Here is a 44,480-nt window from a genome sequence, read left to right as displayed (position 1 = left end):
CCCCGGCTTTCGCCGGGGAACGGTTGCCTGTCGAAAAGGGATAATTGCCAAACAAGTTCAGCATGACGAGGAATAGCGGTGGCCCGCGCAAACCCGCTTCGCCGCCCGCCATATGCGAGCCGCTTGATCCATGTCACTCCGGGCGTCGCGCGGCGTGATAGGCGTGCCGCATGTTGATCGCGCCCACCCTTCCGCTGCGTCGGCGGTTCGAGCCGCTTCGGTCGCCTCCGCCATCGCCGATACGGGTGATGATCCAGCCGATCCTGAACCGGATCGTCCGCGACGTCACGCGCACGCTTCCCGAACTGTTCGAGCGGCTCGGCCCGCATCGGCACAGCCGATTCCTGATCGACGCCCGCGACCTGCCCTTCGTGCTGCTGCTGCGGCCGGACCCCGACCGGCCGGAGCTGGTCGCCTGGCCGCGCCGCGCCGAGCCGGCGCACGACACGCGCATATCGGGCCGCCTCCGCGACCTGCTGGGCCTGATCGACGCCCAGCGCGACGGCGACGCGCTCTTCTTTTCGCGCGACCTCGACATCGGCGGCGATCTGGAGGCGGTGGTGTGCCTGCGCAACGCGATCGACGATGTCGAGGGATCGATCGCGGACCGGGTGGCCGATGCGCTGGGACCGGCGAGCCGGATCGCCTGGGCATTGCTGCGCCGACGACACGCCCGGCCGGGCCGCGGGGGCGGCCGATGACCGGCGCCCCCGAGCTCATCTGTCCGGCGGGAACCCCCGCGACGCTGCGCGCAGCGGTCGATGCCGGGGCGGACGCCGTCTATTGCGGCTTCCAGAATGCGACCAACGCGCGCAACTTCTCCGGCCTCAACTTCACGCCCGACGAGATGCAGGCGGCGGTCGGCTATGCCCATGCCAGGGGCGCGAAAGTGCTGCTCGCGCTCAACACCTTTCCCCCGGCGGGCCGGTTCGACCTGTGGCAGCAGGCGGCCGACGACGGGGCGGCGATGGGCATCGACGCCTTCATCGTCGCCGACATCGGGGTGGCGGCCTATCTGGCCGACCATCATCCCGGCTGCCGATTGCACCTGTCGGTGCAGGCGGCCGCCTCCAGCCCCGAGGCGATCAGCTATTATTGCGAGCGGTTCGGCGTCCGGCGCGTCGTGCTGCCCCGCATCCTGACGGTGCCCGAGATCCGCCAGCTCAAGTCCGAGATTCCGTGCGAGATAGAGACGTTCGTGTTCGGCAATCACGGCCTGATGGTCGAGGGCCGGTGCAGCCTCACCAACTATGCCGTCGGCCGCTCGACCAACATGGACGGGGTATGTTCCCCGGCTTCGGAAGTCCACTATCAGCGGGCGGAGAACGGCGCCCTCACCGCGCAGCTGGGCTGTCACGTCATCGACCGCTTCGAGGCCGGGCAGCAGGCGGGCTATCCGACGATCTGCAAGGGGCGGTATCGCGCGCCGGTGCGCGACGATCCCTATTACGCCTTCGAGGAGCCCGTCAGCCTGAACCTGATGGACATGCTGCCCAGCCTGATCGGCGCGGGCGTCGATGCCTTCAAGATCGAGGGGCGGCAGCGGTCGCGCGCCTACGTCGGCGCGGTGGTCGGCGCCTTTCGCGCCGCGATCGACGCGGTGATGGCCGGGCAGACGCCGCCATCCGCCGACCTGATCGCGCTGACCGAGGGGCAGAAGCAGACCCACGGTGCCTTTGCGACCAAGAAATGGCGGTGACGGCGATGTCCACGGCGAAACTGACCCTCGGCCCGATCCTGTTCCACTGGGACGCGGACCGGAAGCGCGATTTCTATGCCCGGATCGCGGACGAGGCCCCGATCGACACCGTCTATCTGGGCGAGGTCGTCTGTTCGAAGCGCAGCCCCTTTTTCGACCGCCACTATCCCGAGGTGATCGAGCGGCTCGAACGCGCGGGCAAGCAGGTCGTGCTGTCGACGCTGGCGGAGGTGGTGCTGCCGCGCGAACGCCGGGCGATCACCGAATTGTGCGCGCAGACCGATTATCCGGTCGAGGTCAACAACGCCGCCGGCCTGTCCGCGGCGAGTGGCCGGCCGCACCGCATCGGGCCGATGATGAACGTCTACAACGAACGCTCGATGGCGTATCTCGCGCGCCCCGGGGCGGCGCATTTCACCCTGCCCGCGGAATTGCCGCGCGGCGCGGCCGAGGGGCTGGCGCGGACCGCCGCCGACCTCGGCGCAGCGACCGAGGTGCAGGTGTTCGGACGCGCGTCGCTGGCGGTTTCGGCCCGCTGCTACCACGCGCGCGCGCACCGGCGCACCAAGGACGATTGCCAGTTCGTCTGCGGCGAAGACCCCGACGGCATGCCGCTGCGTACCCTCGACGGTCAGGACATGCTGGCGATCAACGGCATCCAGACCCTGTCGCACAGCTATGTCAACCTGATCGCCGAGCTGGACGAGATGCGGGCGATGGGCATCGACCATTATCGCCTGATGCCGCACAGCGTCGACATGGTGGCGGTGGCAACGATCTTCGCCGACCGCGCCGCCGGACGCATCGACGCCGCGCAGGCGGCCGAGCGGATCGAGGCCCTCGATATCGGGGCGCCCTTTTCCAACGGATTCTGGCACGGAATCGCCGGGCATCGCTATTGGCCGGCCCGGCTGCACGCCGCCTCGACCTGACGGAAAGGCGGCGGCGGGAAAGAGCGAAAACGACCGGCGTGGGGCGTCCGGGCGGCCGCGCATCATGCACTTGATTCATATCAATCGGACAGCGATTTGCGATTGCGAAAGCCGGCCCTTTGGGCGAGCGGCAGGGAGAAACATGCCGCGGGAAAGCCGATCATGACGAAGCGCGCGATGCTGTCGAAGGACCACCCCTGCCGCAGTTGCGACGTCAGCGCCGAGGCCCTGTGCCGCGCGCTGGATGTCGAGACGCTGGCCGATTTCCGCAACCAGGGGGGCCGGCTGCACCTGACCGCCGGGCAGACGCTGTTCCACCAGGGCGACCCCGCCGACTGCGTGTTCAGCCTGACCAGCGGCGTCGTCAAGCTTTACGCGATCCTGTCGGACGGCCGCAGGCAGATCGTCGCCTTTCTGTTCCCCGGCGATTTCGTCGGCTTCGAGACGCAGCAAAGCCACGGCTTCGCGGCCGAGGCGATCGGCGACACGACCCTGTGCCGCGTCCTGAAGCGGCGGTTCGAATGGTTCGTCGATCATTATCCGGCGCTGGCCGAGGCGCGCTATCGGCGCGCGGCCGCCGAACTGGCCATCGCGCAGGAAAGGATGGTGACGCTCGGCCGCCAGACCGCGGCGGAACGGCTGGCGGGCTTTCTGTCGGATATTCAGCGCCGCGCCGGATTCCGCGGCCGCGACGGGGCGAACCTGGTTCCGCTGCCGATGAGCCGGGGCGACATCGCCGACTATCTGGGGCTGACCAAGGAAACGGTGAGCCGCGAACTCACCAACCTGCGCAAGGCGCGGGTCATCCGCTCGCATTCGCTGACGCTGATCGAAATCCTCGACCCGCGCGGGATCGGCGCGCTGGCCTGCGGCCTCGCCGCCTGACGCCGCGCGCGGGGCGTCAGGCCCGGCCGGTCAGCCGCATCGCGAATAGCCGCACTCGAGGCATTTGTCGCAGCCTTCGGTGCGCTGTACCGCCGCCGCGCTGCATTGCGGGCAGATCGCGGGAACCGCGACCCGCGCTTTGGCCGGGGCGCCGTCGACCGGGTCGGGGCGCGGCCCCTCACGGCCGCTCAGCGCCTCCAGATGCCGCTCGAACAGGTCGCCGATCGCCGCGAGGAGGGACGGAACGTAACGGCCCCCCATCCACGCTCCGCCCCGCGGATCGAACACCGCCTTCAGTTCCTCTGCGACGAAGGCGATGTCGCCGCCGCGGCGCAGCACCGCGGATATCATCCGAGTGAGCCCCAGCGTCCATGCATAATGCTCCATATTCTTGGAATTGATGAAGATCTCGAACGGACGCCGCGTCCCGCCGCTGTCGATGTCGTTGATCGTGACATAGACGGCATGGGCGCTGTCGGGCCATTTGATCTTGTAGGTCGTACCATGGAGCGATTCGGGGCGCGGCTGCAATTCGGCCTCGGCCGCGGGCGCGGCGGGCGCCGCCGGGGCGACGCTCAGCACCGATCCGGTCGTGTCGTTCGGGCGATAGGTCGTCAGCCCCTTGCAGCCGAGCAGATAGCCCTCCGAATAGATGTCGACGAAGGCCTCGAAATCGATGTCCTCGGGGCAGTTGACGGTCTTGGAGATCGAGCTGTCGATGAAGGGCTGCGCCGCCGCCTGCATCGCCAGATGGTCCGACGGGTCGAGCGACTGCGCGCTGACGAACAGCGCGTCGGGCGGCGCCTCGTCGCCCTTCACCTGCTTCCACACGCGATAGCCGTGGTCCTCCACCGCCTCCTCGCGCGTCGAGCCGTCGGCCTGGCGGACCTTGCGGCTGTAGCTGTAGGCGAAGACCGGCTCGATGCCCGAAGAGACGTTGCCCGCGAGCAGCGACGTGGTGCCGGTCGGCGCGATCGAGGTGAGACAGCCGTTGCGCAGGCCGTTTTCCGCGACCAGCGTGCGGGTCGCCTCGTCGAGCGAGCGCAGGTTCGGCCGGTCGAGGATCGCCGGATCGTATAGCGGGAACCGCCCCTTTTCCGCCGCCAGATGCGCGCTCGCGCGATAGGCGGCCTGCTTGATGGTGCCCAGCCAACGCTGCGTCAGCGCGATCGCGTCGGCCGAGCCATAAACGGTGTTGCAGAACAGCAGCGCATCGGCGAGCCCGGTGACGCCGAGCCCGATGCGACGCTTCGCCTTGGCTTCGGCCTCCTGCTGCGGCAGCGGATAGCGCGAGATGTCGATCACATTGTCGAGGAAGCGGACCGCGGTCGCGGTCAGCGCCGACAATTCCTCCTCGTCGAGCGCGGCATGCGCCGAAAAGGGCTGCGGGACCAGCCGGGCGAGGTTGATCGAGCCGAGCAGGCAGGCGCCATAGGCGGGCAGCATCTGTTCGCCGCACGGGTTGCTCGCCAGGATATCCTCGCAATAGGCGAGATTGTTCTGCTGGTTCACTCGGTCGATGAAGATGACCCCCGGTTCGGCGACGTCGTAAGTCGCCTGCATCAGCCGCCGCCACAGGTCGCGCGCGCCGACCGTGCGATGCACCGCCCCGCCGAAGGCGAGCGGCCATTCGCCGTCGCAGGCGAGCGCCTTCATGAAGGCGTCGCTGACCAGCACCGACAGGTTGAAATTGCGGAAGCGCGCCGGGTCGCGCTTGGCGTCGATGAACGCCTCTATGTCGGGATGGTCGATGCGCAGGCACCCCATCATCGCGCCGCGCCGCTGGCCCGCGGCCATGATGGTGCCGCACATCGCATTCCAGCTGTCCATGAAGCTGAGCGGACCCGAAGCCTGCGCGCCGACGCCGCGAACCGCCGCGCCGGCGGGGCGGATGGACGAGAAGTCCATGCCGACCCCCCCGCCCTGCTGCATCGTCACCGCCGCCTCGCGCAGATGCGCGAAGATACCGTCGAGGTCGTCGGGAATCGCCCCCATCACGAAACAGTTGAACAGCGTCACGTTGCGCGCCGTCCCCGCCCCGGCCAGGATACGGCCGGCGGGAATGAAGCGAAAATCGGTCAGCGCCTCCAGAAACTCCCGCTCGCGGCGCGCCTGTTCGGCCGGCACCTCGTTCGCGGCGATGGCGCGGGCGACGCGCGTCCATGTCGCCTGCACACTGTCGTCGCCGCCACCCTCGGTCGGCTGGAAGCGATATTTCTTGGTCCAGATCTGCTCTGCCAGTGATGTGTCGAACATGCCGCATTCGCCCCTTGGCTGTTGGAAGCGAAGAGTAGGATGTTTCGCTCCGGCCGAAATTGATCCAGCGCACTTCCGACATAAAAAGCGGCGAGCGCGCCGCCGGCGTACCGTTTCTTATTGCGAATCGTTCGCAAATATTATATCGGGAACGGACACCCCAGCAAAGGAAGGCAAGGCCATGGCTGCGCTTCGTCCGGTTTCCCCGATCGCCGACCTGTCCGATCCCCAAGCGTCGCTCGTCCCGGCGGCGCTGCGATGCTGGCGCGCGGCGCGCGATGCCGGCGCGCCGGTGCAGCAGCGCCTGCACAAGCTGTTGGCGCCGGCGCGCGGCGCGATGCTTGCCCCGGCATTCGACAGCCTGCTGATGCTGTACGAACTGGCGCTCGGCAGGCGTCTCGTCGCGGGCCAGTCGGCGGCCTTGTCCGCGGACGAGCGAATGCTGCTCGGCCTGCTCGACGGGGCAGGCGATCGCGGCGCGCGGTTCGCCGATACGGGGGCCGTGGCCGCGATGCTCGACAGTGCGGTGCGTTCGACCCGCGTGCTGCTGGCGCGGGCGCGCCGGGGTATCGGCGGAGCCGCCCTTCCCTGCTGATCCCGACTTGCGCACGGCGACGCCGGGATCGAAACCCGGCGCATGGCAACGCCGATTGCGATGGGCGCCATTTCGGGCCTATCATGCGGTATGTCCGGAAAACCTCCCTTCAAGATCAAGATCCAGTTCCTGTGCGGCGACGAAATCGCGATGGGTCCCGGCAAGGCCGACCTGCTCGAAGCGATTCAGGATCATGGTTCGATTTCGGCGGCCGGCCGCGCGCTTGGCATGAGCTATCGGCGCACCTGGCTGCTGGTCGACGTCATGAATCGCTGCTGGAACGAGCGGCTGGTCCAGACGGTGGCGGGAGGGAGCCATAACCGGGGTGCCCGGCTGACCGACACCGGACAGCAGGTGCTTGCCGCCTATCGGGCCATACAGGCTTCGGCACGCGCCAGCATCACAGGGCCGTCGTGCGATCGCCTGGCCGGGATGATACGGTCCGAACCGCTTCCCGCGGCACATCAGACCGAAAGTTCATAATCGCTTGCCGCAAGCCGTATCGGGCCGCGCAAGCCGCGGATCGGTGCGGAACCGTTCGTCGGTCAGGCCATGCAGGAAAGCGACGAGCGCCGCGATGTCCCGATCGGCCAGGGAGACCGGATGACGGCGGATGGCGTCCTCCAGGCTGGTCGCCGTGCCGTCGTGCCACCACGGGCCGGTGATCGCGACGTTGCGCAGCGACGGCGTGCGAAAGCGCCCGCGATCCTCCTCCAGTCCCGTTTGCTCGACCAGCCCCGCGTCGGACGGGGCCGGATCGCCAAGCCGATGATAGGCGGCGTCGGTCAGGTGCGGACCCGCGTGGCACGAACTGCACCCGCTGGTCCGAAACAGGCGTTCGCCTTCGCGCTGCGGCCCGATCAGCGCGGCGGCGTCGCCGCGGCGGAAGCGATCGTAAGGCGCATCGGACGAAATCATCGTCCGCTGGAACGCAGCCAGCGCGGCGACGACGTTGGGCACGGTGATTCGGGAATCGGGGAAGGCTCTGGCGAACGACCGGCGATAGCAGGCATCCGCCTTCAGCCGCCGGGCAAGCTCCGCTTCCCGTCCCTTCATCCCCATCTCGACGGGATTTTCGCCGAGCAGAGGCGTCAGCGCCTGGATTTCGAGGCTGGTCGCACCGGGGTCGGCATAGGTCAGCCGCGGCAGCCAGGCGACATTGGCGAGGCCCGGCGCATTGCGCTTGCCCGCATGGTCGCCGACGCCGGGCCGCGTCGCGACGCTGTCCGCGAAGCCGTGCCGCTGCTCGTGACAGCTCGAACAGGCCAGCGTCCCGTCGCTCGACAAGTCCGCGTCATAAAAGAGCCGTCGGCCGAGTTCGACCTTGGCGGCGCTCATCGCATTGTCCGCGGGCACCGGTGGCGGATCGAACCCGGTCTCCTGCGGCCATTGCCAGCCAGGCGCGACGGCCGCGACGAGCAGCAGCGCCGCCGCGGCCCACAGCCGTCTCACGGTTGCGGCGTGACCAGCAGGGTCAGGCTGTCCGAACCGTTCGCCGCGACCTGAAGCGTATAGGTGCCGGGGGTCAGGCGATAGTCGACCATCTTGCGAACCCCCGAACAGGCCGGGCCGTGGCCGTGCGCGACCGACCGCATCGCCTTGCCGTCCCGAACCACATCGACCCAGGCCGCCGACCCGAGCGCGACGCGCCAGACGCCTTCGCGAGCGACCGTGAAGCGGAACAGCCCGCCATAGCTGACCGTTCCCCCCGGCTTTTCGGGGCGGACCGGATAGGCGACCTTCGGCGTCGGCAGCAGCGTCGCGCGGACCGCAGCCCCCGGCTTCAGCGCAGCCTTTGCAGCGGTCTTCGCATTCCCCGCCGCCTCCATCGCGTCGGGCGTCCGCCAATCGGCAAGCGAGGCGGGCAGCGCCGCCGGCGGCTTTCCGGCACAGGCCGGATCGGCGCCGGCCGAGGCCTGCGCCAGCGCGCTGCCGGCGGCCAGCGGGAGAGCCAGTGGGAGAGCCAGTGGGAGAGCCAGTGGGAGAACAAGGGAAAATAAAAGCAGAGAAGGGCGCATCACATCTTTCCTCCGTGCGATATCACTATATATGGCCGTATATAGTGATTCGGTGAGAAAAAAAGGGGTAAATCATGCGGACCATACTCTCCCTCCTGCTGTCGGCAGGCTGCCTCGCGACCTCGCAGGCGCAGGCCCAGGACCAGAATGCGCCGGATACCGGCGACGATCGCTTCGCCCTCGGGCAGATCGTCGTCACCGCGCCGCGAAGCGAAGGGATCGGCATCGACGGCGAAAGCCTGTCGCGCGAGGCGATCTACAAGTTCAATCGCACCGCGCTCGACGATGCGATCAACCTGATGCCCGGCGTCGTCGCGGGCAACAGCGGCGGCACGCGCAACGAACGCCTCGTCTTCGTCCGCGGTTTCGACCGGTTCCAGGTGCCGCTCTCGATCGACGGCATCCGCGTGTATCTGCCCGCCGACAACCGGCTCGACTATGGCCGCTTCCTGACCACCGACATCTCGGAGGTGCAGGTGGCGAAGGGCTATGCGTCGGTGCTCGACGGGCCGGGCGCGATGGGCGGCGCGATCAACCTCGTCACGCGGCGCCCGACCAAAGCGCTCGACATCGACGTGCGCGGCATGGTCACCTTCGACAACGACGCCGATTATGCCGGCTATTCGGCGTCGGCGCTGATCGGGACGCGGCACGAGCGCTGGTATGCGCAGGCCAGCTATGCGCGCAGCTTCACCGACCATTGGGATCTGCCGGACAGCTTCACGCCGATCGTCCCGACGCTCGAAGACGGCGGCGAGCGCGATTTTTCGCGGACCCGCGACTGGCGCGCCAATGTGAAGCTCGGCTTCACGCCGAACGAAAGCGACGAATATGCGATCAGCTACACGCGGCAGGACGGATCGAAGAACGCGCCGCTGCACGTCAGCGACCTCGTCAACACGCCGCGTTTCTGGACCTGGCCGAAGTGGGAAATCGAATCCATCTATTTCCTGTCGACCACCGCGCTCGGCGACCGCGCGACGCTCAAGACGCGCGCCTATTACAACCGCTTCGATTCGATGCTGCGCTCGTTCAACGACCGGACCCAATCCACGCAGAGCCGCCCCTTCGCGTTCGACAGTCCCTATTTCGACAAGGCCTGGGGCGGGTCGGCGCAGCTCGATTTCCGGATGAGCGACGCCGACACGCTGCGGCTCGCCTTCCATTACCGTCACGACAAGCATGTCGAGGCGCAGACGAGCTTCTCGACGGCTGGCGTGCCGTCGACCGAGCCGCGGCAGACGCAGACCGAAAACACCTTCTCCATCGCGCTCGAAAACGAGCTTGCCCTGACGACGGCGCTCCGCTTCACGGTCGGCGGCAGCTTCGACTGGCGCGACCTCAAGCGTGCCGAGGAGTTCGGTTCGCCGCTCGGAACCTCGGGCACCCCGGCGGTCATCTATCAATATCCGCGCCGCGACGCCGACGCCTGGAACCTGCAGGGCCGGTTCGACTGGGATGCGGGCGACGCGTTGACGCTGCACGCCAGCCTGTCGTCGCGCGCGCGCTTCCCGACGATCTTCGAACGCTTCAGCCAGCGGTTCAACACCGCCATCCCCAACCCCGAACTGAAGGCCGAACGCGCGACCAACGCCGAAATCGGCGGAAGCTGGACGGCCGGCGGCGTACGGGTCGACGGCGCGCTCTTCTACAGCTGGGTCGACGAAGCGATCTTCAGCGTCCTGACACCGGGCTATCCCTGCACCGCATCGACCACCCCGCCCGCGACGCCGACTCCCGGCTGCGTGCTCACCAACCTCAGCCAGAGCCGGAACGTCGGCAGCGGCGAATATTATGGCGCCGAAGCGTCGCTGTCGGCGACGCTCGCGCCCGGCCTCGACCTCGGGGCCAATTACACGGTCATCAAGCGCGACCTGTCCTATGCCGCCAATCCGGGGTTCCGGCCCACCGGGGTGCCGACGCACAAGGGCCTGATCTATGCCGACTGGGCGCCGCTGGCGGGCCTGCACGTCCAGCCGAGCGTCGAGATCGCATCGAGCCGTTGGACGCTGTTCACCGCAACGCCCGCATCGCAGCCGGCGCGCTATTACCGCACGGGTTCCTATGTGAACACGGCGCTGCGCATCGACTATGCCGTCACCGAGAAGATCGAGATCGGCGTCGGCGCGCGCAACCTGTTCGACGAGGAATACAGCCTGACCGACGGCTTTCCCGAGCCGGGGCGTTCGCTCTATCTGACGCTGCGCGCCCGCTATTGATCGGGGGCGATGAAGAAGAGGGCGCCGAAGGAGCGGTCTGGCTTGACGTCGGCGGCCGACCATTCGAATGTCGTCGCGGCGGTCTTTCGGGCCGCCGCGGGACAGAAGGCGACCATGTTGGCGGCGGCGCCCTTATCGACGACCAGGCGATAGTGGGCGGCCCGGCCGTGCCGTCCGGCCGGTGCGGCCCAGCCGTGGGCGATCGTAAAGAGGTCGTAGGCCGGATGGCGGAAATAGGCCCGGCGCAGCGCGTCGTCGATGCAATAGGTCCGCGTCGCCGGGCCGCCGGGGGCTATCTCGGGAAATTCGGCGGAATTGATGTCGCTCCAGTAATCGGCGACCGGGACATAGCGGATCTCGACCCGCGTATCCCCCGGCTCGAAGCGCTGATCCCATTCGAAATCCGCCTGATAGCTCCAGTCCGCGGTGTCGAGCACGAGCAGGCCGTCGGCGTCGAGCATCGCCTGGGTGCGGGCCGGAAGGCGGCGCCACGGCGCCTCTTCGTCCAAATGGTAGAGCAGCGGCACGGCGGCATCGAGCAATTGCCGCGTCACGTCCCTGCCCCGATGCAGCGCACGCCCGCGGCCGGAGAGCGCCAGCGGCGCGCCGTTCACGCGCACCGACAGGTCCAGATAGTTGAGCGGACGCCGGTCGGCGGCAAGCCCGGCGACCTCGCCCTGCCCGTCGAGCCCGATGGCGTCGGGGCTGGCATCGACCGGCATGGCGGGCAGGACGAAGCGGAAATGGACGGTCCGGCGCGTCGATGCATGAAAGACGTAGACGAGCCGGATCGAATCGAGCGCGACATGCATCTCCTGCCGTTCGACACGCATGTCGGCCGGCAGGTCGAAGGCGGGCCCTTCGGCGGCATAGCCGGCACCGCGTCCGCCATCCTCCGCCCCGGCCGGCGCAGCGACCGCCGCCAGCGCGATCGCACCGCCGACCGCTATCCATCGGGCATGGGGCATTCGCTTTCCTCCGCATCGATCGGCGCCACGGGCTCATCGTAGCGCCTTCGCGATCCGCCGTCGCGGACGGGGCGGAACCCGATGCGGACACACCGGCACAGCCTTTTCCCCGCGCTAGGCGGAGGCCGCGAGTGCCGTAAAATCCCATGCCGGTTCCGCATGGTCCATGACAGCGGACGATCCCGCGCCCATGGTCGGCCAACGCGAGGCCAGAGTTTAGCGGGGGAATCGAGATGCATGGCAAGCCGCACCGAACGACGACGTGGTACAGCGCGGCGCTGGGAATCGCGGCCTGCGCGGGCCTGGCCCTCTCCGGCTGCGGCGGCGCGCCCGCCGTCCAGCTGCCCGCCGACCGGACGGAAAGCGCCTCTCTCTGCTATGGCGCCACCATGGCGCTGGCGCAGGAAAAGATCGGCAAGGGGTCCGTCCCGCTCGACACCGCGAGTCAGGCGCTGCATTTCGCGCTGCTCGCCGGGACGGACGGCGACCTCGACGACCCGGCCAAGGTCGTCGCCAGGATCGAGAGCATCGGCACGCACGACAAGGGTTTGCAGGACAGGTTCGTCGCCGACAAGAATGCCGCGAGCTACACCGGCCCCTGCGCCACGGCGTTCCCGGAAACGCAGGCGAACGCGTTCAAGGGCCTGCCGCCCGATACCCGCGACACGCGCATCCAATGCTATGTGCTGTCGACCGTGGTGCTTCAGATCTTCGCGCAAAGCGACATCGCGCCCGATCCCCGCACCGCGACCTGGGTCAAGCTCAACGGCCAGCTCGAGCAATTGTCGAACAGCGAAGTCTATCCGGCGGAGGATGACGATCATATCGGCGAGATCGCGATGCGCGCGCTGGCCAAGGCGGTGCGGTGGGGGCCGCCGGTTGACGCGATGGCCGCATGCGGCGACCGCTATCTGAAGGATTGAGACGCGCGAACGGGGCGCGGCCATGACCTATACGACCGTCTATGACATCGCGAATGACAGCGTGGGCTTGCAGTTCCCGCTGATCGGGCTGGCCTTCGTCATCGCCGGTGCGATGATGAAATGGGGTTTCGGCAAAGCGGGCTGGACAAGCTATCCGCTTATGGCGATCGGCGTCTTCACAGTCCTCGCGTCGGGCGCGGTGCCCTGTTGGGATTACCGCCGCGTCACGCAGGCGGTGGCGAACGGAGAGGCCCGGCAGGTCGAAGGGCCGATCCATGATTGGCGCCTGGAACGCGTGAGCAGGAAGCGCAAGAGTTCGGACGCCCATGCTTACAGCCATTACGAATATTTTTCCGTCGGCCCCGTCGCGTTCCGCATCAATTGGGGCGCGTTGGAAGCGGGCTTCGCCAATCGCGGCAGCACCGAGGAGAAACCGGCGGTCCGGCTGGCGAACGGGATGGCCGCGCGCATCCGGTATGTGCCGATCGACGGCCCCGACAAGCCGCCGCGCATCGTCCGTATCGACCTGGGCACCAGCAGCCCCGCCGATGCCGTGCGGCAAGGCGAAGGCGGCGTCGCCTTCCGCATCGTGCAGGGGCGCATCGCCGACGAAGCGAACATCCTGTCCGCCGACAGCAAGGCGCGGCTCGATGCCGTGTTGACGGCCTTCGACGAGCGAAGCGGACATCCGCTGGTCATCGTCACCACGCCCTCGCTCGGCGGGATCGACATTGCCCGCTTTGCCGCGACAATCGCCGACCGCCGCGGCATGGCGGACAGCGGCATCCTGTTGCTCGTCGCGCCAAACGAACGGCAGGCGCGGATCATGGTCGGGCGCGACCTGTCGGACCGCCTGCCCGACGCCGCCGCGCAGGCCATCATGGACAGCGTGATCCTGCCCCGCTTCCGGCGCGGCGACATTCCCGGCGGAATCGAGGCGGGCGCGGTCGCCATCACCGGCCGGGTGACGGGCGGCGAGGCGCGATGAGCCGGTTGTCGAGCCCGCCAGTGATCGTCGCCGCGCTGCTGCTGCTGCTCGCGGGCGCGGGCGCGCTCGGCTGGCTGTGGCTGCGCGACGGCCGGATGACGCCCACCGCGATCGTCATCCTGTTCCTGCCGGTCGCGCTGCTGATCGCGGGTATGACCGCGTGGGGGACCGACCGCTCGCAGATCGGCATCACGGCCTGGGCGCTCACCATGTTCGGGGCGCTCGTCCCCGCTGTTTACGTGACGCAAAGCGGCCCCGATAACTGGTTCGCGCAATGGCGGTTCATGGTGGCCTTCGGCGTCGCCTATTTCGCGATCATGGTCGTTTTCATGCTGTGGCTCGCCGCCTGGACGGCGTGGGTGGCGCCCGCGCCCGGCGCCATGCCGCTGCCCGAGCATCGCCTGAAGCGGCGGATCGAATCGCTGGCGAATGCCGGGCTGAACCTTCGCGTCGAGCGCCCGGCGGACCGGCCCGAACAATTGCTGGTGACGCGCGACTTTCGCGGCGGCAAGCGGACGATCGGAGTGCGGCTGACCTTCGTTTCCGCCGGTCATTGCGTGCGGGCGCGCGAGGTGTCGCTGGTCCGCGGCGACAAGCCGATGAACGCGGGCGAGGCGCGGATGAGCAGCAGCCTGCGCCCGCGCGACGGCACGCACCCCGACGCCGACATCATCTACGACGCCAGCCTGACGCTGACCCCGCCGAACGAAGCGATTCGGCGCCGGATTGCCCCGCGCATCGCCGACGATCGCGTCGAGATCGCGGGCGACGGCGAAGCCGCGGCAGACCCCGCCAATCTGGCGCATGTGCTGACCGAGGTGGTCCACCAGTCGGGGTGGGGATGGCAGGGCGTGTTCTTCGACTGGCAGCGGGGCTGCCGTTAGGGCGTCGGGCCGTAAATCCGCCTATCGTTCCGTTCGTGTCGAGCGAAGTCGAGACACCCATCAGCGTGGCGCAAGGCCGACAAGTGTCTCGACTTCGCTCGACACGAACGGGAAATGGATGGCATTCAACCCGCGCCGCGCAGATCCGACGGGGTCATGCCGAAGCGGCGGCGGAAGGTGCGGTTGAAGTAGGACAGGTCGCCGAAACCGCAGGCATAGGCGACCGCCGCGATCGTCCGCGGCGCCTGCCCCGGATGCAGCAGCAGGCGATGGGCGCGGTCGAGCCGCTCGCCCAGCACATGCGCCGAAAAGCTGCTTCCCTCATCCTGGAACAGGCGGCGGACATAGCGCGGACTGATCCCGGCGCGCGTGGCCACGCCCACGATGTCGAGACGCGGATCGCACGAGCGCACCGCGATGTCGGCCTTGATCGCCCGCAGCCGCGCGGCCTTGACGCCGGGCCGCTCCGGCGCGCCATCTTCGGCCGCCGTGGCGGCGACGGCGCCGATGAGATCGCGGATATGCCCGGCCGTGAGCGCCGCCGCCACGCCCGACGCCGCGTCGGCGCGCAGGCGCAGCATGTCGACATAGGCGTGGAGCAGCCCCAGCAGATCGCTTTGCCGCGGGACGACCCGCATCGCCAGATCGTCCGCCCCCGACAGAAGCGCGCGCAGGTCGTCCTGCGCCACCGCGATGTTGGTGAAACGGCATCGCTTCCGACACTGGATGGTACTGACCTCTCCGCCGCGCACGAAGATCGAGTCGCCGACCGCCAGCACATGCTCGCGCCCGCGCTGGCGCAGTTCCAGCGGCGCATCGGCGGTGATCAGATAGAGCATCTCGACCGGATCGGCGGCAATCAGGCGGTGCGTCCGCGAGACCTGCACCGGCGATGCGGAAACCGAGGCATAGGCGGCTCCCGGCAGCGCGCACAATGTCCCTTCGGCGTGAAACGGCACGTTCCGGGCCGGTTCTATGTCGAGCCGGACCATCGCCTGTCCGAATAGCTCGCGCCACATCGGCAGCCGCTCGCGCTCCGGCACCGAGGCGGTGGACAGTATCTGGGAAAAACCGGTCGCGTCCATGTCCCCCTCCCGTCCGGCGCACCGTATCGCCGAAGTGCCGTCTGGTCCACCTCGCGTTCCTTCTGGTCCGAGACAGGCTTTCGCTGTCCATGGCATCACGGTGGGACAGGGAGACTCCGATGCACGAACATCCATTGCCCGATCCGACGCCCGCCGCCCCCTCGCGGGCGCCCGGACGCTGATGCGGGAACGGGTGCGTCGACAGCGACCCGTCGGCGTATCTGCTGGCCGGACAGGGGGACACTGCCGATCGGCTTCCCTCCACCCCGGTTCGGCCGCTCCCGTCGGGCCTGTCCGTGCCTTGTGCGGCACGGGCAGGCCCCTGATCCGAACAGGCTGGAGACAGATGCCATGACCCGCAAAGGGCGAACAAAGGCCGGATTTCCCAGATCGCCGACGCGGCGGTATCGGTGTATCCTGCTCGCCTCCGTGCTGGCTCTCGCGGCCACGCCCGCCGCGGCGCAGGACGGGCGGCCGCGCTGGTATGGCGTCGATCATGGCGCCCAGCAGGCGCGGCTCGTCTTTGGCGTGCCCGACGGCGGCATGACGTTGCTGAACTTCATCTGCGACAAGGGCGTTCCGGAGGTGTCGGCCTACATCACCCACCCGCCGGTGCGCCTCGCGGCCGGGACGAGCGTGCCGGTCCGCCTGAGCGACGGCAGCGCGACGCTGACCTTTCCCGCCACGGTTCAGCCGCCGGAGGCGGACGGCCTGCTGCGCCTGCGGGGGCAGGTGCCGCTCGACGCATCGTTCGAATCGATCCTGGCGTCGGACGACCGGATGTCGGTCAGCGTCGCCGGATCGTCGGCGCGCTATCCGCTGGACGGCGTCGCGGCGGCGGCGCGGCCGCTGATCGCACTGTGCGGCACCGCCGCGCGGGCGGCAATCGCCGCCGACCTGAAGGTCGCGGTCACGAACAGGAGCCGGCGCCGCCTCGAACAACTCGCGCTGCGCGCACCCGACGGCATCGAAAGCGATTCGGACGCCTTCGGCTATGACGGGCTGGCCCCGGGGCGCACGCGGACCTTCACCATCCCCGGCGGCGCGGGCGTCTGCACCTATGAAATCTCCGTCCTGTTCGAGGAAAAGGAAGAGGATTGCTGCAGCGACCCCATCCCCATCGCCCAGCAGGATCTGTGCGACGATCCGCGAATCATCGTCCATGACTGAGCGCGAGGCATCGTCATTGCGAGGAGCCGAAGGCGACGAAGCAATCTCCAGCTATCGTTCTGCCTCACCGATAGCTGGAGATTGCTTCGCTCCGCTCGCAATGACGTGGGAAAGCGGCCCCAAGCCTTTCCTCCGCCTCGGCGGCCTGTTTCTTTGCGCGCTGGCGCTGGGCGGCGCGGCCCCCTCGACCGCGCAGCCGGCGCCGTCCGCCACCGTTCCGGCCAGCTTCGATTGCGGCAAGGCGACGCGCGCGGTCGATCGCTTCATCTGCGCCAACGCCGCGCTGCGCTGGCAGGATCTGGCCCTGTCGCGCAGCTATCGCGCCGTGCTGGCGAAACTGGCCGGCCCGGCGCGCGCGGCGCTGGTGGCGGAGCAGCGCGACTGGGTGGGCGAGCGCGACCGCCGCTGCGCCGCCGATCGCAGCTTCGCCGAGTTGAACGATGCCGCGTCGTGGGTCCATGACCAGGCCTATGACTGCATGACGGTCGTTTATCTCGGCCGCCGCCAGGAACTGGGCGACCGCGCCGCCGCGCCAATCGCGACGCGCGTGATCGGCGAGATCGACCTTGCTCCCCTCGCCCGTGCGCGGCCCGAGCTGGTCGAGGACGGGAACGTGCGGGTAGCGGGGATGCGGCTGTCGCCCGACGGCAGCCATGTCGCGATCCTGCTGCCCAGCCAGGAAATCGACTATCCCGACCAATTGTGGCTCTATCGCGTGGCCGACCGCAAGCTGGTGCCCGTGACGCCGCCTCCCGACACGCGCGCGAAACATCCCGCCGACGCCGTGGCCCTGATCACCGGCTTCGCTTGGCACGGCGGGACACTGTTCGCCATTGCCTCGCTGTGGGGTGACGGCAGCGACGGCCTCGACGGCCCACAGGCTTATTACGCCGCGACGGTCGCGGGCGGCCGACGCCTGCGCGACAAACCGGCCGAGGCGGACAATCTGTGGGAATCGGTGACGGGCGGCCTCGTGTACCGCGAGGACGAATTTTCCGACGACCTCGACGCCGTGGACTCGCTGCGCGGCAATGCCGGCTGGCTGGTGTGGACGGCGGATCGCGGCCGCGGCACCGTCGACCTCCATATCCGCACGCGCAAGCCGCCTGGCGCGCCCTGGCTGGTGGCGTGGGGCGGGTGGGAACTGGCATCCTTCCTGTTCGACGACGCGCGCTCGCGCCTGACCTATCCCGCCGACGTCGGCATCGTGCGCTTCGACATGGCGACCCGCGCCGAGCGCCGCATCGCGGGCACCTGGCGCGGCGACCTGCCCTATGCCGTGTCCGCCGATCAGGGGACGCTGCTGTGGGCGACGCGCAACGCTTGCGGCGAGGAGCATGAGCCCGACCCCGACGCGCCCGAACGCTTCTGCCTCGCCGCGATGACGGGCGGGGCTATATGAGCGATTCGGCCATATTCACCATCGGTATGTTCCTGCTGGGACCGGCGATCATCGTGATATTTTCGCTGTCGGCGAAGCTCGCGCTCCGGCGCCGCCCCGGTCCGGCGGCGAAGCTGGGGTGCGCCCTGCTGGTGCTGCTGGGCGTGGCGGCTTTTTGCGGGATCATGGTGGCGAGCGCGGGCGGCGCGATCCACCCGCCGCTGGTCGAGCGCGCCGCGCCCTATGCCTGCGACGGAACGGTCGAGCGGCTTTCGCAAAACTATTCCTACAAGCCGGGGCAGCAGGGCGTATCGCACACCATCTATTGCATCGCGCCCGACGGCACCCGGCGCGACATCACGCTACGTGCGATTGGCGCGGCCAGCATCTATTACGGCCTTTATGCCTTTGGCGGCCTGATCCTGCTCGGACTGCTGCTCGCACTGTTCGGACGGCGCCGGACCGACAGCGAGATTGCCGACGCCAACGCCTTGGCGAGCGCCCTGCGCGACAAGATGGCCGAGCGGCTGCGCACCGACGCCGATATCGTGCGCCGCCCCGCCGCACCGTCCGACGCGGGCGGGGGCAGCGTCGAGGACCGGTTGCGGCACCTGCAATCGCTGCGCGACGGCGGCCTGATCAGCGAAGAGGAGTATCAAGCCAAGCGCGCCGAGATATTGGGGGGCCTGTGATACGCCGCCGGGTCCTCCTGTGTCTTGCGGTCCTGCTCCCGGCCGCCGTCGCGGGCTGCGCGAGCCGCGAGCGGGAGGCGCGCGAGACCTTCGCCGAACGCTTCACCTGCCCGATCGAACGGGTGACGGCGACGAAAGTCGATGGCGCACGCCGCAGTGAGGTGCACCAGCGTGCGACCCCCATTCCCGACCCGCCCGCCGAAATCCGCGCCGACCCGGCGCGGCTCGCCCAGTGGACCGAAAGTCACCGGGTCTCGTCCGGCTTAGATTGGTATTATGAGGGGTATCGCGCCGCCGGATGCGGGCACAGGGCCGAGTATCTCTGCACCTGTCCCATCGAAGCCCCGATCGCGAAACAGGCCGCCTGCACCTGCGAAGCGCCGTCCGTCCCGCTGTTGCCGGATGGAATGCAAGGAGAGCGGGAATGATGCGCGCGCTGATCGGACCGGGGATCGTCGCCGCGATCTTCGGCCTGATCTTCCTGCTCGCCGGGCTGGAGGATTTTCGCAAGACGCATCGCTCGCGCCTGTTCCGGCCGCTGGACATCCTTCCCGCCGCGGCGGGCTGGGGCTTCCTCGCCATGATGTTCGCGGTCGCGGGCGGCGCCGTCTATCCGCCGATCGTGTCGACGGTCGCCGAACCCATCGTCTGCCCGGGCGGCCTCGACACGCTATCGCGCGACTATAGCTATAGGCCGGGGCAGCAGGGCGTCACGCGCAACCTGCTGTGCGCGGGAGCGGATGGCGAGCCGCGCGACGTCACCATCCCCGCGATCGCCGTGGCGACATTGATCTATACCGCCGCCGGACTGCTGTTTTCGGCGTTGCGGTCGATGCTGCGCCGGCGCCGCCGCATATCCGGTGCCGATCCTGAAAGGCGAGACCATGATGTCGTTGAAAATTAATCCGCTCCCCGGCGTTCTGGCCGGCATCCTGCTCGCCTCGTCCGTTCCGGCGTCGGCGGAGGAGGAGCCTGTTGCATCTGCGGCCGTGCAGCAGGAATTCGACGCCTTCCTGACCCGATTCCGCGCCGCGCTCGCGGCCGATGATGCGACCGCGGTCGCGGGAATGACGCAGTTCCCGTTCATGCCCTATCTCGATGAGGGCGGCAGCAGCGACGCCGCCGCGTTTCGCGCCGAAAGCTATCCGCGCTTCCTGGCCGCAAAGGCGCGCCGATGCCTTGCGCGCCGGAACGCCATCCACGATCGCGAGCCCGATGGCGGCGAGACCTTCGTGATCTTCTGCGGCGATCTGGGATATTATTTCCACAAGACGCAGGACGGATTCCGGTTCACCGAGGTCGGACCGAACGATTGAGGCGCGCGCGCACCCTCGCCCGGTTCAATCGACCGCCGCGCTTCGGGGCGCGAGCAGGGCCGCAAGGAACCGCCGGTCGGACCAGTCGCTCTTGCGGCCGGCGAGCAACGCGGCGACGTCGAGGCGGGCCTGGCGGACGATGGTCAATCCCAGCGAGGGGATGACGTACAGCCGCTGGTCGCCGGCGCCCGCGGCAACGACGAGGTCGGCGGGAAGCCCCGCGGCGGGATCGGTGATGTCGGTCGAGCGGGTGACCGGGTCGTCGGACGGCGTCGCGCGCGGGAGCCACCAGGTGAGGCCATAGGCCGGATTGGCCTCGCTCCCCTCGAACAGCTCGGCAAAGGTCGCCGCGTCGACAAGCAGCTTGCCGTCGACCTTGCCGCCCATGCGAACGAACTCGCCGATTTTCGCCCACTCGGCGGCGGCAAGGACGAGGCCCTGCGGCATCAGCGGATGCCCGTCGGGCCCGTTTCTCCACTCGCCGACCGTTACGCCGAGCGGCGCCAGCAGCCGCCGCTCGACATAGCGCCGCGGATCGGCGTCGCGCCCCGCGGCCGCCAGCTTGCGCCGCATCACCTCGCCGAAGATCTGCAACGGCGTCGGGCCATATTGGAAGCGGGTGCCGGGCGCCGCGGTCAGCGCGACCCGCAGCGAATCGGCATAGCCCTGCGGGCGGCCGATCGCCGACGGCTGGCCGCTGGTCATGGCGAGCAGCTGGCGCAGCGTGATCGCCGCCTTGCCGGGATCGTCCCGCCATTCGGCGATCGTGTCGGACGCCCGTTCGTCGAGCGCGAGCAGCCCGTCCTGCACCGCCGCCGCCGCCATCAGGCCGACGAGGCTCTTGGTGCCGGACCAGAGTTCGTAGGGCCGGGCGGTGTCCTGCGACGCGCAGACGACCTCGCCATGCCGCAGGACGAGGACGGCGAGCCCCTTGTGCGCATCCGAATAGGCGATCGCCGCGGCGCAGCCGGGCCGCGCGTCTTCGGCCGCAGGCACGGGAGCGGCGGGCGCGCTTCCGGCCGCCACGGGAGTCGCCGTCGCGGCGACGGTCAGAAGAAGAAGACGCCCGATCATGGCCTGCCCTTTCCACATGCGCTGGGTTGTGTTCGCGTTTATTATCGATAATAAGTGCGACTGCAATCGAAGATTGTCCTGTCGGGCGCGCAAGCTAGGATGGGGCGTTCAACAGAAACGATCAGGGATCATGGCCGTCACGACGAGCGACGAGGACAATGCACCGACGCAGGACCGCGTCATCGCGCGGCTGCTGATCGACGACATCGTCGCGTGGCGCATTCCGCCGGGCTCATGGCTCCGCGAGCGCGAGATCGCGGCCCGCTTCGGAGTCAGCCATGCCCCCGTCCGCGAGGCGTTCCGCCATGTCGCGAGCATCGGCCTGATCAAGGTCGTGCCCTGGCGCGGCGCGTTCGCGATCGACGTCGACGATCATGGCGCGGACGAGATCTACGAGTTGTGGAAGGCGCTGTTCGGCGTCGTCTGCCGCCTCGCCTGCACGGCGATGAGCGACCGCGACGGGCGCGAACTCATGCACCGGCTCGTCGAATATAAGGATGTGACCGAGCGGACGACGAACTCGGCCGAGCATCTGCGGGTGTCGAACCGGATCGGCCGCTTCATCGCCAAGCGCTCCAACGCGCCGCTGGCGCTCGAACTGCTCGACCGGCTGGCGCTGCTCGCCCGGTGGCAGCACAATGTCTACACCGACGAGTTCGTCGCGGCGCATGGCGAGGGAGAGGTCGGCCGGCGCTCGGCGGTGCTCTACGAACAGCTCTGCCGCCATATCGTCGCCCGCGAGCCCGACGATGCCGATCGGGTGGCGCGCGACCTGATCGCGACGTCGCAGCAGAATTTCGCCGAGGCGCTCGCGGAATACAAGGCGCGGCGCGGCAAGCCGAAAACGGGCCGCCGCCGGGCGCGATCGTGAAGCACGACGGGACCGACCGCCGCACGCTGCTGAAGGCGGGGTTCGCGGCGCCGATCGCATGGCAGGCGCCGCCCGCCATGGCGGCTTCGCCCGATGGCGCGCTGTTCGACCCCGACACCTTGTTCGCGGACGTTCGGACCTATGCCGAAGCGGGCAACAAGCAGTCGGGCGGCGCGGGCGATCGCTGGACCGCGGACTGGACCGCGAACCGGCTTGGCGCGGCGGGCTTCGCGGTCGAGCGGCAGGCGTTCGAGGTGCCGTGGTTCGAGGCATCGCTCTGCACGCTGACGATCGGCGACCTTGCGATTCCGTCGACCGCGCAGCCGCTCGCGGTCCCCACGCCGCCGGACGGCCTGTCCGCGCCGTTGCGGCTGGCTGAGACGGCGGGGCGCCTCGACGGCGCGATCGCGCTCGTCCGGCTGCCGCACCGTCGCTGGTCCAGCCTCCTCGAACCGGCGGCCCGGGCGCCGATCGCCGACGCGATCGCGCGCGGAGCCGCCGCCGTCATCCTCGTCACGACCGGCCCGACGGGCGAGGCGCTGCTGCTCAATGCACCCGCCGACAAGCCGCTCGCGGACAGGCCGATCGTCCTGCTGGCGCCGAAGCGCGCGGCACCCGCGATCGAGGCCGCGCGGCACGGGGGCCAGGCGACGCTGCGGTTGACCGGGCACGGCGGCCGCCGGATCGCCGAGAATATCGTCGGACGGCGCCGGGTATCGGCGGGGCGCTGGATCATCGTGTCGACGCCGCGATCGGGCTGGACCGACTGCGCCGGCGAGCGCGGGCCGGGGATCGCGATCTGGCTCGCACTCGCCCGGTGGGCGCCGCGCGCCTTCCCGCGGCACAATCTGCTCTTCGTCTGCAACAGCGGCCATGAATATGAGAATCTGGGGGCCGCGCACCTGGTCGAGGCGATCGCGCCGCCACCGGGCGAGAGCGATTTCTGGCTGCATCTGGGCGCCAACGCCGCGACGCGCGACTGGCAGGAAATCCCGGGCCGCCTGCTGCCGCTGCCGAGCGCGGACAGTTATCGCTTCCTGATGACGTCGCCCGATCTGGTCGAACCCGCGCGGCGGATCTTCAAGGGGCAGCCGGGGATCGAAATGGCCTATCCCTCCAGCGAGGGCGCGGCGGGGGAACTGGCCGAGGTCGTCCGGGCAGGCTACCCCCGCCACGCCGGAATCTTCGGCGCCCATCGCCACCACCATGCCGCGACCGACGATTTGTCGACCGTCGCGGCCGAACCGCTTGCCGCTACGGCGCGCGGCTTTCGCGATCTTCTGACCGCAGCCATTCCCGCCGACCGCTGACCGCCGCCGCCCGCATCGCGATGTTTCCGGCTTGACTCGCGCTTGCCGATTGCACAAAATTATCGATAATAATTGCACAATGCCTTTGGGAGGGATTCATGAAACGCAAGACGCATCTTCTTTTCTGCGCGACCGCGGTCTGGACCGCGATGGCCGGCCCGTCCTTCGCGCAGGACGTCGCGCCCGCAGCGCCCCCGGCCGACGCGGCGTCCGAGGCGGGCGACGACGGCGCCATCGTCGTCACCGCGCGGCGCCGCGAAGAGCGATTGTCGGACGTTCCGACCGCGGCGTCGGTGATCGACGCGGCCGCGCTGACCGATCGCGGCGGCGCGCAGACGAGCGGCGAACTGCTCGCCGATCAGCCGAGCATCCGCTTCAACAACCTCAGTTCGTCGGTGACCTCGGAAATATCGATCCGCGCCTCCTCGACCGCGCGCGCGACCAACGGCGACCCCAGCGTCGGCCTCTATCGCAACGGGTCCTATATCGGCGGCGGCGCCGTCGGCGGGCGCAATTTCAGCCGCCTCGACATGCTCGACATCGGCCGGGTCGAGGTGCTGCGCGGCACGCAGGGGGCGCTCTATGGCCGCAACGCCGTCGGCGGCGCGATCAACATCATCTCGGCCGAGCCCGGATTCGACCTCTCCGGCTGGGCGAGCGCCCGCTATGGCTTCGAGACCAACAGCTTCCAGATGCAGGGCGCGGTCAACGTCCCGCTCGGCGAGGGCGCGGCGGTGCGCATCAGCGGCGACCTGGTCCAGCAGGACAAGGGCTTCTTCTACAACCCCGACAACGATGTCTATTTCGACCGGCAGAAGGGGCACGGCCTGCGCGGCCAGCTTCGCCTCGCGCGCGGCCCCGTCGACATCGTCCTGCTCGCCGAAACGCAGCGGCTGACGACGCCCGCGATCCACTATCAGATCTTCATTCCGGCCGGCACGCCGGGCTTTCCCGGCGGCTATATCCAGGATCGCTTCCGCTATCCCTGGAGCACCGCGCCGCGCGCCAGCCAGGACATCGACGGGCTGCAGGCGATCGTGCGCGTCGACCTCGGCGGCGCCCGGCTCAACGCGACGACCTTCTTCCGCAAGCGGCACAGCGAATATGATCTCGACAACGACGGCGTCAGCGCCGCGGAACTGGCGCGCGCCCGCGCTGCCGGGCAGGTCGGGCCGGCGACGCCGATCGATCCGGGCAGCGCCTCCTATGTCGTCGACACGACCGACATGCTGTCGCAGGATTTGCACGTCACCGGCGGCAGCGACCGCCTGACCTGGCTGTTCGGCGTCGAAGCGATGCTGCTCGACAGCGACTTCTCGGTGACGACGACCCGCACGCCGACGCTCGCCAATCCGTCGCCCGGCAACGTCGCACCCGCGCGGCTCCATTTCGAAAGCTATGCCGCCTATGGCTCGCTCGGCCTTGATCTCACCGACAGGCTCAACCTGACCGGCGAGCTGCGCTACACCCGCGACAGCCGCAGCATCAGCGCCCGGCTCTATGATCTGGGAACCGGGCTTCCGACCGGCGGACCGACCCGCGTCATCGACGACAGCATCGAAGCCGACAACCTCTCCTACAATGCGACGCTGTCCTACAAGCTCGCGCCCCGCATCCTCGCCTATGCCAAGGTCGGGAGCAGCTATCGCGCCGGCGGGTTCAACACCCGCCTGTCCGACCCGCGCGCGCCGAGCCCGGTCGAAGTGCTGTTCGGCAACGAGAACAGCACGAGCTATGAGGTCGGGATCAAGGGCCAGCCCGCCCGCCGCGGCTATTTCGCGATCGCGGGCTATTACACCGATCTTCGCGACCTGATCGCGCAGGTCGACGACGGCTGCGCCCTGACCAATCCGACCTGCCCGGTGGCCGCGGTCAGCTATCTGACCAATGCCGGCAATGCGAAGAGCTGGGGCATCGAGGCCGAATACAGCCAGGGATTCGACATCGGCGCGGGAAGCGGGCGCCTCGCACTCAGCGGTTCGCGTCAGGGCGGCGAGGTCAAAAGCGGACGCTACGCGGGGCTCGACCTGGCGCAGGTGCCCGACTGGCTGGCGTCGGCGAACCTCAATCTGCGCTACCCGGTCGCGCGCGACGTGACGATCACGGGGAACATTCTGGTGAGCGCGCAGTGGGGCGGCAAACAGGAACTGACGCCGACCTCGGTCGACCTCGACGACTATCGGCTCGTCAACCTGCGCTTCGGCGTCGAATTCGGCGGGTTCGGCATCGCCGCCTTCGCCAACAACGTCTTCGACAAGGTCTATTATGTCGCACAGGCGCCGACGATCAACCGCTACAGCCAGCCGCGCGTCGTCGGCCTCGAAGCCCGGTACAGCTTCTGAAAAACGGGCCGATGCCGGCCTGCACGGGCAGGCGCGGCATCGGCCCAAGGTTTCCCCAGTGGTGGGGCGGAGAAGACCGGGACGCGATCGGCGGCGGCTATTCGAGCAACGGCAGCAATTCGTCGGTCAGGTAGCCGAAGCGGCGCATCTGCTGGTGATGGGCGGTCACGACCGCGCGAACCTGACGCGGGGTCAGCCTGTCCCGCCACTGATCCGCCCGCCCCTCGCGGAAGAAGCGTTCGGCGCTGTCGGGCTTTTCGCTGAACCCCGCCTCATCCTCCTGCTGCTTCAGCGCGGCGAAGGACGACCGCTCGATGGCGGTGGCGAGTTGTTCGGGCGAAGGCGAAAGCAGCAGGTGGCGGGCGAGCGCCCCGAACGCCGCGGCCGGATCGGCCAGCATGTCCTCGTAGCGCATGACATGGATCGCGCGATGCGGCGCGCGCGTCCAGCTTTCGACATGCTGGCTCCACGATCCGTAGATCTCATAGACGCTCTTGTCGGAAACGCCGGTTTCCTTGTTGCGCAGCGCCATCTCTTCGATCGCATAGTCGATGTCGCTGCCCAGGTGATGCGCATAGGATATGGCGACGTCGAGCGGGTTGCGCACGATATAGATAGCGCCCGACGTCACCGCGAAGTTGATCGCGGGCACGCCGCGGTCGGACACCAGCGCATGATGGGTCTTGACCATCGCCAGCCCCTCGGTGCGCTCGGCGATCTCGGCCTGAACCGCCGGGCGGATGCGCGCGATCTCGGCGCGGTCGGCTTCGGCGACCGGCTTGCCCAGATGGCGCTCATAGGGTTTGGCCGCGATGTCCCACAGCGTATATTCGGTCATCCGGTTGATGCTCTGCGGCGCGTCCGCGTCGTCGTCCTGCAGGATCTTCAGCAGGTTGTTGAGGAACGCCCGCGTCCAGGTGTTGCCCGACTTGGGGTAGGAGGCGATCCACAGGATGCCGCTGGGCGCCGCCTCCGTCCCGGGCGCCTCCTCGCGGTCGCGGCGCTCGTCCCGCTCAATCGAGGCGGGCATGACGGAACCAGCCGACGCGCACCTGTTCGCCGCGCGGCGTATAGCCGATCAGCGTCAGGTCGATGCCATAGATCGGCCAGATCGGCTCGCGCTGCTTTTCGCGCAACTCCCCCGATTGCAGGATCGCGACCATGCCCAGCAGATTTTCCTGCACATGGTCGGCCGCCCACGCTTCCAGCACCGTGCGGGTGTGGCCGATGATCCGCGCCGCGACATCCTTGCGCCGCGCGGCGGGCGACACGGCGCACCGCAGATGGGCGAACCGCCCCTTGAGCGGCGGAAAATCACCCAGCCGCGCCGTCGAGACCCCCGCCAGCCGCCCACCGAGATAGGCGACGACGCACAGTTCGGCGGCGCGTTCCTCCGCGACATCGTCGGGCATGCCGATCTCGCGCCAGAAGCTCTTGGCGTCGGCGACGCAACGGGGATCGTCGCGCCGCCATGCCTGGACTATTTCCAACGGTTCCATATCGGCCACCTTATGTCCCGGTCGACGTGCACGACAAGGGAAAGGATTGGCGGCACAGCACGATCAGAAACCGATGCCGAACTTCACATAGGCACCGCGGATCGTCCGGTCGAAGGATTGCGCCTTGTCGATCCCGCCGTCGATGGCGTCGAAGAAGCGTTCCCAGCGATAGCCGGCGGCGACCTTCACCCCGCCGACGCGATAGGAGAGGCCCATGCTGGCGCCGAGGTTCGGCACGGTGACCCGGCGCGACCGGCTGCGGTCGATCGTTTCGTCGTAGAGGCTGTCCTTGAGCTGCGGCGGATAGGCCTTGTTCGGTTCGAAGTGATAGTAGGTGGCGTCGCGCTCCTCGCGGCTCGCCATCGTCTGCTTGCCGAACAGCAGGCCGCCGTTGATGCGCCAGTCGAGGGCGAGGCTGCCATCGCGGTCGTTACCCACCAGCCGCTTCGACGCTTCCCACGACAGCGAGGGGCCGAAACCTTCGAACTTGCGCTTGCTGGCCAGCGAAGCGTTGTACAGGCTGTGATGCTGGGTCGGATATTTGATCTGCTCATAATCGGCGCGATAGCGGTCCGGCACGCCGACCATGTCGATATCGGTGGCCGAGTCGAACCGCGCATAAGTCGCGCCGAAGCCGAGAACCGAACTGCCGCCGTCGCCCATCAGGCCGAGCCCGACATCCTTGCCCACCATGAAATCGACGATGTCATGATCTTCGTGCTGGCCGACGTCGATCGTCCCGAAATTCTCGCCGCCGCTCACATAAACAGGCGGATCGATGGGGAAGAGAGGTTCGCGGTAACCACCCTTCGCCTCCTCGGACTCGAGTCCCTTGTTACGCGCATTGAACTTGCCGCCGCGATAGGCGCCCAGCACCTGCCAGCCACCGGGCAGGTTGAAGGCAATCCGTCCCTCGCGAAGGTGGCTGGTGCCCAATTTGGCCTTTTGAGTCGCCGCCGACGTCGCCGCGAAAGGCTGGCTCGGCAGATAGCTTTCAAGGAAATCGGGAGCCAAAACGGCGTTCTGATATCCAAGCTGGTTGAAGCCCATGCCGAATTCCAGCTCGACGGGATAGCGTTCGCCCGGCGCGCGATGCCGCCAACCGCTTCCCCAGGGCAGCGAGCCTTCGCCGAAGCTCTTGTTGATACGCAGACCATAGAGCCGCGGCTCTGTCAGGAACACGTTGGTGGTCAGGCCGGAATCGTCGCTGTTGAGGAACGACCCGGTCAGCGCGGTCTTGTTGAAGACATTCTTGACATAGGCCATGATCCGCCAGCTGTCGGCGATGTTCAGGATCGCCGCGACATTGACCGTCGAATAACCGCGCAGCCGGTCATAGGGATCGGCGTTGATGACGCGTGCCCAGCTTTTCGACTGGTAGTGATAATCGCCGTGCAGCGTCAGGTCCCAATCGGTGGCGAGCGGGATCGTGTAATCCACTGTCGCCGTTGCCGTATAATGGGGCGCGTTCGGCAACTCGTTGCCGCTCAGATCCTTGGAAAATCCCTTTCCGCCGTTCGGAGCGGTCGCGGGATCGAAACCGATATAGCCTGCGTATGCGGGGTCAACCGGCACCGTGCCGTCACCGCTCCGCTTGACCGTCGGGTTGGGAACATAGGGCAAGCCCGTCATCGGGTCGACGCCGCCATAATAGGCGTCGATGCACATGCCGTTGAAGCTGCCGCCCTGACCCTGCGGAAGGTTGATCTTGCCGCCCGCGGCAACGACATAGGCTGGCAGAATGCAATTGGACGGAATCGTCGGGAACGGACGAACGACCACCCAGTCGGAGTTGCCGGCGGTCCGGTCCATCAGGTCGATGGCGCTCGATCCATTGGCAAGGCGCGTGTTCTGATATCCGCCCTTGAACCCCAGCCGCAGACGATCGGTCGGCCGCAAATCGGCCTCGATCTCGAGCCCCCACACCTTCGAATCGAAGTTCGAGTTCACCGCCGCCCGATTGACGATCTCCGACGTCTGATAGTCCTTGTAGTCGTAATAGAAGGCGCCGAGGTTCAGCGTCATCGCGCCGTTGAACAGCGTGTTTTTGGTCCCGATCTCGAAGGCGTTGACATATTCGGCCTTGAAGGTTTCGGGCGCGCCCTGAAGCTCCGAGATGATCGACGGGTCGAACTGGCCATAGGTTGCCAGGACGATCGGCGGTGGATTAGCGCCACCGGCCTTGTAACCCCGCGCGAACGACGCATAGAGCAAGGTGTGATCGGTGAAGCCGGTATCGGGCTGCCAGTCGAGCGCGATACGCCCGGTCGGTTCGCTCCATTTCTGGGACACCACCTTCGCCGTGGGATATTCGCCGGTCGCAAACCCGGCGAGCAGCCAGCTCGGAATCTGCGGCGCATCCTTCTCGTCGACGGTGAAGCGCAAGCCGCCGGTCAGTTTCAGATTGGGCGTGATATTATAATAGGCCTCGCCGAACGCGGCATAGGAATGAAGCGTGTAGGGGTTGCGGCTGAGGAAATAATTGCGCCCTTCACCGTTCAGGCTGCCGATCGGATTGGGATCGATATAGACACAGTTGGTGATGCCGTATTGCCCGCCCGGATCGGGCGCTGCACCCGACGGGTACTGGCATTCGCTGTTGTCTGAGACGCCCGGGACATAAACATTGCCATCGGCATATAAGCCCCATTGCAGAGCCGCAAACATGCTGAGGCTGTTGATGAAGACATAATAGCGATCTTCAGTCTTGTAGCGCAGATAGTTGGCGCCCAGGCTGAAATTGAACGGCCCGTCGAAATCCGACGACAGGCGAAGTTCCTGACTGAACTGCTTGGATTCGGCGGTCGACAAATCGCCGAGCAGCAGCCGATCCGAACAACCGAGTTGTGGATCGCAGAACACGCCATCGGCATCGAGAACACCGGGGCGCTGTGGCTTTACAACTTTGAACGTGGGATCGAATGCGCCCGATTTGGTGGTGAAGCGATTATAGTCCTGAGTGGAGAATAGCTTGTCGGTGCTATAGGCGGTTTCCGAACTCAGGGTCAGCGTATCGCTGAGGTCCATATTGAGTTGCAGCTCGAAGATATCGGTCTTTGCGCGATATTCCGGCTCGAACGAGGATTCGATAACGCGCAGGTCGCGCGACTGGAACGCGCTCGCATAGGGATCGACGTTCTGGTAAACTGAGTTCCCGAGATTTCCCGTCGGTCCGTAAAAGGGCAAAGCAAATCCGTTCGGCGTCTGGAACGCTTCGTCGGAATAGAGCGATACCGGTAGGCAGCCCTGGCTAAGATAGGTGCGGGCCCCGAAATACCCGCCCGAATCTTGGTTGACGGAAACGCCGCCAACTTCGCTCAGCCCCGGGTCTTTCTTGCACAACTGCTTGCCGCTGCGCAGCCGGTCGTCATGTTCCTGGAAATGCTCGTAGACGAAATCGGCGCGCAGCCACGAGGTCGGCTCGAGGCGCAGTGAGGCCCGGATCGACCACAGGTCGCGGCCGTCGATCTGCTTCCCCGTCATCTGGTTCGTCGTGTAACCGTCGCGCTTGGTCATCGCGCCCGCGAGGCGGAAGGCGACCTTGTCGTCGACCAGAGGGATGTTGATCATCCCTTCGACCCGCCGGTTCTTGTAATTGCCGGCATCGACCGACGCGAACGCGTCGGGGAAATATTCGGGCTTGGCAGAGATCAGGTTGACCACGCCCGCGGTGGCGTTGCGGCCATAGAGCGTGCCCTGCGGGCCGCGCAATATCTCGATCCGCTCGACGTCATAGAATTCCTGCTCGAAGAAGCGGTTGCGGACGAACGGCGTGTTGTTGAACGCGATCGCCACCGCCGGGTCGGTCGTCGCCGACACCGCCTGCGTGCCGATGCCGCGGATCTGGATCGTGTAGCCGGTGAAATTGGTCTTGCTGAAGGTGATGTTCGGCGCCTGGCTGATCAGATCGGGACCGCCCGCGACCTGCCGCGTCGTCAGATCCTCCTGGCTGAGCGCCGTCATCGCGATCGGCACCTCCTGGATCGATTCCTGGCGCTTTTGCGCCGTGACCACGATGATGTCGTCGCGATAGGTGCCCGCGCCCGCATCGCTTTCCGACGTGTCCGCCGGAACGGCCTTCGGGACGACCGAATAGGTCTGCGGCCCCGTGCGCTGGGCGACCAGCCCGGTGCCGTCCAGCAGGACGGCCAGCGCGCGGTCGGCGGTCATGTCGCCCCGCACCGCGTTGGTCTTCTTGTTCTGCGTATAGCGCCGCGCGGCGACGATCTGGATATCCGCCTGCCGGCCCAGCTCCGCAATCCCCGTTGCCGCCGCCTGCGCCGGAACGTCGAAAGTCTTGCTCTGCGCGTGCGCCGGGCTCACCGTCGCGACGCAGACGATCGCGGTCGAAGCCATCAGCGCGGCGCGGCCGATTCCAATCCCCATCATGTCCCTCCCTTGTCGGGCGCTTCCCTGCGCCCCTGCCCCACAAGAGACCCCGGCCCGGATTTTCCTTTTCCGGCGCGCCGATTCTTCAAAGACCGGGCCGGCCGATGCGGATCTGCGCGGGATCGGACAGGTCGACGGGCACCCCCAGGCTGACCTCGACCGCCTGCGCGAACCCTTCGGGATCGTCGGTGCGGAACACGCCGTCGAACCGCTCCGCCGCGACGGCGGGATCGGCGACGACCAGCTGGCGACGATTGTAGCGGTTGAACTCGGCCACCGCGCTGTCGAGCCGGTCGCCGGCGAGGTCGACCTTGCCGTTGCGCCATGCAAGCGCACGGTCGATCGCGGACGGTGCGGCCGGGGCCTGCTCGATCGCGGCATCGTCGGCGACGAAGCCGCGCGACCCGGCCTTCAATCGGACGCGATGGCCCTCCGCGCCATCGGCCCAGACCTCGACCACGCCTTCGGTGACGAGCACGTCGGCGCCCCCGGCGCGGCGGCGCACCGAAAAGGCCGTGCCGACCGCGCGGATGCGCGCGCGGCCCGCCGCGACGACGAAGGGGCGCCGCTTGTCGCGCGCGACCTGGAACCAGGCTTCGCCCCGCTCGATCCGCACGTTGCGCGCCGCGTCATCGAGACTGACGTCGATGGCGCTGGCGGTGTTGATCGCGGCGATCGAGCCGTCGGCCAGCGGCACGCGCCGGATTTCGCCCACCGCGGTCGCATAGCTGGTGCCGCCGAACAGCAGCACGCCCCCGCCGACCGCCGCCGCGACCGCCGCGCCGCCACCCGCGAGCACGCGCCGCCGGCTCCATCCCGCCCGGACGCCCGTATCCTCGCGCACCGCCGATTGCGCCGGAAACGGCCGGTCGAGCGTCATCCACGCGGCCTGGGCGCGCAGCAACGCGCCGGCATGCCTGGGGTCGCGCGCCAGCCAGCGTTCGAGTTCCCGCTCCTGCGCATCGGACCAGTCGTCGCCGTCCATCCGCGCGACATAGCGCGCGGCATCGGCATCGATGTCGCTGGCTCGCCGCCCGGTCATCGCGGCCGCTCCCCGCCCTCGAAAGCGGCGAGGCGCGCCGCGCTCAGCGCTTCGCCGTCGCGCCACGCGCGCTGGACCGCCCGCACGCCATGATAGATCTCATTCTCGACGATGCTTTCGCTGATGCCGAGCGCGGCCGCGATCTCGCGCTGCGACCAGCCTTCCAGCTTGCGCATCCGGACGATCCGGCGGCGGCGTTCGGGCAGGGCGTCGATCAGCGCCAGCAGGCGCCGATAGTCGATCCGGCTTCCCGCCTCGCGCTCGGGCGACGGGCGCATGTCGTCCTGAAAGGCGTCGATCTCGGCGATCGCCTCGATCGGCACGACCCGGGCGCGCCGCAGACGGCGGACGAGAAGGTTGCGGGCGATCGAGAAGAAATAGGCATCGGGGCGATCGATATGATCGACGCTCTCCAAGGCCGCCAGCCGCGAATAGGATTCCTGGATCAATTCGTCGATATCCTCCTGGGACGCGCGCGTGCGGGCCAGCCACGCGCGCACGGCCGCTTCGTGGGGAATGACGTGCTCGGTCACCCACGCGGCCATGCGGCGTCGCCGCTCGAACTTCACGCCCTTGGTCGTGGGCTTTTCTCCCTCTCCCTGGGATTCTATCGTCTTGAGCCCATAAGAGCCACGAGCGCGAATTTTCCTTTCGCGACCGGCGAAAATTGTCGGCGCGGACCTTCACGAAGGTGCGACGGCCGCAGCAGCGGGGGCCGGGTCGACCGCATAACACAGCGCGCAGCACGGCGCCGCATCGGGCGCCGGTCTCATTCTGATCTGTCGGAAAACTGGAGCGGGCGAAGGGATTCGAACCCTCGACCCCAACCTTGGCAACTTGATCGTGACACTTTTCGATTTCTTCCTTTTCTACGCTACCGCCCCATAATTGCTTACTTTCTTGAGATTATCTCTACGACGCCCTATCCTCGACTAGCCGCTGGAGTACCGTTCAGCGCTGACAATTTGTTGACAATTGCGTGATCTGAGATTTTGTCAGCAAGAGGAGTGGCAACATGCCGACGAGCAAGCTGACAAAGCGTACGATCGACGCGGTGGTATCGCCCGCCTCGAAACAACTCATCTATTGGGACACCGAGATTAAGGGATTCGGACTTCGCGTTCTCCCATCGGGCCTGAAGACCTTCATCGTTCAATACCGCAATGCCGAGGGCATTCAGCGGCGCATGAACCTGGGCCGCTTTGGCGTGCTCACCGTCGAGCAAGCGCGTGATCTCGCGCGGCTGAAGTTGGCGGAGGTCATCGTCGGCGGAGATCCAGCGGACAAGGTCCGGCAGTCGCGCAACGGCATGACGGTGGCCGAGATGTGCGATTGGTATCTCACTGAAGCACGGGCCGGGAACATCCTCGGACGAAAAAGCCTTCCGATAAAGTCATCATCGCTCGACATGGACGAGAGTCGCATAAAGACGCACATCGTCCCGCTGCTCGGAAAACGTGTCGTGAAGCATCTGAAAATTGCCGATGTCGAACAGATGCAGACCGATGTGAAGAACGGAAAGACTGCCAAGCCGCGCACCGGAGGCCGCGGTGGCAGGGCGACCGGCGGTCCCGGCGTCGCGGGTCGCTGCGTCGGAACGCTCCAGGCAATCATTGGTCATGCGAAGCACAAAGGCCTGCTCGAGGTCCATCCGACGCTGGGAGCAAAGAAGCTCGCGGGAAAGAAAAGGACTCGTCGTTTGAGCGTGGCCGAGATCATGATGATGGGAAAGGCGATCGCCTACGCTGAAGCCAATGGGGAGAACCCGATCGCCCTCGGTGTGTTGCGAGGACTATTGCTCACCGGCTATCGGCGGCAAGAAGCGCAAGCAATGCAGCGAGCCTGGCTCCATGCCGATCGCGGATACGTTGTCTTTCCGGATACCAAGGGCGGAGCGCAAGTAAGAGCGATCGGACCGGCCGCCATCCGCATTCTGGAAGCTCAGGTGGAGATAGTCGGCAATTCCCACTTCTTTCCGTCCGCAGCGGGCGATGGCCCATTCACGGCTGTTAGCGACTGCCTGAAACGGGTTTGCGGCTTGGCGGGTATCACGGGAGTTACACCGCATACGCTTCGCCATACCTTCGGAAGCGTTGCCGGAGATTTGGGATTCTCCGAGCTTACGATCCGGGCAATGCTGGGTCATGCCTCGCAGAATGTAACTCAAGACTATGTCCACATCGACGAGGCGCTAAAGCTTGCCGTGCAGCGAACGTCCGACGAGATTGCACGATTGCTTGACATCGGCACTGACGCAAAAATGGAAATGGCGCGACAGTGAGTGCTCAAACGCGGCTGGCCGGCTGCGCCAGTCAGCTTTCGGGCGCGGATGGAGAAATAGCCGATGGCCCAAAAGGCTCGCCGAACAGGGTGCTTGCGATTGCGGTTGCCGCGATCGCCCCGGCGAATTGCGCAACAACAAACATTGGAACGTCATGCGGCGCGATACCCGCAAATGTGTTCGACAGGCCGCGCACCACGGTGATCGCCGGATTTGCAAAGCTCGTCAATGACGTGAACCAGTAAGCAGCGGTGATATAGAGCCCGACCGACGCCGCCACGGCCTGTGGCTTGTATCTCGCGGTACCGAGGATCGTCAGTACGAGGCCGAAGGTCGCAACGAACTCGGCGGTCCACTGCCCCAATCCGGTTCTCGCCTTTGTCGAAAACTGTAAGATCGGAAGGTCGAACATCAGATGCCCGGCCCACGCGCCGAAAATGCCGAAGGCAAGCTGAGCAACGACATATGCACCGGCGTCGAGCTAATGCGTGCAAGTCCTCACGGTCGGACGCAGCGACCTCATGAAGCTGTGGTGCGCCGGGGAGGAATGACGAGGACGCGAAATCTATATTGGATTCGATTGCTTGATTGAGCGTTTCCCGAAATGCGACACCGATTGTGCGCTTCTGGAGCGAGATAAATGCGTTCACCTCGGCTTCGACTTTTTCAATCGACAGTTTCAGGCTTTGGAGATCGCGGAACAGGGTGGATGCAGGCGAAAGCGTGTCTGCACTCGGGGCGGGCGTTTCGGTTATTTTGGTCATGTCATCCAGTTGGCGGCGGGCCTGGACAATGACCAGAAGCTGAGATCGTCCGACATGGTCCGAGATTCTACTTTCTGTCGCGAAGCGTCTCAAAGGTGCTGGCCCGCGGTGCGCGCAGCTTCTCGCGCCGGAAGGGACGTATGCGGCCTATCTGTCTGTACGTGCGCACATCCGAGTGTCAAACGGCGTTCAAAAGGGATCCCCGATCGGCGTCGAAGAGGGACCCCCTTTTCGGATAATATGATGCTGGTTTGTTGAAGATGGCCTTGCGCTGCGTGCGGCGGAGGGCGGGCGTAGCCCGACCGGAGGCGCGCGCAGCGCAAGATAGATTTTTGAAGGCGCCGAAGGTGGCTGTCAGCTGCGGTTTTTGAAGCGCCAGCTGTCGTTGCCCGTCTCGACGATATCGCAGTGGTGGGTGACGCGGTCGAGCAGCGCCGTGGTCATCTTGGGATCGCCGAACACGGTCGGCCATTCGCCGAAGGCGAGGTTCGTGGTGATGATGACGCTGGTCCGCTCATAAAGCTTGCTGATGAGGTGGAACAGCAACTGCCCTCCCGAGCGGGCGAACGGCAGATAACCGAGCTCGTCGAGCACGAGCAGGTCGAGCCGCGACAGCTGCGCCGCCAGGGTCCCGCCTTTGCCGATCCGGGTCTCCTCTTCGAGGCGTGTCACCAAGCGTGTCGTCATCCAGTATATCCGTCGTCAGCCGTTTCACACTGGGATCGTTCGACGCCTCGGGCCGCCTGCTTCCTGCATAGACGCGGTCAAATCGACCCGATACGACAAGTTGATCGACAAGCGCGGCGCCGATGCCGCCACCGCTTCCAATCACCAATGCGCGCTTACCGCTCAAATGCTGCCCTTCCCGGCTATGAAATTGCTTCGGCTATCGGATGCTTAATCGGCGGCGGCGCGATCTCCCATATGCCTCAAAGGGAAGGTAGATCGGTGCCTAGAAGCCGGCCTCGACCGCGAGCCGGATCGCATCGGCCGTCGTTTCGACGCCGAGCGCGCGCAGCAGCGCAGCGCGGTGCATCTTGATCGTGCGCTCCGACAGCGACAGCGTGAACGCGATCTGCTTGTTGAGCTGGCCGCTCGCCATCAGCTTCAGCACCTCGCGCTGCCGCGGCGAGAGCGCCTCGATCTGCGCCCGCGCCCGCGCGCTCCGTCCTCCCACCGCCTCGCCCGCCTCGTCGATCTCGATTTGCGAGCCGAGAAAATACTCAAGAGTTCCGTCGGGGCCGAAAATCGGCGCTACCAGCACGGCATTGCGAAACGGCGTTCCGTCTTTCCGGTAGTTGAGGATCTCCACGAGAGCCGGCCTCTGCTCCCGGATGGCGATCCTTAAAGTTTCGGTCAGTTCGGCTTCGGTAGCGGGGCCGGCGAGGAAGCGGCAATTGCGCCCGACGATTTCCTCCGGTCCATAGCCGGTGAGCGCCGAAAAAGCCGCATTGCACTCGACGATCGGGTTATCGGGGAGGCGCGGATCGCTGATCACCGCGGCGATCGGGCTAGCCGCGATCATTGTCTTCAATGACATAATATCCGCCCGCTCACCCCTGGATGCCCCAAGGGACATGTTGCGACACTTCCCCTTGCTCATGCAAGCCTGCGCCGATGACAAATGCGACGAACCGGAAAAAATTGCGCATGACGCCCCGCATGTCGACGGCACGGGCAGGCTCACCGGCGGCGGCTGGCCATCGTGCGTGCCATCGCGGCGACCGCGAGACCAAGGTCTGATGCGGGTCGCGATCATTGGAGCCGGCATTGCCGGGCTCGCCTGTGCGCGGCGGCTGCGCGATGCCGGGCTGGAGGCAACGCTTTTCGACAAATCCCGCGGCATCGGCGGCCGCCTCGCGACCCGCCGCGCGGAGCCGGGCGATCCCGGGGTCGCATTCGATCATGGCGCAACGCATTTCACGGCGCGCTCCGAAGGTTTTACGAGGCTGGTCGCCGCGTGGGAGAAGGCGGGTCTCGCGGCGCGCTGGCCAGTCGCGGGCGCGGACAGCTGGGTCGGCACGCCGACCATGACCGCGCCGCTCAAAACCCTCGCGGACGATCTCGATGTCCGCCTGTCACGACCGGTCACGGCCCTGACCAGATCCCGCACCGGCTGGACGCTCCACAGCGAAGCCAGGCGGCTCGGCAAATTCGATACGGCGGTGATCGCCATTCCGGCCGAGCAGGCCGCCCCGCTTCTGTCGCTCCATGATTTCGAGATGGCGCGCGCGGCCATGGCGGTGCGCTATAATCCTTGCTGGACCGCGATGTTCGCCTTCGAGGAACGGATCGAGGAGCTCCCCGATTTCCTTCGCGGCGCGGGCTCACTCGTGACCGCGGCACGCGACAGCGCCAAGCCCGGACGCGCGCCGGGCGAACGGTGGGTGGTGCAAGCCGACTGGACCTGGTCGGAAGCGCATCTGGCCAGCGAAAGCGCGAGCGTCGCACGTCTGCTGCTTGCCGAACTCGGAAAGGTCGCCGGCCGCGAATTGCCCGCCCCAAGCCATATCGCGGCCCATCGTTGGCTATTCTCTCAGCCATCGGGACAGGATCCGAAGCTGCTGTGGAACCCTGCCATCGGCCTCGGCGCCTGCGGCGACTGGCTCTACCATGGCTTTGCCGAATATACCTGGCTGTCGGGCCATGTTCTCGGCGCCGCGATCGCAGCGGAGGCGCCGCGATGACGCGCGCAATCGTGATCGGAGCGGGCATCGGCGGCCTTGCGCTCGCCATCCGCCTCCAGTCGGCGGGCCTCGATACGCTGCTCGTCGAAGCGCGCGACCGACCGGGCGGCCGTGCCTATGTCTTCGAGAAGGATGGTTTCACCTTCGACGCCGGGCCGACGGTCATCACCGACCCGGCCTGTCTTGACGAGCTCTGGGCGCTGAGCGGTCAGCGGCTCGAGCGCGATGTCGACCTCGTCCCGGTCTCGCCCTTTTACCGGCTGAGCTGGCCCGACGGATCGATCTTCGACTATGGCAATGACAAGGAGGCGCTCGCCCGCCAGATCGCCGCGCTCTATCCCGCCGATGTCGCGGGATATGAGCGGTTTCTCGGCTTTTCCGCGTCGGTTTACGAGGAAGGCTATGTGAAGCTCGGCGCGGTCCCCTTTCTCGACTTCCGCTCGATGCTGAAGGCGGCGCCGGCGCTTGTGCGGCACCGGGCCTGGCGCTCGGTCTATCAAACCGTCGCAGGCTATGTGCGGAGCGAAAAGCTGCGCGAGGCGCTGTCCTTTCACACCCTGCTCGTCGGCGGAAACCCGATGGCGACGAGCAGCATCTATGCGCTCATCCACAAGCTCGAGCAGGATGGCGGCGTCTGGTATGCGCGCGGCGGCACCAACCGGCTCGTCGCCGGCATGGCCACGCTGTTCGAGCGTCTCGGGGGCACGCTGAGGCTCGGCGATCCCGTTGCCCGCATCGAAACCGAAGGGGACCGGGTAACCGGCATCATGACGCGGAGCGGCTTCACAGCGCGCGCCGATCTCGTCGCCTCGAACGCCGACCTCATGCACAGCTACCGCGACCTGCTTGCGCATCCGCGAGGCAAGCGCGAGGCCGGACGCCTCGCGCGCAAGAACTGGTCGCCGAGCCTCTTCGTCCTCCATCTGGGTGTGCGCGGCACCTTCCCCGAGATCCCCCACCATATGATCCTCTTCGGTCCGCGCTATCGCGGGCTTCTCGACGATATCTACCGGAATGGCGGGCTCGCCGAAGATTTTTCGCTCTACCTTCATCATCCGAGCGCAAGCGATCCGGGCGTTGCGCCGGCGGGCCACAGCAGCTTCTATGCGCTTGCGCCGGTTCCGCATCGCGGCCATGCGCCGCTCGACTGGGAGGTCGAAGGCCCCAACCTCGCGAAGCGCATCATCGCCGAGATCGAGCGGCGCCTGATCCCGGACCTTGGCGCGCGGATCGTCACGCAAATCCAGTATGCGCCGCCGGACTTCGAACAGGATCTCGCCGCGCATCTCGGGAGCGCCTTCAGCCTTACGCCAACTCTGCTGCAGAGCGCCTATTTTCGGGGACACAACCGCGACGCGCGCATCGAAAATCTCTATTTTACGGGCGCGGGGACCCATCCCGGCGCAGGCATTCCGGGTGTCGTCGCGAGCGCGAAGGCGACGGCGCGCCTCATTCTCGGCGACATCGGGGTCAGGATGGACGACCGCCGCTACGAGAGCGGGGGACGCCCGAAATTTTCCGGGCTTGATGGCGCCACGGAAGATGCCATGTCAGGCTGAGCGGATCGACATTCCGGTTCTGCCGGCGGCCAGCGCCTTGCGACCTACGCCTGGCCGCGGCGGGGGGCGGTGATTGTTCATCGCCGGGCGGTGCGACACCATGTCGCACCGCCCAATCCTCCGCATGGACATCCCCGCCGATGCGAGTGCGCACCGTCCGGGCTTCCCGAAAGGTCATCTTTTGCGGAGGGGGGAGCGTGCCCGATGGCAGAACCAGCGACTGCCCGCACCACGGCCCGCCAAAAAGGGAAACCGCCGCCATGCCCCCCGCCATCTTGTGGCTTCGCCAGGACCTCCGCACCACCGACCATCCGGCGCTCCTCGCAGCGATTGCCGAAGGCCCGGTCATTCCGCTCTATATATTGGATGACGAGAGCCCCGAAACGCGCGCCATCGGGGGCGCGCAGCGCTGGTGGCTGCATCACAGTCTCGCTGCACTCGATGCGAGCCTTCGCAAACGCGGCAGCCGCCTCGTCCTGCGCCGCGGCGCTGTCGCCGAAATAGTCGAAAGCGTCGCGGCAGAAGCCGGCAGCACAAGGGTGCACGCGACCCGCTGCTACGAGCCCTGGTGGCGGCACTGCGAGGAAGCGATAGACGCCAGGCTCGAACTGCGACTCCACGACGGCAATTATCTTGCGCCGCCCGAGAGCATCACCAATGCGCAAGGCGCGCGCTACCGCGTCTTCACGCCATGGTATCGCGCGCTGCTGGAGCGCATGCCGCCCGCCCTTCCCCATGCGGCGCCCGACCATATTCCGCCGCCTCGGGCCTGGCCGGCGTCGGACAATCTCGCCGATTGGGGCCTGACCCCGATAAGCCCCGACTGGGCCTCGGGATTTGGCGACTGGCGCCCGGGCGAGAAAGGTGCTTGGCGGGCGCTACGCGACTGGCTGCCGCTTGCCGGCGCCTATAAGGCCCGCCGCGACTATCCCTCGCTCCCCGCGACATCGCGGCTGTCGCCGCATCTTCATTTCGGCGAAATCAGCCCCCGGTCGATCTGGCATGCGCTCGGCGAGCGCGACGATGCTGGCGCCGAGACCTTTCGATCGGAGCTCGGCTGGCGCGAACATGGCATCAATCTCGTCGACCAGATGCCCGATTATGGCGATCGGAACGGGCGCCCCACCTTCGATGATTTCGGCTGGCGGAGCGGCCCCGAAGCCGACCGGGACTTCACCGCCTGGACCCGGGGACGGACCGGCTACCCAATCGTCGACGCGGGTATGCGTCAGCTCTGGAATATGGGATGGATGCACAACCGGGTCCGGATGGTCACCGCCTCCTTCCTCGTCAAACATCTGCTGATCGACTGGCGCCGGGGAGAGCGCTGGTTCTGGGATACGCTGCTCGACGCCGATCTCGCCTCGAACGCGATGAACTGGCAATATGTCGCGGGCACCGGCGTCGACGCGCCAGTCTTCTCGCGCATCATGTCGCCGCTACTCCAGAGCGAACGGTTCGCGATGGGCGACTATGTCCGCGCTTATGTTCCCGAACTTGCGCATCTGTCGGACACCGAGATCGTCGCGGCCCATGGTCAGGATGCGCGGGTACCAAAGTATCCGCCACCGCTTGTCGGTCACGAGGCGGCGCGGGCGCGGGCGCTGGCTGCCTGGGAAGCACTGCGCGGCTAGCGAAGGAAGGTCATGCGGCTAGTCGAAGCCGGCGCTTGCCACGCCTTGGCTGTTGTAAACCGGGCCTTCGCGCGACACCGCGAATTTGCGGCTCGACGACGCGCGCACGCCAAATGCGCCGATATGCCCCAGCATTCCCCTGTACTGCGGCCCGGCCAGATGCGCGGCGAGCGCAGCTTCGCCGTGCCATTCCTCGAACACGTGGATGCGCGTCGCCACATGCGGATCGGCGGTCCAGTCGTAAGCGAGACAGCCTGGCTGTACGAGCGCGCCTTCGATCCAGCCGCGTGCGCCGGCCAGCGCCTCTCCGCGCGCCTCGGGATCGATATCGATGACCGCCTAGATCAGGATCTTCATGCCTGCACCTCGGTTCTTGAAAGCTGCGGCAACGGCCGGAACCGCCGCTCTGCAAACAGCCACCTGCCATCGACCCGGCGGCAGACGTCGTCATAGATGCCGAGGGTCCGGTGAAGCGCGCCGTCTCGCAGGAAGATTTCCTCGGTGTAGGACCGCATGGCCGCCTTTTCTTCACGGACCTCGATCAAACCCGGCCAAGCGCGAAAGACGATGTCGGGAAAGGCGCGCATCGCCGCGCGCCAGGTGTCGACGATTGTCGCCTTGCCCTCGAAAATCCCGAAACCGGGAAGCGACCACAGGCTGCCTTCGTCCCAGGTCGCGGCCCAGGCTTCGCTGTCTGCCCGGTTGACCGCGTCGGCATAGGTGTCGAGCAGGTCGCGTAGCGCCAGCCGGTCTTCGAACGATCCCTCGAATGGCATGCAAGCCCCCTTCTCGCCCGGCTGCGTCGATGGTTCAGCCTGCCGCCGGTTTGCCTCCAGCGGTTCGGAAGGAAAACTGCCGATATCGCTAGCGGCGAAGGCCGCCTCTGCCGGACCGGAGAACCCGCCCCAAAGGACAGGTCGCCCCGGCAGGGCGGGGCGCCTAAATTCACGCCTGTCCTATCCCCCCGGGACGAACATTCGAAAAGGAATGACCAATGGCTATTTCCCGTATCTCGCTTTCGCTTGCTACAGCAGCGCTCGCGCTTGCCGGCGGCATCGCGGCCGCCAAGAACCCGATGGTCGGCGGCGCCGCGATGTATGAGACCAAGACCATCGTCGAAAATGCCGCCAATTCCAAAGATCACACGACACTGGTCGCGGCGGTCAAGGCCGCCGGCCTCGCCGAGACGCTCTCGGGCGCCGGCCCGTTCACGGTCTTTGCACCGACCAACGCCGCCTTCGCCAAGCTTCCCGCCGGCACAGTCGATACGCTGCTCAAGCCCGAGAACAAGGCGATGCTGACGGGCATATTGACCTACCATGTCGTGCCGGGCCGCCTGACCGCGACCGATATTGCGGCGCAGGCCAAGGCCAATGGCGGCAAGGCGGTGCTCACGACGGTGCAGGGCGCCAAGCTCGCCGTCTGGGAGAAGGATGGCAGCTGGTATGTGAACGACGCCAAGGGCGGCACGGCGAAGATTGGCCCCGCCGACGTTCTCCAGTCGAACGGCGTGATCCACGTCATCGACGGCGTGCTGCTTCCCGCCTGATACATCACCGGGGCCGCGCGACGTCTGTTGGCGCAGCGCGGCCCCGCTTATCGAAAGCCCTCAAAGCCAGCCCGAAAGATCGCTCCTGACCAGGGCGGTGAGCATGTCCATCCCGACATCGCTGTCGTTGAGACAGGGTATATAAGCGAAGTGGCGGCCGCCGGCGGCAAGGAACTGCTCGCGGCCGCGGATAGCGATTTCCTCAAGGGTCTCGAGGCAATCGGCGGCGAACCCCGGCGCGATCACAGCCACCGACCGGCCTTCGCGGCCGAGCGCCTCGAGCATCATGTCGGTTGCCGGTGTCAGCCATTTGGCCTTGCCGAAGCGCGACTGAAAGCTCGGCACGACAGTCTTCCCCAGAACCTCGCCCAACCGGCGCGCGGTCTTGAGGCACATGCAATGATAGGGATCGCCGAGATGCAAGGTGCGCTCGGGCATGCCGTGGAAGCTTGCAACGATCGTGTCGGGCACGAAGTCGAGGCCACCGATCGCACGTCCGAGCGACGACGCCAGCGCCTCGAGATGGCGATCGTCATCATGATAGGGTGGAAGGATGCGCAGCGCCGGCTGCCAGCGCAGGCGCGCCATATGCGCCTGGACCGCATCGCTCACGCTCGCGGTCGTCGCGGCGCAATATTGCGGGTATAAAGGCGCGACGAGAATTCGGCGACATCCTGCCGCAAGAAGCGCGTCGATGCCGTCCGCGATCGGGCTGCTGCCATAGCGCATCGCATGCGCAACCACCGCATCACCTCCAAGCGATGCCTGGAGCGCTTTTGCCTGGCGGCGGGTGATCGCCGCGAGCGGCGAGCCCTCCGATGTCCAGATTTCGCGATAGGCCTTGGCGGACTTTCGCGGCCGAACCGCAAGAACGACCCCGCGCAGGATCGGCTGCCAGATCAGCGAGGGCAGTTCGACCACGCGCCGGTCGGAGAGAAATTCCGCGAGATAGCGCCGTACCGCGCGGCTCGTCGGCGCGTCGGGCGTGCCAAGATTGACGAGCAGCACGCCGATCCGGTCGGCCGTCACGGCGGGGTGCGCCGCCGGAAGACGGGCGAGCTCCGCCTCTCCGTAACAGTTCCCGATTTCAGGCGTTGCCAGAGGCCCTTCGACAGTCATTGCAATCTCCGCGGTCAGGATGCCTCGCGGCAACCATGCCGCGCGGCGTCGATCGCATGTCTTCGACTTGCCCTTCGCCGCCAAGCTGCACCAAGGGGCAGACTGGATACCGTTTCCCGCCTCCCGGCAGCCCCCCGGGATGCGGAAACTTCGCTTGCTGCCGCGACCCATCGCCGACATTCCGAGCGGCGCCCACACTCTTGAAACGGTAAAACGGCTTTCCTAACTTTTCCCCGGACGCGGGATTTTCCGTGTCCTCAGGACATAGAGAGCGCCGGCTCTGAGTCCCGGCGCATCTCATGCCCGAATTGCTTCAATCAGGAGGATTTGGAAATGAGAACCGATTTTT

At 67.0% G+C, this 44,480-nt stretch carries 39 protein-coding genes and 2 pseudogenes; 24 read left to right on the top strand and 17 right to left on the bottom strand.

What is annotated here, in order from left to right; genetic code table 11:
• Positions 1-170 precede the first annotated feature (170 nt).
• The 4 genes from ubiT (at position 171) to SGR02S_RS08830 (ending at position 3,516) form a co-directional block, all read left to right on the top strand.
• Complete coding sequence (gene ubiT / locus SGR02S_RS08845) at positions 171-701, top strand: ubiquinone anaerobic biosynthesis accessory factor UbiT (RefSeq protein WP_082797051.1); 531 nt, start codon at positions 171-173, stop codon at positions 699-701.
• Positions 698-1,699: a ubiquinone anaerobic biosynthesis protein UbiU gene (gene ubiU / locus SGR02S_RS08840; protein WP_067108164.1), complete on the top strand. Its 1,002-nt coding sequence runs from the start codon at positions 698-700 to the stop codon at positions 1,697-1,699. The genes ubiT and ubiU overlap by 4 nt, the downstream gene beginning before the upstream one ends.
• A 5-nt stretch (positions 1,700-1,704) precedes the next feature.
• Positions 1,705-2,631, top strand: coding sequence for a ubiquinone anaerobic biosynthesis protein UbiV (gene ubiV, locus SGR02S_RS08835; protein ID WP_218000123.1), 927 nt, complete (start codon positions 1,705-1,707; stop codon positions 2,629-2,631).
• A 162-nt stretch (positions 2,632-2,793) separates the two neighbouring features.
• The gene (locus tag SGR02S_RS08830; RefSeq protein WP_067108159.1) at positions 2,794-3,516 is read left to right on the top strand and encodes a cyclic nucleotide-binding domain-containing protein; all 723 of its coding nucleotides are present in this window, start codon (positions 2,794-2,796) and stop codon (positions 3,514-3,516) included.
• A gap of 30 nt (positions 3,517-3,546) precedes the next feature.
• Here the strand turns inward: SGR02S_RS08830 and SGR02S_RS08825 are convergent, their stop codons facing one another.
• On the bottom strand, positions 3,547-5,772 hold the full coding sequence (locus SGR02S_RS08825) for an adenosylcobalamin-dependent ribonucleoside-diphosphate reductase (RefSeq protein ID WP_067108158.1): 2,226 nt from the start codon (positions 5,770-5,772) through the stop codon (positions 3,547-3,549).
• 181 nt (positions 5,773-5,953) lie between these two features.
• On the opposite strand from SGR02S_RS08825, the gene SGR02S_RS08820 reads away from it, so the two are divergent.
• On the top strand, positions 5,954-6,367 hold the full coding sequence (locus SGR02S_RS08820; protein ID WP_067108157.1) for a hypothetical protein: 414 nt from the start codon (positions 5,954-5,956) through the stop codon (positions 6,365-6,367).
• A 90-nt stretch (positions 6,368-6,457) separates the two neighbouring features.
• Positions 6,458-6,850: a winged helix-turn-helix domain-containing protein gene (locus SGR02S_RS08815; RefSeq protein ID WP_067108156.1), complete on the top strand. Its 393-nt coding sequence runs from the start codon at positions 6,458-6,460 to the stop codon at positions 6,848-6,850.
• Here the strand turns inward: SGR02S_RS08815 and SGR02S_RS08810 are convergent.
• Together SGR02S_RS08810 and SGR02S_RS08805 are read right to left on the bottom strand one after the other, a co-directional pair.
• Complete coding sequence (locus SGR02S_RS08810; protein ID WP_067108155.1) at positions 6,845-7,819, bottom strand: cytochrome-c peroxidase; 975 nt, start codon at positions 7,817-7,819, stop codon at positions 6,845-6,847. The genes SGR02S_RS08815 and SGR02S_RS08810 overlap by 6 nt on opposite strands.
• A complete protein-coding gene (locus tag SGR02S_RS08805; protein WP_255211428.1) occupies positions 7,816-8,385 on the bottom strand; it encodes a hypothetical protein in 570 nt (189 codons plus the stop codon). Before SGR02S_RS08805 ends, SGR02S_RS08810 begins: the two co-directional genes overlap by 4 nt.
• 74 nt (positions 8,386-8,459) lie before the next feature.
• On the opposite strand from SGR02S_RS08805, the gene SGR02S_RS08800 reads away from it, so the two are divergent.
• Positions 8,460-10,604 (top strand): TonB-dependent receptor plug domain-containing protein, encoded by a 2,145-nt coding sequence (locus SGR02S_RS08800; RefSeq protein ID WP_255211426.1) that lies wholly within the window; start codon positions 8,460-8,462, stop codon positions 10,602-10,604.
• On the opposite strand, the gene SGR02S_RS08795 is transcribed toward SGR02S_RS08800, so the two are convergent.
• Positions 10,598-11,572 (bottom strand): DUF4424 family protein, encoded by a 975-nt coding sequence (locus tag SGR02S_RS08795; RefSeq protein ID WP_067108153.1) that lies wholly within the window; start codon positions 11,570-11,572, stop codon positions 10,598-10,600. The genes SGR02S_RS08800 and SGR02S_RS08795 overlap by 7 nt on opposite strands.
• 233 nt (positions 11,573-11,805) lie before the next feature.
• Between SGR02S_RS08795 and SGR02S_RS08790 the strand changes: the two genes are divergently transcribed.
• The 3 genes from SGR02S_RS08790 to SGR02S_RS08780 are packed head-to-tail and all read left to right on the top strand — an operon-like array spanning position 11,806 to position 14,367.
• On the top strand, positions 11,806-12,495 hold the full coding sequence (locus SGR02S_RS08790) for a hypothetical protein (RefSeq protein ID WP_067108152.1): 690 nt from the start codon (positions 11,806-11,808) through the stop codon (positions 12,493-12,495).
• Positions 12,496-12,517: 22 nt separating this feature from the next.
• A complete protein-coding gene (locus tag SGR02S_RS08785; RefSeq protein WP_067108151.1) occupies positions 12,518-13,483 on the top strand; it encodes a TPM domain-containing protein in 966 nt (321 codons plus the stop codon).
• Positions 13,480-14,367, top strand: coding sequence for a hypothetical protein (locus tag SGR02S_RS08780; protein ID WP_156483020.1), 888 nt, complete (start codon positions 13,480-13,482; stop codon positions 14,365-14,367). The genes SGR02S_RS08785 and SGR02S_RS08780 overlap by 4 nt, the downstream gene beginning before the upstream one ends.
• A 125-nt stretch (positions 14,368-14,492) precedes the next feature.
• Here the strand turns inward: SGR02S_RS08780 and SGR02S_RS20255 are convergent, their stop codons facing one another.
• Positions 14,493-15,452 (bottom strand): helix-turn-helix transcriptional regulator, encoded by a 960-nt coding sequence (locus SGR02S_RS20255; RefSeq protein WP_067108149.1) that lies wholly within the window; start codon positions 15,450-15,452, stop codon positions 14,493-14,495.
• 429 nt (positions 15,453-15,881) lie between these two features.
• Between SGR02S_RS20255 and SGR02S_RS20250 the strand changes: the two genes are divergently transcribed.
• The 6 genes from SGR02S_RS20250 to SGR02S_RS08745 all read left to right on the top strand — a co-directional run bounded on the left by SGR02S_RS20250 (position 15,882) and on the right by SGR02S_RS08745 (position 20,011).
• Positions 15,882-16,622: a hypothetical protein gene (locus tag SGR02S_RS20250; protein WP_067108148.1), complete on the top strand. Its 741-nt coding sequence runs from the start codon at positions 15,882-15,884 to the stop codon at positions 16,620-16,622.
• A gap of 100 nt (positions 16,623-16,722) precedes the next feature.
• Positions 16,723-18,024 (top strand): lysozyme inhibitor LprI family protein, encoded by a 1,302-nt coding sequence (locus SGR02S_RS08765; protein WP_067108147.1) that lies wholly within the window; start codon positions 16,723-16,725, stop codon positions 18,022-18,024.
• Entirely contained in the window at positions 18,021-18,695 is a 675-nt protein-coding gene (locus SGR02S_RS08760; protein ID WP_067108146.1) for an SHOCT domain-containing protein, read from the top strand. Before SGR02S_RS08765 ends, SGR02S_RS08760 begins: the two co-directional genes overlap by 4 nt.
• Entirely contained in the window at positions 18,692-19,123 is a 432-nt protein-coding gene (locus tag SGR02S_RS08755; RefSeq protein WP_067108145.1) for a hypothetical protein, read from the top strand. The genes SGR02S_RS08760 and SGR02S_RS08755 overlap by 4 nt, the downstream gene beginning before the upstream one ends.
• Entirely contained in the window at positions 19,120-19,599 is a 480-nt protein-coding gene (locus SGR02S_RS08750; RefSeq protein WP_067108142.1) for a hypothetical protein, read from the top strand. The genes SGR02S_RS08755 and SGR02S_RS08750 overlap by 4 nt, the downstream gene beginning before the upstream one ends.
• Positions 19,580-20,011, top strand: a complete 432-nt coding sequence (locus tag SGR02S_RS08745) for a hypothetical protein (protein WP_156483018.1) — start codon at positions 19,580-19,582, stop codon at positions 20,009-20,011. Before SGR02S_RS08750 ends, SGR02S_RS08745 begins: the two co-directional genes overlap by 20 nt.
• A 24-nt stretch (positions 20,012-20,035) precedes the next feature.
• Here SGR02S_RS08745 and SGR02S_RS08740 read toward each other — a convergent pair whose 3' ends face one another.
• Positions 20,036-21,085 (bottom strand): serine hydrolase domain-containing protein, encoded by a 1,050-nt coding sequence (locus tag SGR02S_RS08740; RefSeq protein WP_067108138.1) that lies wholly within the window; start codon positions 21,083-21,085, stop codon positions 20,036-20,038.
• Between the two features lie 130 nt (positions 21,086-21,215).
• Between SGR02S_RS08740 and SGR02S_RS08735 the strand changes: the two genes are divergently transcribed.
• The 3 genes from SGR02S_RS08735 (at position 21,216) to SGR02S_RS08725 (ending at position 25,608) form a co-directional block, all read left to right on the top strand.
• Positions 21,216-21,956, top strand: a complete 741-nt coding sequence (locus tag SGR02S_RS08735; RefSeq protein WP_067108136.1) for a GntR family transcriptional regulator — start codon at positions 21,216-21,218, stop codon at positions 21,954-21,956.
• On the top strand, positions 21,953-23,266 hold the full coding sequence (locus tag SGR02S_RS08730) for a zinc-binding metallopeptidase family protein (protein ID WP_067108134.1): 1,314 nt from the start codon (positions 21,953-21,955) through the stop codon (positions 23,264-23,266). Before SGR02S_RS08735 ends, SGR02S_RS08730 begins: the two co-directional genes overlap by 4 nt.
• A 98-nt stretch (positions 23,267-23,364) precedes the next feature.
• On the top strand, positions 23,365-25,608 hold the full coding sequence (locus SGR02S_RS08725) for a TonB-dependent receptor (RefSeq protein WP_067108131.1): 2,244 nt from the start codon (positions 23,365-23,367) through the stop codon (positions 25,606-25,608).
• A gap of 97 nt (positions 25,609-25,705) precedes the next feature.
• On the opposite strand, the gene SGR02S_RS08720 is transcribed toward SGR02S_RS08725, so the two are convergent.
• The 5 genes from SGR02S_RS08720 to SGR02S_RS08700 all read right to left on the bottom strand — a co-directional run bounded on the left by SGR02S_RS08720 (position 25,706) and on the right by SGR02S_RS08700 (position 33,083).
• Positions 25,706-26,638: a sulfotransferase domain-containing protein gene (locus SGR02S_RS08720; RefSeq protein WP_067108128.1), complete on the bottom strand. Its 933-nt coding sequence runs from the start codon at positions 26,636-26,638 to the stop codon at positions 25,706-25,708.
• Entirely contained in the window at positions 26,622-27,107 is a 486-nt protein-coding gene (locus tag SGR02S_RS08715) for a GNAT family N-acetyltransferase (protein ID WP_156483017.1), read from the bottom strand. Before SGR02S_RS08715 ends, SGR02S_RS08720 begins: the two co-directional genes overlap by 17 nt.
• Positions 27,108-27,170: 63 nt before the next feature.
• Positions 27,171-31,493 (bottom strand): TonB-dependent receptor, encoded by a 4,323-nt coding sequence (locus tag SGR02S_RS08710; protein ID WP_169799660.1) that lies wholly within the window; start codon positions 31,491-31,493, stop codon positions 27,171-27,173.
• 88 nt (positions 31,494-31,581) lie between these two features.
• Positions 31,582-32,538 carry a FecR family protein gene (locus SGR02S_RS08705; protein ID WP_067108119.1) on the bottom strand — a complete coding sequence of 319 codons (957 nt, stop codon included), beginning with the start codon at positions 32,536-32,538 and terminating at the stop codon, positions 31,582-31,584.
• Positions 32,535-33,083, bottom strand: a complete 549-nt coding sequence (locus SGR02S_RS08700; protein WP_082797053.1) for an RNA polymerase sigma factor — start codon at positions 33,081-33,083, stop codon at positions 32,535-32,537. Before SGR02S_RS08700 ends, SGR02S_RS08705 begins: the two co-directional genes overlap by 4 nt.
• A 470-nt stretch (positions 33,084-33,553) precedes the next feature.
• Here SGR02S_RS08700 and SGR02S_RS08695 point away from each other — a divergent pair, with 470 nt between their 5' ends.
• Complete coding sequence (locus SGR02S_RS08695) at positions 33,554-34,819, top strand: tyrosine-type recombinase/integrase (RefSeq protein ID WP_062764468.1); 1,266 nt, start codon at positions 33,554-33,556, stop codon at positions 34,817-34,819.
• A 31-nt stretch (positions 34,820-34,850) separates the two neighbouring features.
• On the opposite strand, the pseudogene SGR02S_RS08690 reads toward SGR02S_RS08695, so the two are convergent.
• From SGR02S_RS08690 to SGR02S_RS08680, 3 genes and pseudogenes are all read right to left on the bottom strand, one after another.
• Positions 34,851-35,294: pseudogene (locus SGR02S_RS08690) on the bottom strand (aquaporin family protein); the annotation flags it as partial.
• 643 nt (positions 35,295-35,937) lie between these two features.
• Positions 35,938-36,267 (bottom strand): annotated as a pseudogene (locus SGR02S_RS08685) (ATP-binding protein); the annotation flags it as partial.
• Between the two features lie 268 nt (positions 36,268-36,535).
• Positions 36,536-37,123, bottom strand: coding sequence for a PAS domain-containing protein (locus SGR02S_RS08680; RefSeq protein ID WP_067108114.1), 588 nt, complete (start codon positions 37,121-37,123; stop codon positions 36,536-36,538).
• 202 nt (positions 37,124-37,325) lie between these two features.
• Between SGR02S_RS08680 and SGR02S_RS08675 the strand changes: the two genes are divergently transcribed.
• From SGR02S_RS08675 to SGR02S_RS08665, 3 genes are all read left to right on the top strand, one after another.
• Positions 37,326-38,270, top strand: a complete 945-nt coding sequence (locus SGR02S_RS08675) for an NAD(P)/FAD-dependent oxidoreductase (protein WP_067108171.1) — start codon at positions 37,326-37,328, stop codon at positions 38,268-38,270.
• On the top strand, positions 38,267-39,829 hold the full coding sequence (locus SGR02S_RS08670) for a phytoene desaturase (protein ID WP_082797045.1): 1,563 nt from the start codon (positions 38,267-38,269) through the stop codon (positions 39,827-39,829). Before SGR02S_RS08675 ends, SGR02S_RS08670 begins: the two co-directional genes overlap by 4 nt.
• Positions 39,830-40,089: 260 nt before the next feature.
• Positions 40,090-41,463 carry a cryptochrome/photolyase family protein gene (locus SGR02S_RS08665; protein WP_067108111.1) on the top strand — a complete coding sequence of 458 codons (1,374 nt, stop codon included), beginning with the start codon at positions 40,090-40,092 and terminating at the stop codon, positions 41,461-41,463.
• Between the two features lie 18 nt (positions 41,464-41,481).
• Here the strand turns inward: SGR02S_RS08665 and SGR02S_RS19590 are convergent, their stop codons facing one another.
• Positions 41,482-41,790, bottom strand: coding sequence for a putative quinol monooxygenase (locus tag SGR02S_RS19590; protein WP_255211427.1), 309 nt, complete (start codon positions 41,788-41,790; stop codon positions 41,482-41,484).
• Between the two features lie 26 nt (positions 41,791-41,816).
• Complete coding sequence (locus SGR02S_RS08655) at positions 41,817-42,239, bottom strand: nuclear transport factor 2 family protein (protein ID WP_067108107.1); 423 nt, start codon at positions 42,237-42,239, stop codon at positions 41,817-41,819.
• Positions 42,240-42,457: 218 nt separating this feature from the next.
• Here SGR02S_RS08655 and SGR02S_RS08650 point away from each other — a divergent pair, with 218 nt between their 5' ends.
• Positions 42,458-43,012: a fasciclin domain-containing protein gene (locus SGR02S_RS08650; protein ID WP_174521643.1), complete on the top strand. Its 555-nt coding sequence runs from the start codon at positions 42,458-42,460 to the stop codon at positions 43,010-43,012.
• A gap of 60 nt (positions 43,013-43,072) precedes the next feature.
• Here SGR02S_RS08650 and hemH read toward each other — a convergent pair whose 3' ends face one another.
• Positions 43,073-44,041: a ferrochelatase gene (gene hemH / locus SGR02S_RS08645; RefSeq protein ID WP_255211425.1), complete on the bottom strand. Its 969-nt coding sequence runs from the start codon at positions 44,039-44,041 to the stop codon at positions 43,073-43,075.
• Between the last annotated feature and the right edge of the window lie 439 nt (positions 44,042-44,480).

The organism is Sphingopyxis granuli NBRC 100800, assembly GCF_001591045.1.
GTDB classification, from domain to species: domain Bacteria; phylum Pseudomonadota; class Alphaproteobacteria; order Sphingomonadales; family Sphingomonadaceae; genus Sphingopyxis; species Sphingopyxis granuli.
The sequence above is the reverse complement of the archived record's forward strand: the minus strand, read 5'-3'. Positions and strand labels throughout refer to the sequence as shown.

What these genes read in the sequence shown, in the direction of transcription:
- SGR02S_RS20255 (WP_067108149.1), bottom strand. Translation starts at nt 15,452, where the DNA reads ATGGACGCGACCGGTTTTTCCCAGATACTGTCCACCGCCTCGGTGCCG.
- SGR02S_RS08780 (WP_156483020.1), top strand. Translation starts at nt 13,480, where the DNA reads ATGAGCCGGTTGTCGAGCCCGCCAGTGATCGTCGCCGCGCTGCTGCTG.
- SGR02S_RS08785 (WP_067108151.1), top strand. Translation starts at nt 12,518, where the DNA reads ATGACCTATACGACCGTCTATGACATCGCGAATGACAGCGTGGGCTTG.
- SGR02S_RS08815 (WP_067108156.1), top strand. Translation starts at nt 6,458, where the DNA reads ATGTCCGGAAAACCTCCCTTCAAGATCAAGATCCAGTTCCTGTGCGGC.
- SGR02S_RS08830 (WP_067108159.1), top strand. Translation starts at nt 2,794, where the DNA reads ATGACGAAGCGCGCGATGCTGTCGAAGGACCACCCCTGCCGCAGTTGC.
- SGR02S_RS08805 (WP_255211428.1), bottom strand. Translation starts at nt 8,385, where the DNA reads ATGCGCCCTTCTCTGCTTTTATTTTCCCTTGTTCTCCCACTGGCTCTC.
- SGR02S_RS08825 (WP_067108158.1), bottom strand. Translation starts at nt 5,772, where the DNA reads ATGTTCGACACATCACTGGCAGAGCAGATCTGGACCAAGAAATATCGC.
- SGR02S_RS08760 (WP_067108146.1), top strand. Translation starts at nt 18,021, where the DNA reads ATGAGCGATTCGGCCATATTCACCATCGGTATGTTCCTGCTGGGACCG.
- SGR02S_RS08665 (WP_067108111.1), top strand. Translation starts at nt 40,090, where the DNA reads ATGCCCCCCGCCATCTTGTGGCTTCGCCAGGACCTCCGCACCACCGAC.
- SGR02S_RS08715 (WP_156483017.1), bottom strand. Translation starts at nt 27,107, where the DNA reads ATGGAACCGTTGGAAATAGTCCAGGCATGGCGGCGCGACGATCCCCGT.
- SGR02S_RS08695 (WP_062764468.1), top strand. Translation starts at nt 33,554, where the DNA reads ATGCCGACGAGCAAGCTGACAAAGCGTACGATCGACGCGGTGGTATCG.
- SGR02S_RS08740 (WP_067108138.1), bottom strand. Translation starts at nt 21,085, where the DNA reads ATGATCGGGCGTCTTCTTCTTCTGACCGTCGCCGCGACGGCGACTCCC.
- SGR02S_RS08765 (WP_067108147.1), top strand. Translation starts at nt 16,723, where the DNA reads ATGACGTGGGAAAGCGGCCCCAAGCCTTTCCTCCGCCTCGGCGGCCTG.
- SGR02S_RS08655 (WP_067108107.1), bottom strand. Translation starts at nt 42,239, where the DNA reads ATGCCATTCGAGGGATCGTTCGAAGACCGGCTGGCGCTACGCGACCTG.
- SGR02S_RS08795 (WP_067108153.1), bottom strand. Translation starts at nt 11,572, where the DNA reads ATGCCCCATGCCCGATGGATAGCGGTCGGCGGTGCGATCGCGCTGGCG.
- SGR02S_RS08720 (WP_067108128.1), bottom strand. Translation starts at nt 26,638, where the DNA reads ATGCCCGCCTCGATTGAGCGGGACGAGCGCCGCGACCGCGAGGAGGCG.
- SGR02S_RS08700 (WP_082797053.1), bottom strand. Translation starts at nt 33,083, where the DNA reads ATGGCCGCGTGGGTGACCGAGCACGTCATTCCCCACGAAGCGGCCGTG.
- ubiT (WP_082797051.1), top strand. Translation starts at nt 171, where the DNA reads ATGTTGATCGCGCCCACCCTTCCGCTGCGTCGGCGGTTCGAGCCGCTT.
- ubiV (WP_218000123.1), top strand. Translation starts at nt 1,705, where the DNA reads ATGTCCACGGCGAAACTGACCCTCGGCCCGATCCTGTTCCACTGGGAC.
- SGR02S_RS08680 (WP_067108114.1), bottom strand. Translation starts at nt 37,123, where the DNA reads ATGTCATTGAAGACAATGATCGCGGCTAGCCCGATCGCCGCGGTGATC.
- SGR02S_RS08820 (WP_067108157.1), top strand. Translation starts at nt 5,954, where the DNA reads ATGGCTGCGCTTCGTCCGGTTTCCCCGATCGCCGACCTGTCCGATCCC.
- SGR02S_RS08650 (WP_174521643.1), top strand. Translation starts at nt 42,458, where the DNA reads ATGGCTATTTCCCGTATCTCGCTTTCGCTTGCTACAGCAGCGCTCGCG.
- SGR02S_RS08790 (WP_067108152.1), top strand. Translation starts at nt 11,806, where the DNA reads ATGCATGGCAAGCCGCACCGAACGACGACGTGGTACAGCGCGGCGCTG.
- SGR02S_RS08670 (WP_082797045.1), top strand. Translation starts at nt 38,267, where the DNA reads ATGACGCGCGCAATCGTGATCGGAGCGGGCATCGGCGGCCTTGCGCTC.
- ubiU (WP_067108164.1), top strand. Translation starts at nt 698, where the DNA reads ATGACCGGCGCCCCCGAGCTCATCTGTCCGGCGGGAACCCCCGCGACG.
- SGR02S_RS08800 (WP_255211426.1), top strand. Translation starts at nt 8,460, where the DNA reads ATGCGGACCATACTCTCCCTCCTGCTGTCGGCAGGCTGCCTCGCGACC.
- SGR02S_RS08725 (WP_067108131.1), top strand. Translation starts at nt 23,365, where the DNA reads ATGAAACGCAAGACGCATCTTCTTTTCTGCGCGACCGCGGTCTGGACC.
- SGR02S_RS08750 (WP_067108142.1), top strand. Translation starts at nt 19,120, where the DNA reads ATGATGCGCGCGCTGATCGGACCGGGGATCGTCGCCGCGATCTTCGGC.
- SGR02S_RS08705 (WP_067108119.1), bottom strand. Translation starts at nt 32,538, where the DNA reads ATGACCGGGCGGCGAGCCAGCGACATCGATGCCGATGCCGCGCGCTAT.
- SGR02S_RS08710 (WP_169799660.1), bottom strand. Translation starts at nt 31,493, where the DNA reads ATGGGGATTGGAATCGGCCGCGCCGCGCTGATGGCTTCGACCGCGATC.
- SGR02S_RS08745 (WP_156483018.1), top strand. Translation starts at nt 19,580, where the DNA reads ATGATGTCGTTGAAAATTAATCCGCTCCCCGGCGTTCTGGCCGGCATC.
- SGR02S_RS08675 (WP_067108171.1), top strand. Translation starts at nt 37,326, where the DNA reads ATGCGGGTCGCGATCATTGGAGCCGGCATTGCCGGGCTCGCCTGTGCG.
- SGR02S_RS08735 (WP_067108136.1), top strand. Translation starts at nt 21,216, where the DNA reads ATGGCCGTCACGACGAGCGACGAGGACAATGCACCGACGCAGGACCGC.